42 protein-coding genes and 1 tRNA gene (2 of these 43 cut by a window edge) are annotated in these 57,671 nt (G+C 42.7%); 29 read left to right on the top strand and 14 right to left on the bottom strand.

Annotation, left to right across the window (positions count from 1 at the left end; all coding sequences use genetic code 11):
- Both BS333_RS08305 and BS333_RS08300 read right to left on the bottom strand, forming a co-directional pair.
- Positions 1–215: the start of a MarR family winged helix-turn-helix transcriptional regulator gene (locus BS333_RS08305; protein WP_021709108.1), read on the bottom strand. Its footprint begins 247 nt before the window's first position; only the first 215 of its 462 coding nucleotides appear in the window; it begins with the start codon at positions 213–215; its stop codon lies off the left edge, out of view.
- A complete protein-coding gene (locus BS333_RS08300; protein WP_021709107.1) occupies positions 208–627 on the bottom strand; it encodes an SRPBCC family protein in 420 nt (139 codons plus the stop codon). The genes BS333_RS08305 and BS333_RS08300 overlap by 8 nt, the downstream gene beginning before the upstream one ends.
- A gap of 544 nt (positions 628–1,171) precedes the next feature.
- Here BS333_RS08300 and BS333_RS08295 point away from each other — a divergent pair.
- Entirely contained in the window at positions 1,172–1,717 is a 546-nt protein-coding gene (locus tag BS333_RS08295; RefSeq protein ID WP_021709106.1) for an SF0329 family protein, read from the top strand.
- A gap of 467 nt (positions 1,718–2,184) precedes the next feature.
- Here the strand turns inward: BS333_RS08295 and BS333_RS08290 are convergent, their stop codons facing one another.
- Entirely contained in the window at positions 2,185–2,937 is a 753-nt protein-coding gene (locus BS333_RS08290; protein WP_021709105.1) for an alpha/beta hydrolase, read from the bottom strand.
- A gap of 431 nt (positions 2,938–3,368) precedes the next feature.
- On the opposite strand from BS333_RS08290, the gene BS333_RS08285 reads away from it, so the two are divergent.
- The 5 genes from BS333_RS08285 (at position 3,369) to nspC (ending at position 11,510) form a co-directional block, all read left to right on the top strand.
- Entirely contained in the window at positions 3,369–3,986 is a 618-nt protein-coding gene (locus tag BS333_RS08285) for a DJ-1/PfpI family protein (RefSeq protein WP_033003555.1), read from the top strand.
- Between the two features lie 260 nt (positions 3,987–4,246).
- A protein-coding gene (locus BS333_RS08280) for an IS3 family transposase (RefSeq protein ID WP_162147567.1) occupies positions 4,247–5,393 on the top strand; the annotation gives its coding sequence in 2 pieces (ribosomal slippage) (positions 4,247–4,503 and positions 4,502–5,393; 1,149 coding nt in all).
- Between the two features lie 728 nt (positions 5,394–6,121).
- Positions 6,122–8,998: a pyridoxal phosphate-dependent class III aminotransferase gene (locus BS333_RS08270; RefSeq protein WP_021709101.1), complete on the top strand. Its 2,877-nt coding sequence runs from the start codon at positions 6,122–6,124 to the stop codon at positions 8,996–8,998.
- A gap of 18 nt (positions 8,999–9,016) precedes the next feature.
- On the top strand, positions 9,017–10,261 hold the full coding sequence (locus tag BS333_RS08265) for a carboxynorspermidine synthase (RefSeq protein WP_021709100.1): 1,245 nt from the start codon (positions 9,017–9,019) through the stop codon (positions 10,259–10,261).
- 115 nt (positions 10,262–10,376) lie between these two features.
- Positions 10,377–11,510 (top strand): carboxynorspermidine decarboxylase, encoded by a 1,134-nt coding sequence (nspC, locus tag BS333_RS08260; protein ID WP_021709099.1) that lies wholly within the window; start codon positions 10,377–10,379, stop codon positions 11,508–11,510.
- Between the two features lie 159 nt (positions 11,511–11,669).
- On the opposite strand, the gene BS333_RS08255 is transcribed toward nspC, so the two are convergent.
- Both BS333_RS08255 and BS333_RS08250 read right to left on the bottom strand, forming a co-directional pair.
- Complete coding sequence (locus tag BS333_RS08255) at positions 11,670–12,182, bottom strand: glycine cleavage system transcriptional repressor (RefSeq protein WP_021709098.1); 513 nt, start codon at positions 12,180–12,182, stop codon at positions 11,670–11,672.
- Positions 12,183–12,509: 327 nt separating this feature from the next.
- Positions 12,510–13,406, bottom strand: coding sequence for a DUF3943 domain-containing protein (locus BS333_RS08250; protein ID WP_033003541.1), 897 nt, complete (start codon positions 13,404–13,406; stop codon positions 12,510–12,512).
- 204 nt (positions 13,407–13,610) lie between these two features.
- Between BS333_RS08250 and BS333_RS08245 the strand changes: the two genes are divergently transcribed.
- A complete protein-coding gene (locus tag BS333_RS08245; RefSeq protein ID WP_033003539.1) occupies positions 13,611–14,843 on the top strand; it encodes a CinA family nicotinamide mononucleotide deamidase-related protein in 1,233 nt (410 codons plus the stop codon).
- Between the two features lie 71 nt (positions 14,844–14,914).
- Here BS333_RS08245 and BS333_RS08240 read toward each other — a convergent pair whose 3' ends face one another.
- The 6 genes from BS333_RS08240 to BS333_RS08210 form a co-directional block, all read right to left on the bottom strand.
- Positions 14,915–15,193, bottom strand: a complete 279-nt coding sequence (locus tag BS333_RS08240; RefSeq protein ID WP_021709095.1) for a 2Fe-2S iron-sulfur cluster-binding protein — start codon at positions 15,191–15,193, stop codon at positions 14,915–14,917.
- Positions 15,193–16,326: a class Ia ribonucleoside-diphosphate reductase subunit beta gene (gene nrdB, locus BS333_RS08235; protein WP_021709094.1), complete on the bottom strand. Its 1,134-nt coding sequence runs from the start codon at positions 16,324–16,326 to the stop codon at positions 15,193–15,195. The genes BS333_RS08240 and nrdB overlap by 1 nt, the downstream gene beginning before the upstream one ends.
- 82 nt (positions 16,327–16,408) lie before the next feature.
- Positions 16,409–18,691: a class 1a ribonucleoside-diphosphate reductase subunit alpha gene (gene nrdA / locus BS333_RS08230; RefSeq protein WP_021709093.1), complete on the bottom strand. Its 2,283-nt coding sequence runs from the start codon at positions 18,689–18,691 to the stop codon at positions 16,409–16,411.
- 688 nt (positions 18,692–19,379) lie between these two features.
- A complete protein-coding gene (gene ubiG / locus BS333_RS08220) occupies positions 19,380–20,087 on the bottom strand; it encodes a bifunctional 2-polyprenyl-6-hydroxyphenol methylase/3-demethylubiquinol 3-O-methyltransferase UbiG (protein WP_021709092.1) in 708 nt (235 codons plus the stop codon).
- A 298-nt stretch (positions 20,088–20,385) separates the two neighbouring features.
- Positions 20,386–20,739 carry a DUF805 domain-containing protein gene (locus BS333_RS08215; protein ID WP_021709091.1) on the bottom strand — a complete coding sequence of 118 codons (354 nt, stop codon included), beginning with the start codon at positions 20,737–20,739 and terminating at the stop codon, positions 20,386–20,388.
- A 209-nt stretch (positions 20,740–20,948) separates the two neighbouring features.
- Positions 20,949–21,302 carry a DUF805 domain-containing protein gene (locus BS333_RS08210; RefSeq protein WP_021709090.1) on the bottom strand — a complete coding sequence of 118 codons (354 nt, stop codon included), beginning with the start codon at positions 21,300–21,302 and terminating at the stop codon, positions 20,949–20,951.
- Positions 21,303–21,740: 438 nt separating this feature from the next.
- On the opposite strand from BS333_RS08210, the gene gyrA reads away from it, so the two are divergent.
- From gyrA to BS333_RS08165, 9 genes are all read left to right on the top strand, one after another.
- Positions 21,741–24,392 carry a DNA topoisomerase (ATP-hydrolyzing) subunit A gene (gyrA, locus tag BS333_RS08205; protein ID WP_021709089.1) on the top strand — a complete coding sequence of 884 codons (2,652 nt, stop codon included), beginning with the start codon at positions 21,741–21,743 and terminating at the stop codon, positions 24,390–24,392.
- A gap of 443 nt (positions 24,393–24,835) precedes the next feature.
- Positions 24,836–25,435 (top strand): GTP cyclohydrolase II, encoded by a 600-nt coding sequence (locus tag BS333_RS08200; protein ID WP_021709088.1) that lies wholly within the window; start codon positions 24,836–24,838, stop codon positions 25,433–25,435.
- 228 nt (positions 25,436–25,663) lie between these two features.
- On the top strand, positions 25,664–26,944 hold the full coding sequence (locus tag BS333_RS08195) for an imelysin family protein (RefSeq protein WP_021709087.1): 1,281 nt from the start codon (positions 25,664–25,666) through the stop codon (positions 26,942–26,944).
- Positions 26,945–27,138: 194 nt separating this feature from the next.
- Positions 27,139–28,521 carry a di-heme oxidoreductase family protein gene (locus BS333_RS08190; RefSeq protein ID WP_021709086.1) on the top strand — a complete coding sequence of 461 codons (1,383 nt, stop codon included), beginning with the start codon at positions 27,139–27,141 and terminating at the stop codon, positions 28,519–28,521.
- 57 nt (positions 28,522–28,578) lie between these two features.
- Complete coding sequence (locus BS333_RS08185) at positions 28,579–29,613, top strand: imelysin family protein (protein WP_021709085.1); 1,035 nt, start codon at positions 28,579–28,581, stop codon at positions 29,611–29,613.
- Complete coding sequence (locus BS333_RS08180) at positions 29,594–30,709, top strand: DUF1513 domain-containing protein (RefSeq protein ID WP_021709084.1); 1,116 nt, start codon at positions 29,594–29,596, stop codon at positions 30,707–30,709. Before BS333_RS08185 ends, BS333_RS08180 begins: the two co-directional genes overlap by 20 nt.
- 128 nt (positions 30,710–30,837) lie before the next feature.
- A complete protein-coding gene (gene ldtD / locus BS333_RS08175) occupies positions 30,838–32,703 on the top strand; it encodes a L,D-transpeptidase (protein ID WP_021709083.1) in 1,866 nt (621 codons plus the stop codon).
- Between the two features lie 208 nt (positions 32,704–32,911).
- Complete coding sequence (gene mepK / locus BS333_RS08170) at positions 32,912–33,460, top strand: peptidoglycan L,D-endopeptidase MepK (RefSeq protein ID WP_021709082.1); 549 nt, start codon at positions 32,912–32,914, stop codon at positions 33,458–33,460.
- 71 nt (positions 33,461–33,531) lie between these two features.
- Positions 33,532–34,188 carry an MBL fold metallo-hydrolase gene (locus BS333_RS08165; RefSeq protein WP_021709081.1) on the top strand — a complete coding sequence of 219 codons (657 nt, stop codon included), beginning with the start codon at positions 33,532–33,534 and terminating at the stop codon, positions 34,186–34,188.
- 164 nt (positions 34,189–34,352) lie between these two features.
- Here the strand turns inward: BS333_RS08165 and BS333_RS08160 are convergent, their stop codons facing one another.
- Complete coding sequence (locus BS333_RS08160) at positions 34,353–35,030, bottom strand: DUF2982 domain-containing protein (RefSeq protein WP_033003537.1); 678 nt, start codon at positions 35,028–35,030, stop codon at positions 34,353–34,355.
- A 188-nt stretch (positions 35,031–35,218) separates the two neighbouring features.
- Between BS333_RS08160 and BS333_RS08155 the strand changes: the two genes are divergently transcribed.
- From BS333_RS08155 to BS333_RS08120, 8 genes are all read left to right on the top strand, one after another.
- Positions 35,219–35,602, top strand: a complete 384-nt coding sequence (locus BS333_RS08155; protein ID WP_021709079.1) for a hypothetical protein — start codon at positions 35,219–35,221, stop codon at positions 35,600–35,602.
- 328 nt (positions 35,603–35,930) lie between these two features.
- Positions 35,931–39,449 (top strand): LruC domain-containing protein, encoded by a 3,519-nt coding sequence (locus BS333_RS08150; RefSeq protein ID WP_158297044.1) that lies wholly within the window; start codon positions 35,931–35,933, stop codon positions 39,447–39,449.
- Between the two features lie 14 nt (positions 39,450–39,463).
- Positions 39,464–39,931 (top strand): hypothetical protein, encoded by a 468-nt coding sequence (locus BS333_RS08145; protein WP_021711919.1) that lies wholly within the window; start codon positions 39,464–39,466, stop codon positions 39,929–39,931.
- Between the two features lie 302 nt (positions 39,932–40,233).
- A complete protein-coding gene (locus tag BS333_RS08140) occupies positions 40,234–43,776 on the top strand; it encodes an LruC domain-containing protein (protein ID WP_158297042.1) in 3,543 nt (1,180 codons plus the stop codon).
- Positions 43,777–43,790: 14 nt separating this feature from the next.
- Entirely contained in the window at positions 43,791–44,258 is a 468-nt protein-coding gene (locus BS333_RS08135; RefSeq protein WP_021709543.1) for a hypothetical protein, read from the top strand.
- A 260-nt stretch (positions 44,259–44,518) separates the two neighbouring features.
- Complete coding sequence (locus BS333_RS08130; RefSeq protein WP_033003678.1) at positions 44,519–45,919, top strand: flavin monoamine oxidase family protein; 1,401 nt, start codon at positions 44,519–44,521, stop codon at positions 45,917–45,919.
- Between the two features lie 187 nt (positions 45,920–46,106).
- The gene (gene nadA, locus BS333_RS08125; RefSeq protein WP_021709541.1) at positions 46,107–47,168 is read left to right on the top strand and encodes a quinolinate synthase NadA; all 1,062 of its coding nucleotides are present in this window, start codon (positions 46,107–46,109) and stop codon (positions 47,166–47,168) included.
- A gap of 55 nt (positions 47,169–47,223) precedes the next feature.
- Positions 47,224–48,267, top strand: coding sequence for a potassium channel family protein (locus tag BS333_RS08120; RefSeq protein ID WP_021709540.1), 1,044 nt, complete (start codon positions 47,224–47,226; stop codon positions 48,265–48,267).
- Between the two features lie 89 nt (positions 48,268–48,356).
- Here the strand turns inward: BS333_RS08120 and BS333_RS08115 are convergent, their stop codons facing one another.
- Together BS333_RS08115 and BS333_RS08110 are read right to left on the bottom strand one after the other, a co-directional pair.
- Positions 48,357–49,217: a DMT family transporter gene (locus tag BS333_RS08115; protein WP_021709539.1), complete on the bottom strand. Its 861-nt coding sequence runs from the start codon at positions 49,215–49,217 to the stop codon at positions 48,357–48,359.
- A 404-nt stretch (positions 49,218–49,621) separates the two neighbouring features.
- A complete protein-coding gene (locus BS333_RS08110; RefSeq protein WP_021709538.1) occupies positions 49,622–50,191 on the bottom strand; it encodes a YecA/YgfB family protein in 570 nt (189 codons plus the stop codon).
- Between the two features lie 91 nt (positions 50,192–50,282).
- On the opposite strand from BS333_RS08110, the gene BS333_RS08105 reads away from it, so the two are divergent.
- From BS333_RS08105 to BS333_RS08085, 5 genes are all read left to right on the top strand, one after another.
- Positions 50,283–52,475 carry a hybrid sensor histidine kinase/response regulator gene (locus tag BS333_RS08105; RefSeq protein WP_021709537.1) on the top strand — a complete coding sequence of 731 codons (2,193 nt, stop codon included), beginning with the start codon at positions 50,283–50,285 and terminating at the stop codon, positions 52,473–52,475.
- 221 nt (positions 52,476–52,696) lie between these two features.
- Positions 52,697–52,784, top strand: a tRNA-Ser gene (locus tag BS333_RS08100).
- Between the two features lie 314 nt (positions 52,785–53,098).
- On the top strand, positions 53,099–55,117 hold the full coding sequence (locus BS333_RS08095; protein ID WP_021709536.1) for an adhesion domain-containing protein: 2,019 nt from the start codon (positions 53,099–53,101) through the stop codon (positions 55,115–55,117).
- Between the two features lie 357 nt (positions 55,118–55,474).
- Complete coding sequence (locus tag BS333_RS08090; protein WP_021709535.1) at positions 55,475–57,205, top strand: AAA domain-containing protein; 1,731 nt, start codon at positions 55,475–55,477, stop codon at positions 57,203–57,205.
- Between the two features lie 8 nt (positions 57,206–57,213).
- Positions 57,214–57,671 carry the start of a UvrD-helicase domain-containing protein gene (locus tag BS333_RS08085; RefSeq protein ID WP_021709534.1) on the top strand. Its footprint extends 1,513 nt past the window's final position, so 458 of the gene's 1,971 nt are visible here — the first part of the coding sequence; its start codon is at positions 57,214–57,216; its stop codon lies off the right edge, out of view.

Here is a 57,671-nt window from a genome sequence, read left to right as displayed (position 1 = left end):
ATCTTGGTGTGCTCAACTAAATTAGTTTGAGTAGCTAATTTTTCTTTATCTTGAAACCACTTTAATGAAGCTAGAATGGCAAATTGAGTTTGAGTAATTCCAAATCTTTTTAATACTAAAATCAATTTTCTTTGCCACAGCGTAGTCATTTTCCAAATTAAAAAACCTATACTGTCATCTGCTGCGTCATGCTTAAAAGGGGATGAGTTAGACATTTTGACTCCTCTCAACCAATCGAGCTAATTGCTTATCCATTCCACTTGCTACATTTTCAGCAACCAGTTTCTTCCATAACCAAGATAGTGGACCTTCGATTTTTAGTGTTGATCTTATTTCCAATTGATTACCGTGTTCTACTAGTTCGTGAGAATCATACATTCTTGCAAGAGGGAACTTAGTCAAGTCTGTGAACATTGAGTTCTCTTTAACTTCTATTAGATCTATGTTGATCTTTGGTCCTCCTATAGGCTTAAACTTTAATACAGTCTCTGCTTTAAATTCGCCTTCAAGTTTTGCGTACTCAATATCATCTTGCCAGGTATGCCATTGGTTGACATCAGTCCACACTTTCCAAACTTTATCCGCACTTAATCCGTTAACGATCAAGCTTGTTGTTTTTATCCACACAATAAATTCACCTCAATAGTAACCTAGTTTACAATTATGGTAAACTGGGTTACTAATGTTGTAAACCATTTTTAGTTGGTATTTTAAGAGCAGGTGATATATGAAGCTCATGATTCAAATTATTTTTGCCCCAAAATCGTTCAGAGCTAAAACTCTACACATTTTAGAGGGCGTGCGTTTGCCCTACAAAACCTAATATCAATTTTATGGATTATTTACTTACCGTTTTTGCTTTCATTTCTGCCTATCTATACATTTATTAAGCTTGAAGGTTGTTTGATTATGAAAAGTGGCATGTTTTACTGAGTGTTTGGTCTCGCTTTGTCGATGGTTGGTTTTGTAAACTATTTTTATTAATAGGTTTGTAATTTTCTTATCTTGGATAACACGCAGGCGAGTTTTCTATGTAAGGATAGAGTACATGACTCGATGTATTTCCTTTAATTTTTAGTGGCTTGTGATAGATTAATCGAAAGTCGGGCAGTCAGAAAAAGGAGACGGCCTGTTATTAAGAATGTTAGCTGCCAAGACAAGAGTAAATTTCATGAAATGGTCAAAACTGAAGAAACAAATAGAAGAAAATTTCGCTGACTCTATCAAAGGCAGAATCGAAATTTTTACAACCGCATACAGGCGACAGGATGAAATTGCTAGAAGTTGGGTTGTAATTGATGGAAAGCAGGAAGTAAGTCTTACTGATTGCGATTCGTGGTGGGAGCAAGGAGCATACTTTCACGAACTCACACCTACTGATTGTCTAACTCATAAGGCTGTAAACAACTCAGAGAGAATTGAAGGTAATCTGCATGAAGCTGGAGAGTTCAGCAGTTATGATTTTAAAATTATGTGCTTTGAGTCATTAAGTATCTCAGCTCACGATTGCATCAAGTCTGAGCATCCTTTATTAAGAGTTATTGGCGTCCTTCACAGAAAACTTGGAATAGCCAAAGTTAAGGAGATGCAAAAGGATTCTAATCCAATGGTTGCCTATTTCGCTATATTTCGCATGCAAGCAGAGGCCGCTAACAAGAAAATCCAAGTGACACCTTCGGAGAGGCTTGTTGCAAAAATTGAAGATTGTAGTGGCTGAGTGAATTTGGTAACTTGATTGGAGGTTTGCAATACCTGAAGCTATTCATTAATCAATAATTTAGGAAAGTCGCTGGTAAACTTATGTACAAAAGTGTGCCGACGGGGCATGAAAAGCGAAAATGCCCCTAAATTGGTTTCGCCAAAAAGTCTCTATTCACATGCGAGTGGGTTTTGACCAAATAGAACTAATCTGAAACCCAACACTCACAAAGAAAAAATGGGTGTTAGAGTGCGATTCTTAGCTCAAATGAATTTGCTAATTTTTGCCCTGTAAATCGCTTTGAAAGCGTCACAAACTTACAAGTCGTTATGGCAGCAGATGACCTTGAACAAGTGTCTAAAATCTTCGCTATGAGCGCTCGAAGCGGTCTGAGGGCTGTTTTTGATTGCAAACTCACACATTTACCATAATAGGAATAATGAACACCGATTTTTGATGTTCATCATTACCAACATTGAATGGTTTTATTCGATTTCCGATCTTAAGGTTGTGCAAGTTTTATTTTTTAGGAAACCCAACATTGTTTTGATGGTTTTTTTTTGAACTCTATCGACGCCAAAGTCGGTAAAATCCATATGCTTTGATGCTGACATATCCACAATACAGATACCATATAATTTCTGATCTTCAATTGTTGGTAGTACACCTAATGCTGTAGGGTATTCTGGTGATCTTATTGATAGAACTCTAATGTTATTATTTTTAGGTAACGACACCCGCTTGCTGTCTAGCGTTATTAGTTGATGAATATAATCGTTATTGTCATTACTAAACCACGCTGAAATGTCGCCTCCGTTAGAGTGACCAACTAAAGTTAACTTGTTAAAGTCATAGGTTGGGAAGCGAGATTCTAATTTTCCTTTAAGATATTTTATAGTTTTCGCCCCTCTCTTCCAGTTCTCTATACGCGTTTGGTATAAGTCGCCTGTTTTTGAAAGTGGAGGATCATTAGGAAGTTCATGATCTATCGAAACAGTCATATATCCATGTTCATTTAAGCTTTTTGTTATGAATTTGTACTTTGTAAATGGTACGCGATTACCAGCACTTACAAATGCAACCTGACAACGTTTTTGGTGAGTGCAATTTTCATATTCTATGGGAAAGTTAATTTCTATCGGGATAGAGCGATCTCGTACTGAGTCTCGGATGGTAATGTTTTCTGCGCTTACAACAATCGGTAGTATTGAAATGAATATCGTTAAAATGTATTTCATACAAACGCCTAAATTAAAGGTGGTGAGGAGGAAGTCGGATTTTTTCATATTACAATCAGTTAAGCATTGCATTTAACGTAACTGCACTTAGTGCGTACCTAAACCAATACTTTTGCTAGTGCGATACTACTCATCGCACTAGCTCTTCACAAGTAGACTTGCCATACCTGTGATTATTGATGGTTTGCTAATTTAGCAAAAGCACTAGCAAATAATTGTCCAAAAATTAGCTAGTTCATGTGGTGGCTAACTGATGTGCATTATTAACCCTTAGGTATTTTACGAATATATAATTTCGTTAATTCTAACTATATGAAGTAGATACCACTTCTTTGACCTTTTTAATGATACTTTTAAGGTATATAAATGAAGGTTTAACAAGTTTTCTTTTATTCCTTATTGATGATGCGATAACAAAGGCTAAAGGTATTATGTATAAAGTTGGCATTGTTTTATTTGATGATTTTACTGATGTAGATTTCTTTCTTATGTATGACTTGCTCGGTCGAACAACTGATAGCTGGGATGTGAGAATATTAGGCACAAAGGCAGAGCATAACTCGCAACTTGGAATTACAGTAAAGACTAATGGCCATATATCTGAGGTTAAAGATCAAGATGTTGTTTTGATTACTAGTGGTTATCGCGGAATTCCAGCTGTACTGCAAGACGAAAACTTCATGTCAGTTTTAAAGCTTAACCCTAAAAAACAATTGATAGGTTCTATATGTGCAGGGTCCTTTATCTTACACGAGCTTGGTTTACTGAATGATAAAAAATTAACAACGAATCCACACGCGAAAGCTACGCTGGAAAGTATGGGAGGAGATGTTCAAGATCTACCTCTCGTTATTGAAGGCAATATAGCTACAGCTGGAGGCTGTCTTTCATTAATGTACCTAGTCGGGTGGTTAGCAGAAAGGTTGTTTGATTCAAATAAACGTAAAAGCATACAAGATCAGTTAATTCCAGCTGGGCAATCTGAGCTATTTGAAGAACTTATTTCCTCAACTATTCAGTCTGCTCAATCCACTAGTACATATAAATAGAACTACTATTAAATGACCGCCCACCGTGGCGGTCTTTTTGTATCCTAAAAGGCATTTTATAAGGGAGGTATTCATACTTTTTCTAATATCAACCAATCCAATTAGAGCGACCTTTCTAAGAAGCTTTTGTCCGTGCGACCTGAAGTCGTATGAAGCGTTGTTCATCGCTTTATGAATGAACCATCTGTATCACCAGATGTTCTGCTTTAATCAAACCGGACACTTCAATAAAGGAATATAATCCTACTATTGAGGTGACTATGACAAAACGAAAAAATAGAAGTTATACCAATGATTTCAAGCGAGAAGCTGTGGCATTGGTAACCGAGCAAGGCTATAGCGTAACTAAGGCGGCAGCGTCCCTAGGTATTACAGATAAATTGCTTTACAACTGGAAAGCCAAGTTTGAAGCAGAGCAATCTGGCGAAGCTTTGACAGCTGATGAACGTGCTGAGCTGATTAAATTACGCAAGGAAAATAAAGAGCTAAGGATGGAAAAAGATATATTAAAAAAGCCAGCGCCCTGTTGCTAAAGGAAACCAAATAGCGTTTGAAACGGTTAAATCGCTCGCTTCGACATACCCAATTGCCAAGCTTTGTAAAAGCATGAACGTAAGTCGTTCAGCCTACTACGCATGGCTCAACAAACCTACTGAAGTAATAACGGCCGAGCAGTTACATTTGTACCGCAGAGCTAAAGCAATATTTAAGCAAAGTCGAAACAGCTTAGGTTATCGGGAATTGCGTAAGCGGTTGTGCAATGAGGGCTTTACTATCAGTGATTATGGTACACAAAAGTTGATGGACAAGCTGGGTTTAGTGGTTACACAGCGTGTGGCATACAAGGTCACAACTAAGCGTAAACACAGTGATGCAGTGGCTGACAACCTGCTGAACCAGAATTTTAACCCTGTTGGTCCTAACCAAGTGTGGGCAGGAGATGTAACCTATTTGAAAACAGGAGAAGGTTGGATGTATCTGGCCATCGTGATGGACTTGTATTCTAGGCGAATTGTCGGCTGGCACATAGATAAACGTATGACCACTGATTTAGTCAGCAAAGCCATGATGAAAGCCTATAACTTGCGCCAACCACCTAAAGGTTTGGTATTTCATTCAGACAGAGGCTCACAATATACCAGCAAACGTTATCGTAATCTGCTGACGAGTTACGGCATCAGAGCCAGTATGGGCGATGTTGGTGCTTGTTGGGATAACGCTGTAGTAGAAAGGTTCTTCGGTAGTCTAAAGCACGATTGGTTACTCAAGGTGCCCCAACTAACCAGAGAACACATGAGAAATGATGTCGCAACTTATATGCGATATTACAATTTAGATCGGCTTCATACTGCTAACAACAATATGTCGCCAATTAACTATGAATTTTCTTTTAGAAAAGTGTCCTGAAAAACTTGAGCAGAACAGTGCTCACTAGGCGATTATATCTTACGTTTCGTTTGATTTTTTGCCTCAGATATCATCAAGCTGGCAAGTGTTGCCATTAACGACAGAGACTTTGGTAAAACGAGTCGTGGATACCGAGTGTGTACTTCGAAGAACAGGAAGTCAGATTAACTGGAGGTGACTTGGGGGTAGGTTGCCACAGCAAAAGCATTTGAAGTTTAGCAGTATTGTGAACAAAATCGGTGATAATTGTTGAAAATAGATTGCACGACAAATTTATTTCATGATAAATTCGCGCGCAATCTCGGAGCGTACATTTATTTTACGTTGTTGATGCACTCATCGAGTTCTCTGGGGGATACGCGTAAGCACAGTTGGCTAAAGACAACTTTAGTTATCAGTGCCATTACGTAGGGTAGGTATTGGCATCATCGTGAGCCAATAGACGGGATACTAGTGCGGCCAATGGCGGCATGTTAATGGGAAACCCAACATTGAAATCTTTTAACACACACTTACTTCACAGCCTCATACTTCCTAAATGTCCGGTCCACCAAACTGGATGCATCACGGAACCTTGAATATTTCTTAAGATAAAAAATTTTCGCTGAACGGACTGAAAGTACTCTTTCACATTCGCTCTCGGTGACGAATTGTATCTTCGTATCCTGCTACTCGGCTTTTCAACGGTCAGCAGGCAAAGGAATTTTTTATTCAAGGGATTATCAAACATGAGCACCGCCTTTGAAGTCGATCAGAGTATCGCGACTTGTTTTTCAACTCAGGTTCCTCTTGTAGAAGGGACCTATGACTTAACTGCTGATCAAGTCATGATTGATCAAGCTGAACACGAATCAGCAGTTCGTTCTTATCCTCGGCGGCTTCCGATCGCCATTGCACAAGCCTATGGATGTATTGTTGAAGATACACGAGGTCAGTTGTTTCTCGATTGTCTCGCCGGTGCTGGCACACTGGCGCTGGGTTACAATCACCCAGAGATAAACCAAGCTCTCAAAGAACAATTGGACTCTGGCTTACCGTACCAGACTTTGGATATCGCAACGGCAGCAAAAACGCACTTTATCCATACGGTGAAAAATTTTTTACCCCCCGAATTGGGTGACGATTGTGTGATTCAATTTTGCGGCCCGTCAGGTGCTGATGCTGTTGAAGCTGCAATAAAATTGGCGAAGCAAACAACCGGACGCAATACCATGCTGGCGTTTCGTGGGGCTTATCATGGCATGACCAACGGCACGATGGGCATGATGGGGAATCTCGATACTAAAGCGCGTCGAACGGGGCTAATGTCAGATGTTCACTTTATGCCGTTTCCTTATAGTTTGCGTTGCCCCTTTGGTTTAGGCGGTGACGAAGGCGCCAAAGCAAGCATCCGCTATATTGAACGGTTATTGAGTGACGATGAAGCCGGCATTATGAAACCTGCCGCGATGATCGTTGAGCCGGTTCAAGGTGAAGGTGGTGTGATTCCTGCCCCTGCATTTTGGTTGCGTGAACTCCGTCGAATCTGTGATGAGCACGGAATATTACTCATCTTTGACGAGATTCAGTGTGGAGTTGGGAAGTCAGGTTACCATTTTGCATTTGAAGAAGCGGGCATCGTTCCTGATATTTTGTGTTTATCAAAAGCGATTGGTGGTGGTTTGCCCATGTCACTATTGGTGATCAACAAACAGCATGATACTTGGAAACCCGGAGAGCATACTGGGACATTTCGAGGCAATCAGCTGGCTATGGTTTCAGGGGCGAAAGCATTAGAAATTATTCAGCGCGATAACCTAGTCGAGCATGCAAACGTTGCTGGTCAATACTTACGTTTTGGTTTGGAAAGCATACAAAAGCGAGTGAATTGCATTGCTGATGTACGCGGTAAAGGCTTGATGCTGGGTGTTGAAATAAAGAACCCAAATGGTGAAGTCAATAAATTTGATGAGCCTCTTGCCGATGGTCAGCTCACACTTGCTATTCAACGAGCAGCGCTTGAACGTGGTTTAATTGTAGAGAAGGGTGGGCGAGAAGGCGCTGTGATTCGTTTTCTGCCCCCACTGATTATTTCTTTTGAACAAATAGACTTTGCACTTCGAGTCTTTGAGGAAGCAATCCTTGCCGCTGGTGGATCTCATGTTGAAATTTCTCCTCAACAAGAGTGGAAAAAGCACTTTATTCAAACAGGAAAGCTCGGCTGTACTGAATTTGTCTCAGCGATAAATCATACGACGGCAGCCATAAAGTCGGTATTTGAACAAGTCAATACGCCTTATTCAGGTCTGGAGCCCAAGAAACTTGAAACAGCAATCAATGCCGTGGATCTCGATAGTAAATACGCCTCACTTGCTTCAGTGATTGATGAAACGGTTGATCTTGTGGCTGCTAACGCTATTTTTACCCAGCACCCAGATTGTATTGCGCATTTACATACCCCACCTCTGCTTTCTGCCGTTGCAGCAGAAACCATGATTGCTGCTTTAAATCAATCTATGGACTCTTGGGACCAAGCGTCTTCTGCCACTTATGTAGAGCAGAAGGTGATCAATTGGCTATGCGGTAAGTATCGACTTGGTGACCATGCGGATGGCACTTTTACTAGCGGTGGTACTCAAAGTAACCAAATTGGTTTAATGCTCGCGAGAGATTGGATTGCAGAAAAACTCAGCCATCACTCCGTCCCTAAAATCGGCCTGCCAGACTATGCCGATAAACTGAGAATTGTATGTTCGGCAAAGGCGCATTTTACCGTGCAAAAATCGGCGTCATGGATGGGACTTGGTGAACAAGCGGTGATGACGGTGGAAGCCAATGCTGATGGCACGATGGACACTGCTCAATTAGATAACGCTTTGATTCAAGCGAAAGAGCAAGGGTTGATCCCATTTGCGATAGTTGGCACGGCAGGGACGACGGATCATGGTGCCATCGATGATCTCGACTTTATTGCTGATATGGCAACAAAACACGATATGTGGATGCACGTCGATGGTGCTTATGGTGGTGCGTTAATTTTCAGTCGATACAAATCTCGTTTAAAAGGGATTGAACGAGCACATTCGCTCAGTGTCGATTTCCATAAACTTTTCTATCAAACCATCAGTTGCAGTGCTTTATTAGTCAGTCATAAAGCCCACTTTAAATATCTACTTCATCATGCTGATTATCTGAACCGTGAGCATGATGAGCTTCCTAATTTAGTCGATAAATCTATCGCCACAACCAAGCGATTTGATGCGTTAAAAGTCTTCATGACCATGCAAAATGTTGGCCCACAAGTGCTTGGTGATATGTACGATCACTTGCTGGTGCAAACCAAAGAAGTCGCAGAGATGATTCGTGACCATGCAGACTTTGAATTATTGGCAGAACCTTCATTATCAACGGTGTTATTCCGAGCAACACACGGTGATAAAAATCTCGATGAATTAAATAAAACAGTACGGTTGCAAGCCCTGACACGCGGGATCGCAGTACTTGGTGAAACAATTGTTGAAGGTAAAACCACACTTAAATTTACGATTTTGAATCCCTGTTTAACCACAGCGGACTTTGAATCTTTGATCCATAAAATCAATATACTGGCCTTTGAGCTGGTTTAATAAAGGTAACAGAAAACTATGGCAGTTTTACAGATTGGTGCAGGCGGTGTTGGTTGGGTTGTTGCGCATAAAGCGGCACAAAACAATGACGTTCTGGGTGATATTACAATTGCGTCACGCACTATTAGTAAATGTGAAAAAATCATCGAGTCTATCCAGAAAAAAAACAACCTGAAAGATTCAGCTAAAAAGCTAGAAGCACGTGCGGTCAATGCTGACGATGTCGATTCTCTGGTTGCTCTTATTAAAGAAGTGAAACCAGATCTTGTGATCAATGCAGGACCTCCTTGGGTTAATATGCCAATTATGGAAGCATGCTACCAAGCAAAAGTATCGTACTTAGATACGTCTGTTGCTGTAGATCTTTGCTCTGAAGGACAGCAAGTTCCTGAAGCATACGATTGGCAGTGGGGCTACCGTGAAAAATTCAAGGAAGCAGGCATTACTGGTATTTTAGGTGCAGGCTTCGATCCGGGCGTGGTATCGGTATTTGCCGCTTATGCAGTGAAGCATCTTTTTGATGAGATTGACACGATTGATGTTATGGATGTGAATGCTGGTGATCACGGTAAGAAGTTCGCAACGAATTTTGACCCAGAAACAAACATGCTAGAGATCCAAGGTGACTCTTTCTATTGGGAAAACGGTGAATGGAAACAAGTGCCTTGCCACTCACGTATGCTTGAGTTTGATTTCCCAAATTGTGGATCACACAAAGTATACTCAATGGCGCATGATGAAGTTCGCTCAATGAAAGAATTCATACCAGCAAAACGCATTGAATTCTGGATGGGATTCGGTGACCGTTACCTAAACTATTTCAACGTGATGCGTGATATTGGCCTATTGAGCCCTGAGCCATTGACGTTGCACGATGGTACGGTTGTACAACCTTTGCACGTTCTTAAAGCAATGCTGCCTGATCCAACCTCACTGGCTCCAGGTTATACCGGACTTACTTGTATCGGTACTTGGGTCCAAGGTAAGAAAGATGGCAAAGAGCGCAGTGTATTTATCTACAATAATGCAGACCATGAAGTGGCTTATGAAGATGTTGAGCATCAAGCGATCTCTTACACAACCGGTGTCCCGGCCATTACTGCAGCGCTGCAGTTCTTCCGTGGTCAATGGGCTGATAAAGGCGTGTTCAATATGGAACAGTTGGACCCTGATCCGTTCTTAGAAACGATGCCTAGCATTGGTCTAGATTGGCACGTTCAAGAACTAGAGCCAGGCCAGCCAGTGATCCACAAACTGAAATAATGCACTTATTTCCCAGTGCTGTAATGCGACTTGGGAAGGATGAGCCGATGCCTATGCGTCGGCTTTATTCGATTTATCATGCTGAAGAAGTATCGCCTGTATATAGGGTAGTAACATGCAAACCAATCATTTAAAAACCCCATTCTTTATGATCAATGAAGATAAACTCATTGAGAACTTAGAGAAAGCAAAACAACTCAAAGAAATCTCAGGTGTGAAACTGGTCTTGGCACTAAAATGTTTCTCGACTTGGGGAGTATTCGACATCATTAAGCCCTATTTGGATGGCACTACCAGCTCCGGCCCTTTTGAAGTGAAGCTAGGTCACGAGACATTTGGTGGTGAAACGCATGCGTATAGTGTGGGTTATAGTGAAGATGATGTTCGAGAAGTCGCTGATATTTGTGACAAAATGATCTTCAACTCGCAATCACAGTTAGCGGCTTACCGTCATATCGTGGAGGAAAAAGCGTCTATCGGCCTACGTCTGAACCCAGGTGTGAGCTATGCAGGCCAAGATCTTGCGAATCCTGCGCGTCAATTTTCTCGCCTTGGTGTACAAGCGGATCACATCAATCCTGATGTGTTTGAAAGCATTGATGGCGTTATGTTCCATATGAACTGTGAAAACAAAAACGTAGATGCATTTATTGGCTTGCTTGATGCGATTTCTGAACAGTTTGGTGAACATCTTAACAAGCTTGACTGGGTCAGTATGGGAGGAGGGGTTTTCTTCACATGGCCAGGTTACGATATCGAAAAACTTGGATTAGCACTGAAAGCATTCTCTGAAAAACATGGGGTACAAATGTACCTTGAACCTGGAGAGGCGATCATCACTAAAACCACAGATCTTGTGGTGACCGTCGTCGACATTGTGGAGAATGTGAAGAAAACGGCCATCGTTGACTCTGCAACAGAAGCTCATCGTCTGGACACGCTGATTTATAACGAACCGGCTTCCATTCTAGAAGCTTCCGAAAAGGGTGAGCATGAATACGTTATTGGCTCTTGTTCTTGCCTAGCGGGTGACCAATTTTGTGTGACCAATTTCGAACAACCACTGGAAATCGGTCAGCGTCTACATATTCTAGACAGCGCTGGCTATACCATGGTTAAACTAAACTGGTTTAATGGCTTGCGCATGCCATCTGTGTATTGCCAGCGTTCGAATGGTGAAATACAGAAGCTCAATGAATTTGATTATAGTGACTTCAAACGTTCGCTTTCTCAATGGAGCGTGAAATAGGCTCTCCATTTAGGCATCTGCTCCATTATTGGTTGGGCTTGGATGCTTATTAAGTTTAGATGCGAAAAGAGCAGCGTTATGCTGCTCTTTGACGTTATACCCAATTGACTTCACGGTACTTGATTTAGAGTATCTAGAGGTACCTTAGGTATCATTTGGCTACGAGGCCACCATCACTCGTGTATCTTCACTTAAAGATTCAAGTTCGTTGGCGATATCTTCAATATTCAGCTCACTAGGTAATTTGAGAGCCATAGCAGCACTGAATAAGCTAGCACTGACTCCTACACCATTAGCAATAAATACGCGTTGGCAATCCATATCGAGGATAGAGATCGCCTGACTGTCTAGGATACTGGTTACTTCGTTAACAATACCCGCTCTGTCACCCGCATCTAATCTCACTTTAAATACCATATCTTCGCGCTCAATAGGGCTTTGTGATTCAACAAATTTCACGATCAAATCTTGGCAGGCAAAAAAGGCTTCTTTTACAACGGAGACATTTTCTTCAGGTAATTCGATCTTTATGACGCCTGCAACTTGATCATCAATAAAATTTACCTTACTGATTAACCACTTTCCATCGTTATTGTGTGTGATTGCTGCCAAGTGTTTAATGGTTGTGGAGGATGCTTTCCCGAGGAAGTTAACGATAAATACATGCTTCATGATGTCCCTCATAATGAAACGTGGGTATTAGGATCTGCGTTTTTGGTGATGAAATCGTGTTCGAGATAAAGAGCGTTTATATGATGCTCAGCCGCTGTATTGAATACTGCGAGCCTCATTGCTGTTTATTTGAGTACAAACGCGTTGAGTGTAGATGTTGTGCAGAGGATTTGCTGAATGAGGATGTTTTTTTGATTTAAATTGTCGTGGTGATCATGAAAATCGAAAGGGGAGAAAATACAAACATGCTTACAAAGGGTCAAGAACAACCAACAGCAGCGTGTTTGCTGCTGTTGGTAGAAAAATGAAATGATGATGCTTTGAAAGCTAGAAGGAGACTTTCATTTCAAAACCGTAGAACACATTATCGTAGCTAGCACCGGAGTCCAAAGCAAACTTAGCGGCTTGTTGGTTACCAAACCATGGCGAAGAGCTAAACTTAAACTCGGCATCGCCTCCCCAAGCGTTCGATACCCAGTGGTGGATGTGGCCAACAGGGTTGAGGAAAAACAATGAAATATCACCAACTGTTTCTGAACCCATGACTTCACCGCCGTTTGCGATGATTTCCTGTTCACTTGTCAGCATCATTTCACCGACAACTGCGCCAAAGAAAGGAGTGATAAACAAATCTTGCCATGAAGGTACTTCAGCAAATGCTTCTACACCATATTCCCAGAAGAAGCTCGACATGGTTGTAGAGTATAGGAAAGACTCAAACTCATTATAACCAGCATGTCTTGCTGCGGTGTAGTAAACCCCGCCGAAGTATGGGTGCATAATATAATTAAGGAAGTGCTCATCACGATCCCAAACTGGACCGCTGGTGACATTATCTTTCCATTTGCTGCCCAGCTTGCTCATGTCACGGTCTTCAGCATCCCATTTTGTGATACTTTCCGGTAAGAATGTCATTAAACCTACAGTCGCGACACTCAAACCGAGAATGGTATAGGTTTGCCCCATGAGATAATCCCAATCTTTATCCTTTGGAATAATGAGGTGCTTTGGCTCTAAACCCGCATTCAGTGATAGCGACTCATCTTCGACCATACCCATTGCTAAATGACGCTTATGCGGTTCAAAACTATACAAAGTTGTCGTTTCACAGTAACCTGACAAACAGTCTGGCGCATAAGAAAACTCGATGTGATTAATCGCATCTTGCTGGTTAGCATAAGCCGATGTGGCTAGAGTCAGTGTTGCGGCACTTAGAGTTTTCATTAGTCTGGGTAATTTTGACACAGAGGTCTCCGAGTTGGTTCTTTGAAGATCGAGGGGGGATTATCCCTCAAAACAGTGTTCATTAAAATACTTGTTCGACATTTAAATATGACGAATTGACGCTTATTATAGATATATTGAATGCATTAGGTTAGGTAAAATGACTTTTTGGTTATGCATTATGCCTAGTCTTGGGGGCCAATTGTGAAGATAGCAATGCTTAGTACAGGTGAAGAAGTTCTTCACGGTGATATTCTCGATACCAATGCAGCTTGGTTATCCAGTCTGTTTTATCAAAATGGGTTTAGCTTAACGAAACGCTCAACGGTAGGTGATCAGCTGTCGGGTTTGACCGAAGAACTTCTGATGCTGAGCTTCAATAGTGATGTCGTTATTGTGAATGGTGGTCTTGGACCGACCAATGATGATATGAGTAGCGAAGCGGCAGCTCAAGCAGCAGAGTGTGAGCTGGTTCTGTCTGAAACTTGGTTGAATCGTCTAAAAGAGATGTACCAAAAGCGGGGTACAGCCATGCCAGAGAGCAATATTAAGCAAGCTATTTTACCCGAGGTCGCACAAATTATTGATAACCCGATTGGCACAGCCTGTGGTTTTCGGATGATTATCAACGAGGCGATATTCTATTTCACTCCTGGTGTTCCTCGTGAATTTAAACAAATGGTTGAAACACAAATTCTGCCCGATTTGAAAAAAATATTTCCTAATGCAATCGGGCATGCTTGCAGTCGAATATATACCTTTGGCCTCTCGGAATCTTTTATCTCCGATAAACTTGATAAGCTGACGTTACCGCAAGGGTATTTTTTGGGTTATCGTTCTTATTTACCATTTATTGAAGTCAAACTCTTCGGTCCAATTGATCAGTTGGAAACTCGAACGCGCTTGCTGAACTTAGTGCAAAAACACCTTGAGCAAAATACGGTGAGTGTTGATACACCCATGCTCACTCATGTTGGGCAAATGCTACAGGATAAGCACTTAACACTGTCGGTATCAGAGAAAAGCAGTGCTGGGTATTTAACGTATTGGTTAAATAGCGATAGTTTGGTTAGGCAGCAGTTTGGCCATGGTTGGTTGTTATCTGGAGCAAGTCAAACTGTTACTGATGACGGAGATCCACTTGCAGCAACGTTTGCTTTAGCTGGAGCGACGAGAGAAAAATGCGCGACTGATTTGTCCCTTGTCACGGGAAGAATCGAAAATGATGTTTTTTCGGTAGCGCTTGCTTCAGCGGAGGGAGAGTGGGGCGGGCTTTATCGTTTATCCAGAAAATACCAAGAAGAAGACCAAGTTAAAGTCATTAGTACCGTTGCTCTAGATATGTTACGTCGTTTTCTGGAAGGCAAAGCGATTTTTGCACAATATATGTTTATAGAAAAACTTCAAGAAATGCATATTCCCAACAAACTGTTGTGATATTGACCGTTATATATATAAAAAAGCCAAGGCTCAGTTTGCCTTGGCTTTTTTATAGAGTGTGCTGACGTCTAAGCGCGTTTATCTTTTAATGAATAACGTACGTGACTTAGTTTGACATCTGATTTAGCTTTACAAATACACGGCAAAATCTCGTTGGGCGCAGTATAAGCCATCGCAAAATCGACATACTCAACATCCCCTTCTTCTAAAATACAACGGCAGGCTCCACAATGGCCATCACGGCAGTTGTACTCAGGAAGCAGGCCAGCATTTTCCATGGTTTCCAAAATAGTATTTGATGGATTGGACTCAATACTGATGAGGCTGTTGATTTTGATCGATGTCATTATAATTCGAATCCTTCGAAGTCATCTGCACTCACTTCGTTGTCAATTTGACCCACTAAGTAAGAAGAAATTTCTGCTTCTTGAGGGGCAACTTGCACGTTATCTGATGACAACCAAGCATTGATCCATGGAATTGGGTTGCTGGTGGCTTCAGGATAGGCTGCAGGTAGACCAACTGCTTGCATGCGAATATTGGTAATGTACTCGACATATTGACTCAAAATGTCTTTGTTTAGACCAATCATTGAACCGTCTTTGAACAGGTACTCCGCCCATTCTTTCTCTTGTTCAGCAGCTTGTTTGAAAAGGTCGAAACATTCTTGTTTTGCTTCTTCAGCAATTTGCATGAATGAGAAATCATCTTGGCCATTACGCAATATGTTAATCATATTCTGGGTACCGCTTAGATGAAGGGCTTCATCACGGGCGATTAGCTTGATGATTTTTGCATTACCTTCCATGAGCTCACGTTCAGCAAATGCAAATGAACACGCGAAGCTAACATAGAAACGAATGGCTTCTAATGCATTTACTGACATTAGACAAATGTACAGTTTCTTCTTCAAATCATACAGGCTGATTTTTACTGTTTCACCATTGATGACGTGCTCACCTTCTCCGTAACGATGGTAATCATTCGTTGCTTGGATTAAGTCGTCGTAATAATGAGCAATATCTTTAGCGCGTTTCAGTATGTGGTCGTTTTCTACGATATCATCGAAGACGACACTAGGATCGTTGACGATATTACGAATAATATGCGTGTATGAACGAGAGTGGATCGTCTCAGAAAAAGACCAAGTTTCAATCCAAGTTTCAAGCTCTGGAAGCGAAACCAATGGCAGTAGAGCGACGTTTGGGCTTCGACCTTGAATCGAATCAAGCAGAGTTTGATACTTCAAGTTAGAAATAAAAATGTGCTTCTCATGCTCAGGCAACTTGTTGTAATCAATGCGATCACTGGATACGTCAACCTCTTCTGGACGCCAGAAGAAAGAAAGCTGCTTTTCAATGAGCTTTTCAAAGATTTCAAACTTTTGTTGGTCGTAACGAGCAACATTGACAGATTGGCCTAGGAACATAGGCTCTTTGAGTTGGTCGTTTTTATTCTGATTAAAAGTACTGTAAGCCATAATGCCTCAATTCCTTTTAGACCTCCCCAAGATGAGGAGGTATTCAATAATTTTTACTACTTAAATTGTCAATGATAGTGGCTTAGATTTTACAGCCGCCACCTTCACAATCTTCATCTTGCGGTTGAACTGCATCTTTTTGATCGTCTTTCGCGCCATCACGTGTGTTGTGGTAGTACAACGTTTTAACACCATACTTATACGCAGTGAGAAGATCTTGGAGCAGTTTCTTCATTGGTACCTTGCCACTTTCATAACCAGACGGGTCATAGTTAGTATTCGCTGAGATTGCTTGGTCAACGAATTTCTGCATGATCCCAACTAGGTGCAGATAGCCGTCGTTTGAACCAATGTCCCAAAGTAGTTCATAGTTGTCTTTGAGCTCAGAGAATTCAGGAACCACTTGCTTTAGGATGCCGTCTTTCGATGCTTTAACCGACACATAACCACGAGGTGGTTCAATACCGTTCGTTGCATTAGAAATCTGAGACGAAGTTTCTGAAGGCATCAAAGCGGTCAGTGTTGAGTTACGTAGACCGTGTTCCATAATGTCTTTGCGAAGACCTTCCCAATCATAGTGCAGAGCTTCTTCACAAATCTTATCGACATCTGCTTTGTAAGTGTCGATAGGAAGCAAGCCTTTCGCGTAATTTGTTTCGTGGAACAGCGGACAAGCACCTTGCTCTTTTGCTAATGCCACAGAAGCTTTGAGTAGGTAATACTGAATGGCTTCAAAGGTACGGTGAGTTAGACCATTTGCGCTGCCATCAGAATATTTAACACCATTTTTAGCCAAGTAGTAAGCAAAGTTAATCACACCGACGCCTAGAGTTCGGCGGTTCATGGTTGACTTGTAAGCGGCTGGTAATGGGTAGTCTTGATAATCTAATAGGGCATCAAGAGCACGAACAACCAACTCCGATAATTCTTCGAAATCGTCCAATGATTTAATGGCACCAAGGTTAAAGGCAGACAGTGTACAAAGTGCGATTTCACCTGAATCGTCTTCAACGTTCTTTAATGGCTTGGTTGGTAGAGCAATTTCAAGACATAGGTTTGATTGACGTACTGGCGCCACTTCCGAATCGAATGGGCTGTGTGTATTACAGTGGTCCACATTTTGAATATAGATTCGGCCTGTTGATGCACGCTCTTGCATTAGCAGAGTGAACATTTCAATGGCTTTAACCGACTCTTTCTTGATTGAAGGGTCGTTTTCGTATTGTACGTAAAGGCGTTCAAACTCTTGCTGATTCTCGAAAAAGGCATCATACAGGCCTGGTACATCTGATGGAGAAAACAGGCTGATATTGCCGCCTTCGACTAGGCGCTGATACATTAATTTGTTCAGTTGAACACCGTAATCCATATGACGAACACGGTTTTCTTCTACACCACGGTTATTTTTTAGTACCAGTAACGAACGCGCTTCACCGTGCCAAAGAGGGTAAAAAACAGTTGCTGCACCGCCGCGAACGCCACCTTGAGAACAGCACTTAACCGCAGTTTGAAAGTACTTGTAAAAAGGAATACACCCAGTGTGGAAAGCTTCACCACCGCGAATTTCTGAGCCCAAAGCACGGATACGACCTGCATTAATACCAATACCCGCACGCTGAGAAACATAGCGTACGATTGAACTTGCTGTGGCATTGATAGAATCAAGGCTATCTCCACATTCAATTAGGACACACGAGCTAAATTGACGCGTAGGCGTACGAACACCAGACATAATCGGTGTTGGCAAAGAAATCTTGAACGTCGAAGTCGCGTCGTAGAAGCGCTTAATATAATCAAGACGATTCTCTTTTGGGTATTTAGCGAATAAACAAGCCGCGACAAGTATGTATAGGAACTGAGCACTCTCATATATCTCACCGGATACACGATTCTGCACAAAGTACTTACCTTCTAACTGCTTGATTGCAGCGTAAGAGAAGTTGAGATCTCGTTTGTGGTCAAGGTACGCATCAAGTTCATCGAGCTCTTGTTTGGAGTAATCTTCGAGGATGTGCTTGTCGTACTTACCTAAATCAATCAAGCGTGAAACATGATCATAAAGAGCTGGCGGCTCGTACTGGCCGTAAGCTTTTTTACGAAGATGGAAAACCGCTAAGCGAGCAGATAAGTATTGATAGTCCGGAGTCTCTTCAGAAATCAGGTCAGCGGCAGACTTGATGATAGTCTCATGAATGTCTGAAGTGGTAATGCCATCGTAAAACTGGATATGAGCACGCAACTCAACTTGCGACACAGACACATTATGTAGACCTTCGGCTGCCCAAGTGATAACTCGATGAATTTTCTCAAGATCGATATTCTCTTTGCGGCCATCACGCTTAGTAACGGTAAGTTGTTGGTTCATTATGCTTTATTTCCCTAAGAAAACTGATAAAAGCCGTGTTTTTACTTGTTTTTGTTCAATACTTATGAAATTTATGACGACTAAATAATCAAAAGCTGCCTATAAATTGTAGTTTAAACACAACATATAGGGGTTAATTTGTTCTCGACTTACAAGATAGTGCTGTTCGTCATTTTTTTCAAGGAACAGTCTTGGGATGACTTGTGGATAACTATTCAAATAAAAAAAAACAGTAAGTGGATACTAACCGATGAGAAAAGGGCTGACTTGATTAGGGAAAAGGGCAATTTGAAGATTGGTTTAGAAATAACCGCATGTAAAAATATTTTCCTTGATCTTTATAGATTTTTGTTCGCTAAAAACAGATTGGTCAAAAATACATCTAGGTGTTTGATTTTTATTAATAACAGTCGTGAAAATAGTCTGATATGCATGTGATCTCATTCGCAAAAAACACGTAAAATTGTGTGGTTTTCCTCTACACGTTTTTTCATAATTCCCCTGTTTATAGCAGCTAGAATATGAGCGAATGATGACAGATGAATTGAATAAAAGTGAAAGCGTAGAATTCAGTTGGAAAGAGGGTTTGTACACAGAGTAGCGGTGACGGAAATAATGCTGTTCTTCTAGGCTCGTCATTTAAGCGCTCGTTAGGGAGCGCTAGTCTCTACCTTGTTTAGTCGATGCTTTAGTACTTAATCGTATGTACGATGTAATTAACGTCGACGTTATTGCCTAATCTGTAGCTATCGGTGATGGGGTTGTAGAGCAAGCCCGTGATGCCCATTTCGGTGAGGTCGGTATGATCAATCATTTTCATCATCTCAGCAGGTTTAATGAATTTATCGTGATCATGAGTGCCTTCAGGAACAATTTTTAACAACTTCTCTGCCCCTACAATGGCGAAAAGGTAAGATTTGACATTCCGGTTTAGCGTTGAGAAAAAGACATGGCCGCCTGGTTTAACTAAGGCTGAACATGACTGGATAACTGAGAGTGGGTCTGGAACATGCTCAAGCATTTCCATACAGGTGACCACATCGTAGGTGCCAGCATGGGTCGCTGCATGCTCTTCTATGGTGCTCTGAATGTAGTTAAGCTCGGTTCCGGTCTCCAAAGCATGTAGGCGAGCGACTTCTAAGGGCTCTTTGCCCATATCTAATCCGGTTACATCGGCACCTTGTTGTGCCATGCTTTCTGCTAAAATTCCGCCTCCACAACCGACATCAAGAACCTTCTTACCAAATAACCCTACGGATTTGTCCAAAACGTAATTTAGACGCAATGGGTTTATTTGGTGAAGTGGCTTGAACTCACCTTCTAAATCCCACCAACGAGAAGCCATGTCTTCGAATTTCTTTATTTCGTTAGGGTCAACATTTTGTTTATTGGTCATATTGATATCGCTGCACAAATCGTCTTTCAAAGCTCGTGATTATACTCTAACCGGAGAGTACGTTAAAACGGATTCTTTGGTTGTAGAGGAAAAGTCGATGAGTTTGTAGCACAAAGAGTCTGAACTTTGGTTCTCAAAATGAATTGGTACATCAGGAACATTGGAGCATGAGAAGAGAGGCATTTTCTTGCTTTCAGGTGCAAAAAGTAAAAACGAGCACGAGGCTCGTTTTTGTTCGGGAAAGTACAAGCAATCTCATGGAGTTAGTGTTTTGAACATATCCGTGGATTGGGAAGGGTTATTTTGGCATGCGACCAAATTGATTATCACCTTTTGTGCCCGGCAAGAAGCCATTTTCAATGAAGACACACAAAATACCAATGATAGGCACAAGCGCAATCAGCGCCCGCCGACCACTTACATTGCAGTCATGATAGCGTTTGATGGACATAGCTAACGATTGGCATGAGCAAACAACGATGAAAGTGAAAAAAATCATTAAACCTGTAGAGTTAAGTGTATTGTTGTCCGTGTCAAAGTGCTTTGTTAAAAGGGCAAAACATAAAATTGCTTGAGCCAGCAAATAGAATTGACCTATCCAGTATTGCGTACGGTTGATGCGTCCTGTGAAGGAGAATAAAGTATGTATCATTTTAGGCTTACTTTGGTAGGAATTTATACGGACGTATTATATATAAATAGATATAACAATGTTGACTAAATAACTAGATAAATTAACTAATTAGACAGTTAATTTCAGGTGCAAAAAGTAAAAACGAGCACGAGGCTCGTTTTTGTTAGGGAAAGTACAAACAATCTCATGGAGTAAGTGTTTTGAACTCATCCGGGGATTGTGAAGGATTATTTTGGCATGCGTCCAAATTGGTTATCACCTTCTGTTCCTGGTAAAAAACCAGTTTCAATCAGTAGCCAAAAGCCACCAATGATAGGCACAAGCGAAATCAGTACCCACCAACCACTTTTATTGCGGTCATGAAAGCGTTTGATGTATAGAGCTAGCGATTGCCATGTGCTAAAAATGGAGAAGATACATAGGATAATGTAACCTGTTGCACTTGGCGTATTCGTTTGAGTATCAAAGGTCATTGTCAAAAGGCCGAAACAAACAATTACTTGTACTAGCATGCATAAGGCACCTAACCAATATTGTGTACGATTGATGCGTCCTTCAAAAGAGAATAAAACATGTTTCATTTTAATATTACTTTAGTCGATATTTAGATGAACTCATTATATATGATTAAGCGTAATAATGTTGACTAAATAACTAGATAAATTAACTAATTAGATAGTTGATGAGTTCGAATTTACTCTAGAGTCAATCTTGTTGTATTGGCTAAAAGTTAGCCATTGAAACGAGGTTTGTCCTTTCTCCAAAAGAGGTCTTTTATTCATGCCTATCGTATGACTTTTAGTCAAAGGAAGGTTTTTGCGCTATTATGATGAAAATGTAAACAATTATCAGAAAGCTACAGGTAGAGTGAGCAAATTATCTTCATTTAAGCCCTAACCAAGCTCACAACATGATAAAACCAGCGGGAAAGTGATGCCCCGAAGGCGAATTGTGTGTTATATTTTTGCACCTTACACGTATCGTTAATACGATCTGAAATATAGAGGGATAATGGCTCTATGAGCGATTTAGCTAAAGAGATCACGCCCGTAAACATTGAAGATGAGCTTAGAGGTTCATATCTAGACTATGCGATGTCTGTCATCGTGGGTCGTGCTCTTCCAGATGTGCGTGATGGCCTAAAACCAGTACACCGCCGCGTTTTATTCGCGATGAACGTACTAGGCAACGATTGGAACAAACCATATAAAAAATCTGCCCGTGTTGTCGGCGATGTTATCGGTAAATATCACCCACATGGTGATAGTGCAGTGTACGATACCATCGTACGTATGGCTCAGCCGTTTTCACTTCGTTATATGCTGGTCGATGGTCAAGGTAACTTTGGCTCGATCGATGGCGACTCTGCTGCGGCAATGCGTTATACCGAAGTTCGAATGGCTAAAATTGCCCATGAACTCTTGGCTGATCTAGATAAAGAAACCGTTGATTATGTACCTAACTATGATGGTACAGAACAGATTCCAGCGGTTTTACCAACAAAAGTTCCTAACTTACTGGTCAACGGTGCTTCTGGTATCGCAGTAGGTATGGCAACCAACATCCCGCCTCATAATCTTGGCGAAGTGATCGATGGCTGTCTTGCATACATCAATAATGAAGAAATCACTATTGATGAACTGATGGATTACATTCCTGGTCCTGATTTCCCAACGGCAGCTCTTATTAGTGGTCGTAAAGGCATTGTAGACGCGTACAAAACTGGCCGCGGTAAAATCTACATGCGTTCAAAAGCGGATATCGAAGTAGAGAAGAATGGTAAAGAAACCATTATCGTCACTGAGATCCCTTATCAGGTCAACAAAGCTCGTTTGATCGAAAAGATCGCTGAGCTAGTAAAAGATAAGAAAGTAGAAGGCATTAGTGCGCTTCGCGATGAGTCTGATAAAGACGGCATGCGTATTGTCATTGAATGTAAACGAGATGCAGTGGGCGAAGTGGTTCTAAATAACCTATACGCACAAACTCAGTTGCAAACGACTTTCGGTATCAACATGGTTGCGCTAAACAATGGCCAACCTCAGCTCTTCAACTTGAAAGAGATGTTGAAATGTTTTGTTGATCACCGCCGTGAAGTGGTTACTCGTCGTACTATTTTCGAATTACGCAAGGCTCGTGAACGTGCCCATATTCTTGAAGGATTGGCACTGGCACTCGCAAACATCGATGAAATCATTGAACTTATCCGTAATGCTCCAACACCTGCTGAAGCAAAAGCGGGTCTTGTAGCGCGTGGTTGGGACCTAGGTAACGTAGCAGCAATGCTAGAACGTGCTGGTACCGATGCCGCTCGCCCAGAATGGCTAGAAGAGCAATACGGCATTCGTGACGGCCAATATTTCCTAACCGAAACTCAAGCACAAGCTATTCTAGATCTACGTCTACATAAGCTAACTGGCCTTGAGCACGAGAAGATCCTTGATGAGTATAAAGCTCTTCTAGATGAAATCGCAGAGCTGATGCACATTCTTGCTAGCACAGAGCGTTTGATGGAAATCATTCGTGAAGAGCTGGAAGTTGTGCGTAATGCCTTTGGTGATGAGCGTCGTACTGAAATCACATCAGCAATCCATGATATTGACATGGAAGAGCTTATTGCTCGTGAAGATGTAGTCGTAACGCTGTCTCATGAAGGTTATGTGAAGTACCAAATTCTAAGCGATTACGAAGCGCAACGTCGTGGCGGTAAAGGTAAGAGTGCCACGAAGATGAAAGATGAAGATTACATCGAACGTCTACTGGTTGCTAATACACATGATAATATTCTGTGTTTCTCTACTCGCGGTAAAACCTATCGTTTGAAAGTTTACCAATTGCCTCAGGCAACACGTACGGCACGTGGTAAACCGATCGTCAATATTCTTCCTCTTGAAGATAATGAGCGCATTACCGCGATCCTTCCTGTTGATGAATTCTCTGCTGATAAATTTATCTTCATGGCGACAGGTGATGGTACGGTTAAGAAGACTTCACTTGATCAGTTTGCCAATGTTCGTTCAAACGGCCTCATCGCAGTAAACTTGCGTGATGATGACTCTTTAATCGGTGTCGACATTACAACTGGTTCAAGCAACATTATGCTGTTCTCTAAAGCAGGTAAAGTGGTTCGCTTTAGTGAAGATAAAGTGCGCGCCATGGGTCGTACAGCGGCAGGTGTTCGCGGTATGAAGCTTGCCGATGATGACCAAGTGGTATCTCTGATCGTTCCTGCTAACGAGGGCGATATTCTAACGGTTACTGAAAACGGCTACGGTAAACGTACTGAGTTAGCGGAATACCCAACGAAAGGCCGTGCAACTCAAGGTGTTGTATCAATCAAGGTTTCTGAGCGTAATGGTCCAGTGGTTGGTGCGGTACAAGTTGAAGAAGGTGACGAGATGATGATGATCACCGACGCTGGTACTCTCGTGCGCACACGCGTTTCTGAAGTCAGCCAAGTTGGACGTAATACTCAGGGCGTGACCTTAATTCGAACTGCAGAAGATGAATCCGTGGTTGGATTGCAGAGGATTGATGAAGTCGAAGAAGTTGAATTGCCAGAAGGTGAAGAGGCGGAGTCACCAACTGGTGAAGAGACGCAAGTCAATGTTGATAAATCTGATAACAGCGACGCTTCGGATGACACTTCCAGTGAAGAAGGTGCGGACTAAGTAGTAATGCCCCGACTTTACGTAATGTGATTTTTGGAAGATGCATTTAGTATTAAAGCCGAGCGTTATGCTCGGCTTTGTTGTTTATTGAACTCAAGGTACTTGATTGCGTATATGATAGGGTATTTTATTAACAATTTTGAGAATAATATAAATTTGTTGTCGTTGGTATTGTAGTTGCTGTGAAATGTTATATTATAACATTTGTAAAACGTCATGGCAGTGCATTGAGTTTATAACTGCATTGCTATATCCAAGTGGCCTCAAATCGTCCGTAGTACACAGCATCTTGAGGTTACGCAGGACTAAAAATTAAGAGTGCATGTAAGTTTTATTATGGCTGCAGTGTTGAAAAATGTGTTATTCAGACCCATATTGAGACCAACAAAGCATGCGGTATGTGCATTTAGGTATACAAAGTAACGATTCAAGTGAGTAATGTTATGGCGGAAGTCAGAGCCAGGATAAATTTTAAAGTTGGAGTTAACAGTAACATAGAAGCTGAACTTCTATCGTTTCGTGGACTTGCAACTAACAAAGAGCATGTTGCGGTTATCTTTAAGAAAGCAGATAAAACACAGGCCACACCTCTAGTTAGAATGCACTCTGAGTGTCTGACAGGCGATGTATTCCATTCTTCGCGTTGTGATTGTGGCGAGCAGCTAGAAGAAACGATTGAGCGCATGGGCCAGGTTGGCGGTATCATCCTTTACCTCCGACAGGAAGGGCGTGGAATTGGTCTTTATAATAAAATTGATGCTTACCATTTACAAAGCCAGGGCATGAATACCTATGAGGCGAACAACCACCTAGGTTTTGGTGATGATCTGCGAGATTTTACTGAGGCAGCACAAATGCTTCAAGCGCTAGGGGTCAAAGATATTCGATTGGTAACGAATAATCCTAAAAAGATCAATGAACTTAAAAGCTTTGGTATCAATATCGAAGAGGTAGTAAACACCTCTGCACATATCAAAGAGGGTAATGAAGACTATCTTCGAGCTAAAGTTGCTCATGGTAACCACCGTTTAAAGGTCTATTAATAGACGCTACTCCTAAGTCATCTCAAGATGCAGTGAATCAAATGCTTGAATTAACTTGGATATAAATTGATCAAATTACCTGCAAGCCTCATTGATATGAGGCTTTTTTTGTATCTTAGAGTTGCAAACGAGTCATAAGTTAGTATCATCACGCAATTGATGGTGTAAATAAGAATAATTAGCACTAGCAATTAAGATCAATACAATACTCCCACAAGGATGTTTATGATGAATGTAAAATCAATTCTAGCCCTCTCTATTTCAGGATCACTACTTGTCCTCAGTGGCCCTGTTTCTTCTCAGGATGTGACTGAACAAAAGGTAGTGACAAAACAGCAAGTTGTTGAGTATTACACAGACATTGCCCATGCTGTGTTTGCCGATTCTGTTACTTCTGCAAAAGCATTGGAGCAAAAAGTAAACATCTTTGTTTCTGCCCCTAGCGCAAAAAACTTCGAAGCCGTGAAACAAGCCTGGTTAGATTCGCGTGTGCCATACCAGCAATCAGAGGTTTATCGATTTGGTAATGCTATCGTAGACGACTGGGAAGGGCAGCTTAATGCATGGCCTTTAGATGAAGGTTTGATTGATTATGTCACTACAGACTATCAGTTTGAGTTGGGCAATGAAGGTGCGGCGGCGAATATTATCGCCAACAAAAGCATTAAAGTCGGTAATACAAACCTCGATACCTCTAAGATAACCCCTGAGTTAATTGCCGACCTCAACGAAATCGGCGGCTCAGAAGCGAATGTTGCCTCAGGCTATCACGCAATCGAGTTCTTACTTTGGGGACAAGACTTAAATGGCACCAATGCGGGTGCTGGTCAACGTGCTTACACCGACTTTGTTATCGGTGCTGAGTGTACAAATGGTCATTGTGACCGCCGTGGAGAGTACTTAAAAGCGGCTGCAACATTGCTTGTTCAAGATCTAGAGTGGATGGAAAAGCAGTGGTCTAAAGAGGAGAAAGGCAATTACCGTCAAGAACTACTGAATGAATCGGTTGATAACGGTTTACGTAAGATGCTCTTTGGTATGGGTTCGCTCTCTTTAGGCGAATTGGCTGGCGAAAGAATGAAAGTGGCATTAGAAGCCAACTCTACTGAAGACGAGCATGACTGTTTCTCAGATAATACCCATAATTCTCACTATTACAATGAACAAGGAATCTATAACGTTTATACCGGAAGTTACCAGCGTTTAGATGGCAGTAAAATGGAAGGTCCAAGTATTGCAGACTTGGTTGCACAAAAAGATAAGCAAGCGGCACAGAAAATATTCAATACTTTCAATACGGCGCTAAAACAAGTTGGAGAATTAGTCATATCTGCAGAGCAGAAGGGAGAGCATTTCGACCAACTGATTTCGGCGGGTAATGCGAAAGGTAATGCACTTGTTAATACGACCATCATGTCATTAGTTGCTCAAACTGGCGCGATAGAAGAAGCGGCAAAATTGGTAGGCATTGATAGCCTGAGCCCAGATACGGCTGATCATGAATTTTAATCGTCGTGATAAATGGCTGGAACTTTACGCCTAGGGGTAAGAAACTTCAGTTATTTCAAAGGTCTGCGTCTGAGTGAGTTGAATCAAGCATCTTGAGGTCATTTGGACATAGTTACATGGTTTGGGCTCAAATAGAGCCCCTTTTTATTCCGAGCTCGTTGTTATCGATCTTTTTGTATTAATAGAGCAATAATATGAAAACTTATCTAGTTTCTGCCACTCTCCTACTTTTTTCCGCTACATCCATTGCTTATGGGGTTAAATCTGGCGGGCAAACCAGTGTAAAAAAAGAGGGTGCGAATGCTTTCTCTTTACCTGCTGCAAACTTGCCAATGAGTAAGCGGCTTGATTTCAGCGTCGGAAATAGCTTCTTTAGAAATCCTTGGGTGCAAGCACCGGCTTCAACCGACGCTAGGGATGGTCTAGGTCCATTATTTAATACCAACGGTTGCCAAAATTGCCATATAAAAGATGGCCGAGGTCACCCACCTGAACGCGATGATTCGCATGCTGTGTCTATGCTGGTTCGCCTGAGCATACCGGCAATGACTCCAGAACAAAAAATGGCGTATATCCGTGACGGTCTTATCCCAGAGCCAACTTATGGCGGGCAATTGCAAGATTTCGCCTTACCTAATCAAAAGGCAGAAGGGAAAATTAATATCAGTTACACAGAGTTTCCGGTGCAATTCAAAGATGGCACGATTGTCTATTTAAGAAAGCCAAACCTGAAGATCACAGAACTGGGTTACGGTACCATGCATCCTGATACTCAATTTTCTGCTCGAGTTGCGCCACCAATGATTGGCCTTGGACTTCTGGAAAGCATTCCCGACAGCACTTTACTCGAGTGGTCTGATGCAGAGGATAGCAATAAAGACGGAATTTCAGGGAAAACAAACAAGGTATGGGATATTGAAAAAAATCAGTTTGCAATAGGGAAATTTGGTTGGAAAGCGGGTATGCCGACCTTAATGCAGCAAAATGCCGCGGCTTTCAATGGCGATCTTGGTCTAACGAGTGATTTATTCCCAAATGAAAACTGCACCCAAAATCAGTCGATTTGTCAAGATATGCCAAGTGGTGGAAAGCCAGAAGTGAGTGAAAAGATTCTCAACTTTGTCGAATTCTACAGTCAACATTTGGCGGTTCCAGCTCGACGCAATATGGCGCAACCATCAGTGAAACAGGGAGAAGCCATCTTTGCTCAATCAGGCTGCGAAAGTTGTCATAAGCCCAGTGTTAAAACGGCAAAACGGCCTTCTCTCCCTGCTTTGTCAGAACAGACAATTCACCCTTATACCGACCTTTTACTCCATGATATGGGAGAAGGGCTAGCGGACCGACGACCAGAATATCTTGCCAACGGTCAAGAATGGAGAACTGCGCCACTGTGGGGAATTGGTTACACCAAAGAAGTGAATAACCATACCTATTTCTTACACGATGGCCGGGCTCGAAATTTGATGGAAGCCATCCTATGGCATGGTGGCGAGGCTGAAAAAGCCAAACAAAATGTACTGAAACTCAATGAAAAAGAGCGTGAGTCTTTAATTGCCTTTTTAAACTCTTTGTAGGAAACAATTTTAAATTCTTTGTAGGAAACAATTTTAAATTCTTTGTAGGAAAAAATAATGGTAAACGTACCTTCACTAGGCATGCTGATTGCGGTGATAAGCTTAGTGGGTTGTCAGCCGAATCTGAAAACGGACGAGCAACCAGAACAAACCACACACAGATCACAAGCCGTTTATGAAACCGAGTTTCATTTCGCACAACAATTTTTCTCGCAAACTCAAAATCTAGAAACCGAGTTTGAATCTTACTGTGCAGGATCTGATAGAGATTTATCAAGCTTAAAGCAGCAATGGCACCAAACGATGTTGGCATGGATGTCACTTCAAGGCCAAGAGAGAGGACCAACTCAAGCGATTGAACAAGGATGGAATGTTCAATTTTGGCCTGATAAAAAAAATACAACGGGCCGAAAGATGACTGAACTCACCCAAGGTGACACCCTTTGGTCTGCTGAAAAAATAGCGGAGCAAAGCGTTACTGTTCAGGGGCTTGGTGCGATTGAATGGCTGTTGTATGATTCGGCAGCGAACCTGCAGAGTAATACTTATGCATGCAAAATAGGAATTGCAATCGCAAGCAACTTAAACAACAACGCCAAAACGATCGCACAAGCATGGTTTCTGAACCCATGGCAGACTCTATCTGAGAAAGCTTGGCACTCGGAGTATATTTCCTTACTGTCCAACCAACTTGAATACAGCATGAAAAAGCTCGGTCGACCACTCGCTAAGATTGGCAAACCAAGAGCGTACTTTTCAGAATCCTGGCGTTCAAAAACATCTCTAGACAACCTAAAAGCCAATTTACTCAGTCTGAATACGCTTTACCTTGCGAACGAAGGGGGATTAGATGCGTTACTCCGAACGACAGGTCATGAAAAAATGGCCGATCGCATTGTGAATCAATTTGAAAGAACGTTATCAACTTGGCCTGAAGAGAGTAATGTGTTCGATATAATTCAAACCAAAGAGGGGTATCGAAATCTGTTATCGCTGCATAATAAACTTGAGCAATTAAAGTACTTGATCCATGAGGAAGTGGCGATAGAGCTGGGCGTGGTCATAGGGTTCAATGCAACAGATGGTGACTGATAAAACTCGGCGAAAGCTATTGAAGGCGGCGTTATTTGGTATAAGCGCCCCTTTTATTCCGACTGTAGGAGCATCAATCGCTTCCAGCCTTCGTTCCTCAACCCCAGATACTTCAGATCAAGCCGCTTTAATTGGGTGTGCGATCCTTGGCCGTAATAAATTTGCAGCGGTTATAGCGGATGAGTATGGGCAACCACTGTCGATGCTACCGCTTCCAGAGCGAGGGCACGGCGTTGCAACAAATCAGTTTGGCCATGCAGTGGTGTTTGGTCGGCGGCCTGGCACTTATTTTATGGCTTTTGATTATAAAACACAGCAAGTCTTAAAGTTACAACAGGCCAGACCTGATCGTCATTATTACGGCCACGGTGTTTTCTCCCATGATGGCAGTACATTATTTGCAACGGAAGGCCAGAATCGCACGAGCCAGGGTGTCATCGGTGTTTATGACGCCCATCAACAGTACAAAAAAATTGATGAACTGACCGGCTTTGGTATTGGGCCACATGAAATTATTATGCAGCCTAATGGTGTTTTAGCGGTTGGCGTCGGAGGGGTTCACACCTATGGGCGTACTCCGCTTAATCTCGACACCATGAACCCAAGCTTGACCTATCTTTCTCAAAGTGGCGATGTTTTAGAACAGGTTGTTATGCCTGATAAAAAATTGAGTATTCGGCATTTAGCGCATGATGGTGGTGAAGCGATACTGTGTGGACAGCAGTATCGAGGAGACCCTGACGATTATCCAGCGCTTATTGCCATTCATCGACGAGGGGAACACTTTACGCCATTAAAGGCCGAACCGGAGCAATGGGCGAGGTTTAATCATTATATTGCAAGTATCGCTGCAACGGATAAATGGGTGCTCGCCACCTCGCCACCAGGCAATTGCTATGGGATATGGTCGAAAGAAACCGGCCAGCTTGTCGAACTGAATGCCTTGTCTGATGCATCAGGCGTTGTAACTTATGGTAATGAGTTTAGAGTTAGCTCTGGCAGTGGGGGCGTAATCAGCCATAACCCACCGTCAGTTAAAGAGCACCGGTCTAATGATATTATTTGGGATAATCATTGGGCTAAAATTATTTTATAATTTCAATTACTTACTTTGTCTGTTATATTTATTTCCTTTCGGATGCACGAAGTCTTAACTTTGAAGCAGCATCCTCTGAAATATTTGCCATACTGTTTTTTACGGTAAATTAAGGAAGGAACGATACAATGAACGCCCAAATCCTCATAATAACGGCACTTATGGTGCCGTTTTGCAGCTTTTCAGCTGTCGTTTCTTCTCTTGACGGCGCTTCTACAGAGGTTTCTTCTGCAACTGATTCTTATAAAAGCAGTTCTTTTACAGGCAGTTCTTCGACAGATAGTTCGTTTACGGATGGTTCATTGACAGAGAGTGCTTCTTCAGATCGCTCTTCTTTAGTTGAAGCTTCTGATGACTCTTTTAAAGCCGAAGCAAAAGGTGCGGTCGCCTCACTAGCGGTAGAAAAAAGGATTCATTTTCCGAGCTTAGTTGATGAATTGTATCAGAATACGAATTACCAACTTCACTGGGTCAATGAAAAAAGCGTAGAAGCTCTGATGTCCCAAATGCAGCAAGTGGCTTTTGCCGGTGTTACCTCAGAGTTTGCACATCAGCGCCAGCGCATTGAACAAGTTCGCAGAAGAGGTGATAGTTCCGATATTGATCTTGTGATGACAGACTCTTTGTTGATGTACCTCAGCTATCTGGAGCAATTACCAGAACATGGAAAAGAGTGGTTGTTTTCTAATAAAGTTGAAGCGTTTCTTCCTCCTGTCGGTCAGGACATGTTCAACCGGCTTTCTAATGCGCTGAATAACGGAGAGCTCAACCAATTCTTAGCCAGTCTGAAATCACCATTGCAACAAGAGCCTGTTTTTCAAACGACAGTATCAGACTTAATTGAGCAAAGTCAGCAGGATATCCCGCTTTACACTCAAAAGGGGTTGTTGAAGGTTGGCGATGAACTGCTCGAAAGGGATAAATTAATTCAACGCTTAGCGATTGTCGGTATCGATGTGACAGAACCGAGCAAAGGTGTCGAGGCGTCCGGTCACCCGGGTACAGATCAAGTTACAGAAATCGAAGAGTTGAGTCTGGATGTTCAAGAGTTGCATACCGATGCTTCTGACACTAATCCTGATGCTTCAGATACTAATGCTTCAGATAATCAGGCATCGACGTATGACGAGGTTTTGCAGTCAGCGGTTAAAGACTTTCAAAAAATGCATGGATTAAAAACAGATGGAGTGATTGGCCCGAAAACATTGAGCTGGCTTAATGCTTCTCCTCAGCAAAGACTGCACTCTTTAGCTCTTAACTCGGAACGTTCTCGAATTTGGTCTAAAGATCGAAACAACACCGTTTTTGTCAATATACCGAGTTACGGTGTCACTTATTGGCATGATGGTAGCCCTGTTTTTCAATCGAAAGTTATCGTTGGTAGGGAGTCAAGAAAAACACCAATCATGACAGGGACGATTAACTCAGTAATCTTAAATCCGACTTGGAACGTTCCGCGCAAGATCATGGTGAAAGACATCATTCCTAAGGTGCAGAATAACCCGATGTATCTGATTAAACAAAACATACAGGTAATTCGCTCTTGGGAATCCTCGGCTGCGATTGATCCCTCGACAATAAACTGGGCAACGGTGAACCCAAACACTTTCCCTTATCGCATGCGCCAGTCTTCGGGTAACCATAATGCGCTAGGCTTGTATAAATTTAATATGCCAAATCCACAAGCGATATATTTACATGATACCCCTAGCAAAGGTTTGTTCAATACTGATCGACGAGCTTACAGTTCTGGTTGTGTTAGAGTTGAATACGCAGATAAGCTGGCGGAGTTATTATTTAAATCACAAGGCCTAGAAGCACGTTTAGCTAAGAAGCGTCGTAGCGGGCGCCGTGCAAATAACTGGGTACAGCTCAACGAGCTTGTTCAAGTGCATATCATTTATCAAACGGTACTGATCGAAGATGGTGAATTAAGCTATCGAGATGATATTTACCATTACGATAAAAATGACACTGCTTCAGTATCTTTATAGTTCCGGCTTTATCCTTCCTTATGGCTCTCTGTATTTATCTTTTCAGAGAGCTATCATAAAACGTTACATTTTAATAAAAGTCTATTTTTCATGTTGTTAGGCGTCTTTCCTGTTAGGGTCGTCACGATTCATTTGACTTCAATTTGACGATTTTGCTGCACTTCGCTATTGTCCGCGTTCTGTACAATTATTGAGCTTTATTGTTGAAATGTTAAGTCGTAATATCTCCCGTCGAGGGTTCCTTCAAATGAGTGCTGGTGGTGTGCTGCTGGCTTCAGTTACCCCTAGTCAGATTCTAGCTTCGGAAGTACGTTCATCTCGTACTTTAGCCATGCATAGCTTAAATACAGGGGAGTCTTTGGAAGCTCATTATTTCGATGGCCTGAATTACGTTGATAAAGAGTTAAAACGTTTGGACCACCTTTGTCGAGATCACCGTAAAAATGAGGTCTACCCGTTAGACAGAAGGTTATTTGACCAAATTTGTCAAATACAGGAATTAGTTGGTTCTAAGTCAGAAGTTGTTGTTATTTCGGGTTACCGCTCTCCATTGACTAATGCAGCCTTAAGACAAAATTCTTCGGGTGTTGCGAAGAAAAGTATGCATATGGAAGGACGTGCAATCGACTTTCGCTTAGATGGAGTGAAACTGTCTACTGTACGTGATGCTGCATTAAGCTTGAAAGCAGGCGGCGTCGGCTATTATCCTAGTAGTAACTTTGTGCACATTGATACTGGTGCTGTGCGCTCTTGGTGAGGCTTGCAGTCAATCTGCCTTGGTGTCATAGTGGCGGCAATAACTTTAAATTAAAATATTATAGGTAATCTATGGCTCTGAAATATCAGGTTGTTCCAGTGACACCCTTCTCTCAAAATTGCTCTATCGTCTGGTGTGATGAAACCATGAAGGGCATTGTGGTGGATCCTGGAGGTGATGAGCAACAGCTGGCTCAGGTCATTCAACAACTCGGTGTTGAGGTTGTGGAGCTTGTATTAACGCACGGGCATTTGGATCATGTGGGAGGGACCGAGCCTCTTTCTGCATTGCTTGGCACGGTCAACATTGTCGGCCCAAATCACGCAGATAACTTTTGGCTTCAAGGGTTAGAAGGGCAGAGCCAAATGTTTGGTTTCCCGCTCACTAGGGCGTTCGAGCCCAATAAATGGCTTAATGATGGCGATACCATCACATTTGGCCATCAAAGCTTAGATGTGATTCATACTCCGGGCCATACTCCGGGTCATGTGGTGTTGTTCAGTGAAGAAGCTCGCTTGGCATTTGTCGGTGATGTCCTCTTCAATGGTAGCGTGGGGCGAACTGATTTCCCGCAAGGTGACTTCAACACACTGGTTAATTCAATAAAAACTAAGTTATGGCCATTAGGCAATGATGTCACCTTTATTCCTGGCCATGGGCCTCAGTCTACCTTCGGTTATGAGCGCAAAACGAACCCGTTTGTTGCTGACGAAATGCCGATGTTTTAACGATCGTTACTGAAGATACTCTCTTTAATTGAAAGTACTGTCGTTGTCGAAAGTACCATCGTCATTGAACGTACTGACTTAATTTAACGCATTTACTCTGTTTAACTTACTTAGCCTATTTCACTGACTGACATTGTTGAACGCACTTACATCATAGAGTGCACTCATTCTCTCACTCCATCAGGCTCGGCGGCAGCTAAATAACGCCGAGCTAATCCGACAAAGGCTTCGGGGTCTCTGTCAAGATCTTGGCTTGAAATAAAAATATCGTAGCCGAAAAACTCTCTTTGGTGTTTCATTCGGTTGGCTAACATGGCTTGTAAACCTTTATAGTGCTGACCGGTTTGGCTTGTGTAGGAAGAAGAGTCAAGAATGATGTCTTCGAACTTTTCTTCACAATGATTTTGTTTCGCGCCCAAATACAATAAAGCTCTTTGATTGAGCAGGATGTCGGTTGCGATGCGCGGGCATATCGCATCTAAATACGGCGCATAGCTTTTCAAACGGATACCAACCCAAGGTAAAGGTTCATACCACCCATCTTGTTGGTAATTGCATATGCCAATCGACTCAATATTTCTCCAACGTATTACCCACCCCCCTTTGAACAAGTGCTGTTGAAAGTGCGAAGCCGTTAGGGTGAAAGATACTTGGCTTTTTTTGACCATAAAAACAGAAAAGCCGATGAAACATGCCATAAGCAGAGTGAACAATATGGCTTGCTTCCAGCTTGCGGCAAGGAATATCAGCAGTAAAGTTGCACCAATGGCGAGTGCAAGCAGGATTTTTGCAACCTTAGAATGAAGGTCAAAGTGAGAGTGGATCAAATGTAGTGTTTTCATTGATTTATAGATAAGCTCTTTACGTCAAATATGTACCATAGAGGTGTGTAAATTGTAGTCGACTTACCTTATGTTCGCATTTTTGATGTTGTTTTGCTGATAAAGCCTACAAATTCGTTGCAAATTTTGATATAAAACGCGCTTCAAATTTTTATCCCTTGAGATGCGGTGAACTGGAGAAACATTCAATGAGACTTGCTCATAAGCGTAAAGTGCAGATGAAACTGCAAAAACGCATTAAAGCGACAATTGCAAACGTAGAAGCGGTAAAAAGCGAAGTCGCTAAACCTGTTGTTAAGAAAGAAAAAGTAAACACTGCTGCTCAACAAGTAGTTGCTGAGAAGAAAGTGGCAACAACTAATGTAGCACTTACTCCTAAACAGCAACAAGTTCTAGACATCGTTTTAGCAAACTCGGAAGGCATCAACTCAAAAGGTATTGGTTTAGCAGCGGGTCAAGAAGATGCAAAAGCAGCATCATGGGCAAGTGGTGCTCTTAAGAAACTTCTTGATGAAAACCTTGTTCAAAAAGAGCAACTCGCTGGTAATAAAGTGATTTATAAGTCTGCGTAATCGCTTATTTATACCCAAGTAACCTCGATCTGAATGAAGCTTCTTGAGGTCATTTGGGTATATACGCTAAAAAATCAATGCCTCGCTTATCTCGGGGCATTTTTTAATTTCTAAACTCTCTTCATCCTAAAATCATTCGGTGCTCATTTACTCAACCCTTCATTGGCACCAAATATGCACCCTCCCACCTGATGTAAACAAAAACAACTAAGAATACGACTTTCCCCAGCTGGAGTTGCCTAGATTCTCATATTGATATTGATATTGATATTGATATTGATATCACTGGTCGGATGTTAGCGATAGTTTGGGGAAAATGGAGAGACTTATGTTTAGACGGTTACTGATGTTATGTTCCCTTGCTCTGCCGATAGCAGTGCAGGCTAACCCACTTACTCTGGAAGGAGATTATCAAACCACGGCGGGAGGGGTGAATTACCAAGTCTCCCCGAACCCAATAAGTTGGGCGGCTTTTTATGATTTATCAACCAGCAGTTTACCTATTGGTTCATTTTCGATGTCGGCAAGTTTGCCCGGAGCCCATGAGTTAGTGGCTGGCTCGATACAATTGCCGAATAATCTTACGGTGACCTCCAGTTCTAGTTCTGGCTTTACAGTCAGTGCTGATAATTTCAATCCTTATGTTACCTCTAAAGAGGTTTTAAGTATCGGTGATATCGTTATTTCTGGAATTAATGGCGATGGCGTTACCCCTTTTGTGACGAAAGATAGAAGCCGATTCTTTTTGGTTTTCCATAATGCCAACGAACCAACCCCTCTGTATTGTCATGAAATTCCAACCAACCAAGCTTGTCCAGGTTACCCTAGGCCTTCTCCATTCGGCGGTTTTGATAATCATTTTATACCAACTATGGAATTAAACTTTTTTGATGAAATTGACGATAAACTCTACCAAAATGGTATCGGGCGTGATGCTAACTGGCAGCCAATATATTACGGAATTAATTGTTGGGATATGATGAATGATACCCAATGTGGTGACGTAGTTATCGGTGATGATGGGTATATGACTTCCCGGCCAATGAGAGTAGGAGATAAGATTTATGCCACAACAACTAAAAATGAAATTTATTGTTTTAGCCTAGATTTAGCCACGAGTTGTGATGGGTACCCTAAACAACTTGGTGTTCCTACACCGTTGTCCCAATCTTCTCATAATGATTCTGTTGCCATTGGTCATAGGATCTACTTCGCTGCCCATTCCCACTTAGCTTGCTGGGACACACAAACCGACGCCTTGTGTAATAGCCCTTGGTCGCTTGCAGAGTTAGATACACCTACAAACTCTGGGCGTTTATTTTTGGCGTATGATACTCAGTCACAGCCAGATAAAGTCTGTTATGGTTCGACTTCATCGGAGTGTATTTCGCTTGCGACGGGTGAGAGCTCACCTCACAGCTTTGCTTTCGCAGGTCTATATGGCTATACCGATGATTTTACTAATTCTCTGGGGCAGAAAATAACCTTTTTGCCTACAGGGTATGATCTATATGCTTATAATTGGGTCACGGAAAGCATTATAGAATTTACCGATATACCAAGTAATTGGCAATATGGTGTGCATATTGATAGCGCGGGTTGTCTTTGGGTTGGTGGTCACGATTTGAATCTAGCCTTCGGTCTCCGATTAGATACCAATATTGAACCCTTGCCATCTTCAATGGCAGATGGTTGTAAGAATGGCCGAGCATTAGGCACTATTACACCCAAAAACAACTACTGTGCGACAGGCTCTGCTACTGTCACCACTTGGTCAACGGTAGTGATTGAAAATATCACCGGCAGCGACTATTCAAGTGTCCAACTGGAACTCAGTGACGGTGATGGCAACCTGTTACAAACGGTTGATGTATTGAGTGGTTTAACCGGGACCACCTTTACACTGGACATTAATACTCCGACATTTAATGCCCACGATTCTTTGAAATACAATCTTGTTGCAGTCCCCGTTGTTAATGTACAAACGACGACTCCTACCCTTCATATTGACTTTGCTGGACCTGCAGCAGAAGTGTGTTTTGATTCGGTTGCCAATACAGCCAGTTGTAATCTAGACCAAACCGTAGACTTGACCCTAACCAGTGACGTAGATGGTGTAACGAATAACCTGAACGTGAGTGGTATTTACTCGGTGAATAACACTTGTACCAATCTGGATGACTTTGATTTTGGTGATGCGCCAGAAAGCTATGGTACGTTAGCCGCGGATGATGGTCCAAAACATATTGTGACGTCTGGTTTGTATCTAGGCAGCGCCTTATCGGATGTCGACCCAGATGGTATCCCGAGTACCAATGCTGATGGTGATGACAACGAAGGCAGTAACGATGAAGACGGCGTGGTTATTCAAACGCCATTTGAAACCGGTAAAGCCTCTGTGATTGAAGTGCTAGCGAACACAGGTGGCGACGAGGCGTATCTGCAATGTTGGACGGATTGGAACCAATCGGGTCAATTTGATACTGACGAGCAGTTCCTGAAAAATTATGCGCTGAGTGATGGCAGCAACACCATTGTGATGGACGTGCCGATTGATGCTCAGCTGGGCAGTACCTATATGCGTTGTCGTGTATCAGGGATGACAGACCTTGGCCCAACCGGCTTTGGCGGGGGTGGTGAAGTTGAGGACTACGCAGTCAATGTATCCCAAGGTGACGTGAACTACGTTTATTTACCGAGTGCTTCGGGTTGGTATACTGCAGCCTTCGAAGATAACTGGCCAATGATGGGTGACTACGACCTAAATGACGTGGTGATGCAATACCGAGTGATTTTGCATGAGAGCAGCGCTCATAATGGCGATGTGGTCCGCGTTGATGTGGTCGGTCAGTTAGCTGCTTATGGCGCAAGCTATAACAACGGTTTTGCCTTGCACTTCCCGGGTATTGACCGTGCGATGGTTGATGCTGCGTCTTCACGTTTCTACCGTAATCAAACACAAGTCGGCACCATGCTGGATATGAATGCGACTGAGCTTATCGTGATAGCCAGTAACGACTTGAAAAATGCACTGACGTTTAACAGTGGATGTGATTATCATCGTACCGAATCACACTGTCTGAATGAGCCTGTGCAGTTTACCTTTAACGCGAAAATGCCACTGGCCAGTGCGCAGCCTTCGTCGACCTTTATTGAAACGGGCTCAATGCCAGGCGGCTATGACCCCTTCATCTTTGGTGGCGGTGGCTGGCGTGAAACGCCTCCAGGTGGTGGTTTAGGTCGTGAGTTTGAGATACACACTGCAGACCGAGCGCCGACGTCAGTCGGGGATACGGTTTCCTCAAGCTTCTTTACTCAAGGGGATGACATCTCTGATGGCACGGTGTACTACCGTAACAGCAACCAATTGCCATGGGGTATCATCATTACCGACGATTGGGCTCACTCACTGGAATACCGAGACATCAGTCAAACTTATCCTGAGTTCCCAACCTTTGTGACCACCAGTGGTGCGCAATCTGCGGATTGGTACACGCCAAGTAAAGCGTCTTACGGTTACTACGGCAGTGACAACGGCGTGATGCATGTGACAGTGTCGGGCGGTAAGTATTACCTCAATGGGGTAGAAGCGCCAAGCTTGACCTTGCAACGTGGCCGCACTTATGTGTTTGAACAACATGAAGGCACCAATGCCGGTCATCCATTAGCGATTCGTACTACCGATGACCAACCGTACACCAGTGGAGTGATGTCATACGGTGGCGATGCGGGCAGCATGCGTTCACAAGTGAAGTTCCAAGTACCAATGGATGCGCCAGACAGCTTGCGTTATTACTGTACCGTGCATGGCAATGGTATGGGTAATGTGTTGAACATCACCAACTAACAGGAGAGAGTAAGATGAAATACTTATCAATTTGGACGCCTTGTGCGTTAGCAATATCCGCTCTTCTGGTCGGTTGTGGTGGCGGTGAGGGAGGCGGAGCCAGTGCTCCGCCAAGCACACCGACACCAGCCTTGTACGGTGAAGCGTTGGAAGAAGCGGAAACCGCGGAACTCGTGGCACAAAAAGGATTTAACTTTGGTACGGATTATAAAGTGGATGTGTCGCTTTCGGTGGCAGAGCCTGCGGGTGCGGAGGGGTACCTTTCGTTGTACACCGAATTTGATGCAGCCAGTGGTCGTCCGGATTATGCCTCACGGATTGTGTTATCGACCTTAGATAACCAAGGAGGCTACAGCCATTCGATGCGCTTACCTAACCATGTTACTCAAGTGTGGGCTGAAGTATGGTATCGAGATGCGCCGACCAAACCACTCAAACAGATGCTCACCGTCAGCAATGGCGTGATTAACGAGACGTTGTAGAAAAATAGCAACTTAAACTCAAAAAACGGGAAGGCAATGGGCTTTCCCGTTTTTTTGCTCAAGTATATTTCTTAGCATCTATTTATTCTCTTATTCTCTTATTCTCAAAGTTCAGTGTCTTTAGCGCCACTGTACTTTGGGATTAAAAATGACCTTGGCATCAAAAATGCAGATTCTCTCCTGATGTAAACAAAAACAACTAAGAATACAACTTTCCCCAGCGTGAGCCGTCCAGATTCTCATATTGATATTGATATTAGCAATCGGATGTCGGTGACATATCGGGGAAAATGGAGAGACTTATGTTTAGACGGTTACTGATGTTATGTTCCCTTGCACTGCCGATAGCAGCGCAGGCTAACCCACTTACTCTAGAAGGAGATTATCAAACCACGGCGGGAGGGGTGAATTACCAAGTATCCCCAAACCCAATAAGTTGGGCGGCTTTTTATGACTTATCAACCAGCAGTTTACCCATTGGTTCATTTTCGATGTCGACAAGCTTATCGGGGGCTCATGAACTAGTAACGAGTTCACTACAAGTCCCAAATAACCTCCAAGTTACCTCCAATTCTAACTCTGGTTTTACCATTAGTGCTGATAATTATAACCCTTATGTAACAACAAAAGATGTCTTAGGGATCGGCGATATTTTCATATCAGGTGTTTCAGGTGACGGCATCACTCCTTATGTTACAAAAGACACGAGTCGCTTCTTTCTAACATTTCATAATCAACCAGCGTCAGGTCCTTTGTATTGTCATGAAATTCCAACTAATCAAACTTGCCCAGGATATCCTAGGCATTACCCATTTAATGGTGGGAATGGAATAGTGGAAGTGCAAGGATTAAGCTTTTTTGACACTGAGACAGATAAGCTTTATATACACACTAAGCAAATGCTAGGTAATACCTGGGGCATAAATGATGCCTTTGGAATAAGTTGTTGGGATACAATGAATGACTCCTCTTGCGGTGAGATAGTACTTTTTGAGAGTTCTTCTGAATCACTGTCTAGGATTGTTAAAGCGGGTAATAACTTGTTCGCAATTAACAAACAGGGAGAGATATTTTGTACAGATTTAGCATTGAGCTCTATGTGTGACGGATATCCTAAAGACCTCGGAACCCATTTTGAGTCTGTGACTTATCACATGGATGGGATCGGACATGAACAAAAAAGTTATTTCTTCATCAACGGCCAGAGGTTCATGTGCTGGGATTCAGTCTCGCATTCACTTTGCTCAGGATGGAATTACCCAATCCAAATCTATCACCATTCCCCAGCAACCTGGGTGAGAGCATTTGTGGGTTTTGACAGTAATGCTCTACCGGACAGAGCATGTGCATTAAGAGGTGGTGAAGGTTTAACAAGCAGTCAATGTGTTGCATTTTCGACAGGAGCAATATCCACTCACTCAATAACTGGTATGTTTTTACACGGTGATATCTCGCAATTCATTAATCCACAAGGGCAAGCTGTCACGGTTATAGCTGGTTGGACTGAAACACGTGCTTATAATTGGTCAACCGAGACGGAAACAGTATTTGCAGACTCGCCAAGTAAAGCATACGGCTCATTCTTAGATTCAAACGGATGTTTATGGTTTGGTGGGCATGAGCTCGATGTAGCACTAGAAACTCGCCTTGATACAACGAAAGTACCCATGTCAACCTCGTTACTCGATGGTTGTAAAAATGCTAAAGCATCGGGAACGATTACCCCTCAGAATAACTACTGTGCAACTGGTTCCGCCACGGTGACCACTTGGTCTAATGTTATTATCGAAAATATTACTGCCAGTGACTACTCCAGCTTACAATTGGAATTGAGTGATGGGGATGGTAATTTACTTCACAGCGTTGATGTCTTGGCTAATGTCGTGGGCTCGACCTTCACATTAGACATCAACACGGCCTTGTTTAATGGCCATGAAACCTTGAAATACGATGTTCTCGGTGTGCCTGTTTCTGGTACTCAGAGTACCGTTCCTACCCTTCATATTGACTTTACAGGGCCTGATCCAGAAGTCTGTTTTGAGACCCAATCAACAGCGGCTAGTTGTAACATCGATCAGTCAATGGACTTGACGATGACAAGCAATGAAGATGGTTCGACGAACAGTGTGAGTGTTAACGGTATCTACTCTGTGCATAACACTTGTACTAACCTAGACGACCATGATTATGGTGATGCTCCGGAAAGCTATGGCACCCTAGCGGCGGATGATGGTCCAAAACATGTGGTGATTACAAACCTGTATCTTGGCAGTGCTGCTACCGATGTCGACCCAGATGGTATCCCGAGTACCAATGCTGATGGTGATGACAACGAAGGCAGTAACGATGAAGACGGCGTGGTTATTCAAACGCCATTTGAAACCGGTAAAGCCTCTGTGATTGAAGTGCTAGCGAACACAGGTGGCGACGAGGCGTATCTGCAATGTTGGACGGATTGGAACCAATCGGGTCAATTTGATACTGACGAGCAGTTCCTGAAAAATTATGCGCTGAGTGATGGCAGCAACACCATTGTGATGGACGTGCCGATTGATGCTCAGCTGGGCAGTACCTATATGCGTTGTCGTGTATCAGGGATGACAGACCTTGGCCCAACCGGCTTTGGCGGGGGTGGTGAAGTTGAGGACTACGCAGTCAATGTATCCCAAGGTGACGTGAACTACGTTTATTTACCGAGTGCTTCGGGTTGGTATACTGCAGCCTTCGAAGATAACTGGCCAATGATGGGTGACTACGACCTAAATGACGTGGTGATGCAATACCGAGTGATTTTGCATGAGAGCAGCGCTCATAATGGCGATGTGGTCCGCGTTGATGTGGTCGGTCAGTTAGCTGCTTATGGCGCAAGCTATAACAACGGTTTTGCCTTGCACTTCCCGGGTATTGACCGTGCGATGGTTGATGCTGCGTCTTCACGTTTCTACCGTAATCAAACACAAGTCGGCACCATGCTGGATATGAATGCGACTGAGCTTATCGTGATAGCCAGTAACGACTTGAAAAATGCACTGACGTTTAACAGTGGATGTGATTATCATCGTACCGAATCACACTGTCTGAATGAGCCTGTGCAGTTTACCTTTAACGCGAAAATGCCACTGGCCAGTGCGCAACCTTCGTCGACCTTTATTGAAACGGGCTCAATGCCAGGCGGCTATGACCCATTCATCTTTGGTGGCGGTGGCTGGCGTGAAACGCCTCCAGGTGGTGGTTTAGGTCGTGAGTTTGAGATACACACTGCAGACCGAGCGCCGACGTCCGTCGGGGATACGGTTTCTTCAAGCTTCTTTACTCAAGGGGATGACATCTCTGATGGCACGGTGTATTACCGTAACAGCAACCAATTGCCATGGGGTATCATCATTACCGACGATTGGGCTCACTCACTGGAATACCGAGACATCAGTCAAACTTATCCTGAGTTCCCAACCTTTGTGACCACCAGTGGTGCGCAATCTGCGGATTGGTACACGCCAAGTAAAGCGTCTTACGGTTACTACGGCAGTGACAACGGCGTCATGCATGTGACGGTGTCGGGCGGTAAGTACTACCTCAATGGGGTAGAAGCGCCAAGCTTGACCTTACAACGTGGCCGCACTTATGTGTTTGAACAACATGAAGGCACCAATGCCGGTCATCCATTAGCGATTCGTACTACCGATGACCAACCGTACACCAGTGGAGTGATGTCATACGGTGGCGATGCGGGCAGCATGCGTTCACAAGTGAAGTTCCAAGTACCAATGGATGCGCCAGACAGCTTGCGTTACTACTGTACCGTGCATGGCAATGGTATGGGTAATGTGTTGAACATCACCAACTAACAGGAGAGAATAAGATGAAATACTTATCAATTTGGACGCCTTGTGCGTTAGCAATATCCGCTCTTCTGGTCGGTTGTGGTGGCGGTGAGGGAGGCGGAGCCAGTGCTCCGCCAAGCACACCGACACCAGCCTTGTACGGTGAAGCGTTGGAAGAAGCGGAAACCGCGGAACTCGTGGCACAAAAAGGATTTAACTTTGGTACGGATTATAAAGTGGATGTGTCGCTTTCGGTGGCAGAGCCTGCGGGTGCGGAGGGGTACCTTTCGTTGTACACCGAATTTGATGCTGCCAGTGGTCGTCCGGATTACGCTTCGCGGATTGTGTTATCGACCTTAGATAACCAAGGAGGCTACAGCCATTCGATGCGCTTGCCTAACCATGTTAATCAAGTGTGGGCTGAAGTATGGTATCGAGATGCGCCAACCAAACCACTCAAACAGATGCTAACTGTCAGCAATGGCGTGATTAACGAGACGTTGTAGTTGCTGCAATAAAATTAAAAAACGGGAAGGCAATGTGCTTTCCCGTTTTTTGATCAGCCGCTGAGTATTTCAACATATACCTGAATTATTATTGTGATGAAGGCGGTGCGTCATGGCTTTTTTTAAGTTTCAATGGATCTGACATTTCAATAGCATAACGGTTATTTCATGAGTTTATAAATCCTATGCTTTTTGTACTTGTTAAGCCGTTAATCCGATGCACAATTTTGTTGAACTGTTTACTATCAATGCAAACTGTGATGGCTAAAGAACGTAATGTAATCATTGTTGGAGCTGGGTTATCCGGCCTGACCGCTGCCTATGAGCTTGAACAAAAGGGCTACGGTGTTGTTTTACTTGAAGCAACGGGCCGAGTCGGTGGGAGGATGGGAACCATCGATATTGGCACCAACCATGGTGAAGTCGGAGGAGAGCTGCTCGATGACGAGAGTATTCATTCTGAGATCTTCCGTTATGCTAAGCAATTTGATGTTGAGATTGTGGATGTTGGTAATGAAGAGCCTATTGATCAGGGAGCATACTTTATCGATGGGCGTTTGATCCCGTATCGTCAGTTTAGCCAAGATTACTCACCTCAAGTGAGCAAAGAAATAGACAGTTTTAGGGAACAGCTAAAAAGGCTGGCTGATCATGTATCAGATCATACAAAGCCTCATTTAGCCGTTGATGCGAACAAACTGGACTCACTGACCGCTCAAGATTGGATTAATCATTTGTCCTTGTCATCAAGTGCAAAACAAATTGCAGAGCATATCATTCGCTCAGAGTATAATGAGTCGAAGCAAGTGTCTTTACTGTGGCTCGCCCATCAAGCCAAGGTGTATAAAAATGCCGATGAGGATCTCATTGAAACCAAACGTTTTTTAAAAGGTGGCCGGGCATTTGCCCAAGCGTTTGTCGATAACATATCAGGGCCAATATTGCTCAACCATCGTGTGACTAAAATTATCCAATCTCCAAAAGGAGTCAAGGTTATCGCTGCGGGCAAATCATTTGATGCAGACGTTGTCGTGGTGACGGTGCCATTACCGGTTCTGAATCGGATTGAGTTCGAACCTGCATTGAGCCAAGGTAAACAAAAAGCGGCTGAGGGTATCAGCTATGGGTCCCATACCAAGGTCTTACTCAAATACAGCAAACGCTTTTGGCTTGATCAAAATCTCGGTGGTGATGTGTTGTCGATGTTACCTATTGGCTGGCTGTGGGAGACAACGGAGCATCAAAAGGGAGAAGGCGGTATTTTGGTCGCGTATACTTCCGGTGATTTCGCACGTTCGCAGGCTGAATGGTCGGATAACGAGATCATCGCCGATCGCCTTAGTCAAATAGAAATCATGTACCCAGGTTCTAGAGTTTTGTTTGAATCAGGAACGGTATTGGCTTGGGATCGTGATCCGAATACCCAAGGTGGATTCGTTGCTTACGGTCCTGGTGAGATAACTCAGCACTGGAATGCCTTTCTCAAGCCAGAAGGTAAGGTATATTTTGCAGGAGAACACACCGTGTTGGCCTTTATTGGATATCTAGAAGGTGCGATTCGAAGCGGAATGCGTGTGGCTCAGCAAATTGAACAAGATCAAACCGTAACCAAACCTTTAGCGAAGCAAGAATTATGGAGCATAAGCAAAGTAATTCGCTAATTTTAGTAGCGAAGTTGAGTGAACAAGATAACTTGAGTATATATTCAAGCATCTTGAGGTTACTTGGGTATATTTTGTAACAATGTAAGCTTTGCGGGCTGTGAGAATTTCTGGTGAGAAATTGGTTTTTAATATCAACAAGGTTACAATACCCAGATTAAAGGAAGTTGCGTAGAGCAAAAGAGCAATGAGCCACATATTAGATAAAATCAAAACTGTATATCCTTTCCCTCCTAAACCGACGCCGTTAAGTGAGCAAGAGCAAGCGGACTACGTCGAAAAAATCAAAAAGCTGCTTAAAGAGCAAGATGCGGTCCTGATCGCTCATTACTATACTGACCCAGAAATCCAAGCGTTAGCAGAAGCAACGGGTGGCTTTGTTGGTGATTCTTTGGAAATGGCTAAGTTTGGTAACCGCCATCCGGCCAGTACATTGATCATCGGCGGCGTTCGCTTCATGGGAGAATCCGCCAAGATACTCACACCAGAGAAACGCATCTTAATGCCAACTCTTGAAGCGGAATGTTCATTGGACCTTGGTTGCCCAGTGGATGAATTCAGTGAATTTTGTGATGCGCACCCTGGTCACACGGTCGTGGTTTACGCAAACACTTCAGCGGCAGTCAAAGCACGAGCAGATTGGGTGGTTACCTCTAGTATTGCACTTGATATTGTTGAGCATCTTGATTCGCAAGGAAAACCTATCATTTGGGGACCGGATCGCCACTTGGGAGCTTACATTGCAAACAAAACGGGAGCGGAAATGCTTCTGTGGCATGCTGAATGTGTGGTTCATGATGAGTTTTCGGCAGATGCCTTACGCAAAATGAAACATGTCTATCCGGATGCCGCGATTCTTGTTCACCCGGAATCACCTTCAAGTGTTGTCGAACTTGCTGATGCTGTCGGTTCAACGAGCCAGTTGATTAAAGCAGCCAAAGAGTTACCGCATTCTAAAATGATTGTGGCCACAGACAAAGGCATCTTCTACAAAATGCAGCAGTTAGTGCCGGAGAAAGAGTTAATCGAAGCACCTACCGCTGGTGCTGGCGCGACGTGTCGCAGTTGTGCTCATTGCCCTTGGATGGCGATGAATGGCCTCAAGGCGATAGAAAAAGCACTACGTGAAGGTGGGGCGGAGCATGAAATCTTTGTCGATGAAGCGATGCGTGTAAAATCATTGATTCCACTCAACCGTATGCTCGATTTTGCCGAGCAGCTTAATATGGATACCAAAGGAAATATGTAACCTTTTGTTATGTCACTTGGATATCACATCATAATCAAGGAGCGAGTGGAGGCCTATGTCCGTCTGGTTAGTATTTAAAAAATGGCTCAGTGTTCACTTGTTCAAGTTGAGCAATCGTAACCTCGTCATCATTAGCATAGGTTATATCGTGCTGTCCTGGCTATTGTTACGCCTATCTGGAGAACTTGCCTTAACCGACAACGTATCGAATTTTATCTATTACCTCATGGTGACGGCTTCCACCGTCGGCTATGGTGACCTGTCCCCAGCAACAGAGATGGGTAAGTGGGTCGTTGTCTTATGGGTTATCCCCGGTGGGTTGAGTTTATTTGCGGCTATTTTAGGTAGAGCGGCAGGTGGAGCAATAGAATATTGGCGAGCGGGTATATTAGGGAAGCGGAGAGTAAAAGTGGATAATCATATCGTATTATTGGGGTGGAATGGTTCCCGAACCATGCATTTGATTCGGATGCTACAACACGAAGAAGCGGGCAAGCGACCTATCGTGTTATGCAGTCGCTCAGAAATTGAAAACCCGCTACCGGGAGAAATTGGGTTTATCAAGGTCACCAGTTACACCGACGCCCAAGAGATGAAAAACGCCAATATTACTTCAGCGAGCTGCATCATTGTCGACAATTTAAGTGATGATATTACGCTTTCAGCTGCACTATATTGTGCATCGATCAATCCAGAGGCTCATCTCCTTGCCTACTTTAAGGATGAAGCGTTGGGACGATTGCTGAGTCAACATTGTCCAAAAGCAGAGTGCATTCCTGCCGTAGGGGCGGAGATGCTGGCTAAGGCTGCGGTAGACCCAGGCTCGAGTGCCTTACATCAAGAATTGCTGGCTTCGACAAGGGGAATGACACAATATTCAGTTCAGTACCCTGATGATCAACCTACTACGACCGTTGAAGTGCTATTTGGTTTTATGAAGCATCACCATCAAGCGACCTTAATTGCTCTTGATTTAGGCCAAGGCATAGAACTCAATCCTGATTTAGAGGTGGCGGTCCCACCAAAAACTCAATTGTTTTATATTGCAGATGAACGAATCGATGATTTTACTTGGGCATATGCCGCGCCTGAGAGCTAAGGTCATCTCGCTGAACACAGCATCTTGAAGTTACTTGGGTATAAAAAAGCGCTCCGAATGTGGAGCGCTTTTATCATTGGTAACCACTTCTATTTTTCTGAGGCCAATTCTAGTTGTTTTGGATTTTGAGCTATCCATGTACAACTGAAAATTAACGCCATGCCAATCAACATATTTATATTAACAACTGAATTGAAGGCAAAATAAGACATCAAAGCAGTCATAGCTGGCACACATGAAAAGTATGTAGATATATTGGTTACAGCTCCAGTTTTTAATGCCTTAATTAATAGTATTGAAGATATCGAAGATATTAACAATGCTTGCCATAATAATGCTGATACGAATGTATAATTAAATTCAGCCTCAAAACCACTTATGATAAAAGTAGTAGGAACAAGAACCATAACTGCCGATAAGCACTGAATTAGCATATTATTTACTATTGGTATATCTGAACAATGCTTCTTCTGAAGTATCGTTCCAGCTGTAACACCGAGTAGTGATAAAACAGCAAAAGAAAAGTTTTCTAAATTCGTTGAACCAAGGCTAAAATTCTCGGCTGAGAATATAATAGTGCCTAGTACACAACCCCCTATAGCATATACCTGAAGTTTAGAGCTAACATCTCTCGAAATCATTAATGTCAATGCAGGCTGTAATCCTAATACAATGGTTAGCATTGTTGGACTGATACCAGTCATCAAAGAGTAAGAAAAGAAGACAGGGTATAAAAACTGTAATAGCAGGCCTGTAGCCATAGCAAACACAATTTTCTGTTTAGTCATCCTTTCTTTTCTTTTGTATAAAAATATCATTAGAAAAAATAAAAATGATATAAGTACTCTAAGCGATATGAATGACAATGGATTGGTATAATTTAGTCCAATAGAAGAGGCTATATAACCAGAAGCCCAAAGAAAAACAAATATCCATCCTATGTGTTTCATCCACAATTCCTAAGTTATATACCCAAGTAACCTCGCTCTGAATCAAGCATCTTGAGGTCACTTGGGTATAAATGATTTCATTTGAGAGATTAAAGCTAACACAGCGAAACATATTATTAACAGTTTATTTCATTGATGCTCAACGTGTTTTATATGATATGTGATTTAAATCATTTATATGCTTGTCATTATTAATATGGTTATTATTAATATTTTGATTTTTAAATGATATAGCTAATTCAGGAGTTGTGATGATAAGTTATGGAGGTTAGCTTTTTATAATAACTATACCTTTGGTTTATCATATTAAGGATTTATACCCAAGCATCTTGAGGTCACTTGGGTATATTGGCCGAATCTTTTACATACCCAAGCATCTTGAGATTACTTAAGCATTACAACAATTATTGGGATTCCGCTAGCATGATGCCACGTTGGGTTAGGCCACTGAGCATCATAGGGATTGCATTAAATATTTCTTCAAACTGATCTAAGCCTTCCATGCCTTGCTCTGCCAGAGATGCAATAGTAGTTTCTGGATCATACAGCATCGTCAGTGATAGCAACACGCCACCTAATAAAGCATTATCTTCACTGTCTTGTGGCATCAAGGTTTCCCAATCATCACGCGTTAATTGCCAACCTTGTAAAACACCTTCACAAAAATCACGAGTACTCTCAGAGACAATATCTTGCTCATCCAGTGTGCAGCCTTCAGGCCATTGCCAGCTACTTTCTAATAGCATTGGACGAGTTTCATTCCAAAGTTGGATAATTTGATCGATGTAAAGCTCAAGCTGTTCGCCATCTGAAAAAGGAGCCGTTTCTTCACCACCCCAAAGGAAAGGCAGCCACTCTTGTGGATTGAGTACGTTAGGCGCACAAGCCATCGCTGTGACGAAGCCTTGAGTTTTGGCAAGGTTGAGGAGTTTTCCATCGAGTTCTGGAAGAGAAAGGATGTCTTGTAGTTTCAAAATAGAATACCATTTGTTAACGGAGTGGTGAGTGGCTACTATCTTACCAATCAATGCAACATAAATCGATATTAGGCAAGAGTACAAGTATATGGAAATACACTCATCGCTAAGAAAAAAGAGCATTTTTGCCCTAACGGTATATCTATGTTTCTTTATCGCAACCATAGGAACGGTGGTTTATTTTGTGGTTGAACCTCCAGTGCGAGCCAAACTAGAACGGAATTTAGATCTACGCACGCAATTATTGGCGTCTCAAATTGATGCGCCCTTGACCAGTTCGGTTGGCTTACTACAAAGCTTGGTTGGTATTGGGCAAACACCCGATGCGGCGGTGAACCTCAAACAGGCGATCCCTCAACTGCTCAGAACCAGCGACGACATTATTGTCAGTGGGGGGTTATGGCCAAGCCCACAACAAGTGGGGGAGCGTAAACAATACAATAGCTTGTTTTTTAATAAGACCGACAATGATCAGTTGGATCAAGTTCACTCCTATAACAACCCCGAATCGAGTGGGTACAACAACGAGCCATGGTATCAATCTGTTGCCGATGCGCCTGAGGGGACAGTGCGTTGGTCTGAAGTGTATATTGATATGTTTACTCAGGTTCAAATGATCACTGCCTCTGCGCCTTATTATCAGTCTGGTGCATTTGCAGGGGTAGCAACGGTGGATATTTCCCTTACCGCTTTAGTTGATTTTATCAAAGCTCAAAGTCAGCACTATTCGCTTGGCGTGGTTATTCGTGATAGTGAATCTCATGTGGTGCTGGAGCATAATTTTCAATTGACCAAAGGGATCTACATTAGCCAATTGAAATTTGGCGCGTTTGATTGGCAGATGGACGTCGTCAATGCCAATGTCCAAGTCGCTGAGCAAGTTTTTGAACAGGTGAGGAGTGTCGAGCGCGGAATCATTCCTTTTTTACTTTTATGTGTGATGGTGGGCTACTACTTACTGACCCATTATATTGTTAAACCGATTGTGAGCATTGCCCATCAGGTCGATCGTTCAAAAGCGGGAGACATTATCGATATTGGTTATCACGGTGAAGATGAAATAGGGCAACTGATTAAAAAATTCAATGAGAAAACCAGCCATTTAGAACAAGAGCGCATCAAAGCACAAGCGTCGACAAATGCAAAAACCGCTTTTTTAGCCACACTCTCTCATGAGATTCGCACCCCAATGAATGGCGTACTTGGCAGTGCACAAATTTTACTCAAAACGCAACTCAGTGACGAACAAAGAAATACATTGAACTCTTTGTATGACTCTGGCGATCATATGATGACCTTGCTCAACGAGATCCTCGACTACTCTAAAATCGAGCAAGGGCATTTGGAGCTCGATAATTCGCCATTTCCGATTGAAGCGATTTTGGGCAGCGTTAATAGTGTTTACCATACTATATGTGGCGAAAAAGGGCTGCAATTTAGAGTGGCTTCCAACATTCAGCCCGGTCGTTGGTATCAAAACGACAAAGCGAGACTGCGGCAAGTGCTGTTTAATTTGCTCAACAATGCCGTTAAATTTACTGAACATGGTTTTGTGGAAGTTGAATTTATTGAGCGTGTTGAACAGGGCCAAGCTTTTTTGACGATCAATGTCCAAGACAGTGGTATTGGCATCAGCGAAGAGGCGCAAGCACGTATCTTTAAACCGTTTGAGCAAGCGGAATCTTCTACAACTCGCCGATTTGGTGGAACCGGACTAGGGCTGACCATCGTCCAGAAGATCGTGGAATATATGGGTGGGTCAATTCGTGTGCAAAGTCATGAGGGGGTTGGCAGTACCTTCAGTGTTGAGTTACCGTGCACGCCATGCGAACCTCGTGAACTTGAATCGGTAGTGACGCATAAACTCGACTGTACCGGTTTGAGAGCCTTAGTCGTAGAAGATAACCGTACCAATATCATCATCATTGAAGCTTTCTTAAAAGAAAAAGGATTTGTCTGCGACAGCGTGGTTAATGGTCAACAAGCGGTTGAGCAGATCGAAAAGCAACAATACGATCTCATACTGATGGATAATCACATGCCGATCATGGACGGTATTACGGCGATCACGATGATCAGGAACATGGAGACACCGAGTCGGTCGGTTCTGATCTTTGGTTGTACCGCCGACGTGTTTAAAGAAACCCAAGAGCGCATGATAGATGCAGGCGCTGATCATATCATCGCTAAGCCAATTATAGAGTCTGAGCTAAGTGATGCCTTATATCGACATTCCGCTTTACTCTTTCAGTACCAGACTCAACCGGATCTAACATCATGACGCCTAAAACACGCCATGCCGCTTAAAACAGAGGGACGATGGTGAAAGATGGTGAAAAGAGAAATAAACCGTGGGCTTAGTTGACTTACATTTGCACAATTTAGCCATATAGTAAGCAAGTAAACTCAAAAATACATTTTTATTTGTATTTAGCCTTGACCATCAGGCACATAATCATTAAATTAAGCCCCGTCAGCCGAGATGAGGCTGATAAAAAATTCGGTGAGTTGTCCGAGTGGCTGAAGGAGCACGCCTGGAAAGTGTGTATACGGCAACGTATCGAGAGTTCGAATCTCTCACTCACCGCCACATTCTAAAGAAAAGACGTCCTAGGGCGTCTTTTTTTGTATCTTAAATTTCCCTTATCAGTTCCCTCACTTCAACGTGTTAACACAATCCAGTGTCAAGATTTTAAAGATTCAGCTAATTGACACTGAAAACAGTGTTTCCGACTTTGAAAGCACGAATGATGATATATTTCCGCCCAATAATACAGCGTTCAATAAGACGCTCTCCTAACGAAAAGCGAAGACGTTTTTACATATCACTTTGGTTAGCAAATGGCCGTATTTTAACGTTATGAAACGTATGTACTTCTAGTGCTGACTCTTGAGAGAATAAGAATGAAGACACAAAAAAACCGATACTTACTATGGGTAACATTGATCTCTATGATTTTGACCGGTTGTGGGGGAGGTGGTGGTGGAAAATCGAATGACACCCCTTCGCCTTCACCGTTGCCTGTTGCCGTGTCACTCAATATTGAGTTGGCGAGCAGTCCGCCACTTGATCCAAATTTAGTCGTTGGAGAAGTAAGAGCGGATAAAAAGCTAAGCTACAAAGCCTTTGCGACTTATGATGATGGCTTTCAGGCTGAAGTGACTAACAAAGTCCAGTGGCGCAGTGGCAATCCAAAGGTGGCGACAGTCAATAGCAGCGGAGACGTACACACGTTGTCTTTCGGCGTTGCAGAAATAAGCGCATCACTCAATACCGATTTAGTTGCACAACAAACATTGACGGTTGTTGAGCCTCTCTCGTTACTGATCCAGCCTAGTGCTCACCGTTTCGATCAGCAGGACAGTCAAACTTATGATGTGCCACAAGGGTTAGAGGTTGGGTTTATTGCATATATTAAATGGAGCAATAACGTAACCAGAGAAGCCACCGAACTTGTCAATTGGCACAGTGAAGGTGACGCTTTTGAACAATCATCAACACAAGCGAACCGCTTTCATGCCGTTGGTAGCATTGGTGAAACCGTGTCACTCCAGGTAAGTTTTGAACACCTGACGAGCCTTAAACATCAGTTAACCATTTCACCCGCCATCTTAATCGGGATTGATGTGACACTTGCTGATGATCAGCTTGACGAAGTACCACGAGGACAAGCTCGTGATCTTATTGCAACTGGCATATTTAAAGGCGACATCAATAAAAGCTCGACGGGCAAATTCCTCGTTGATATTACGGATTCGGTAAGCTGGTCTTCTAATGATAACGATGTATTCACCAACCCGAAGATGGATAATCACTTTGTCGCGACTCAGGATGCGGCTAAAACAGGCGCAACGGCAGGGATTAGCGCATCGTTGGCAGAATACCCGGGCATTTTAAGTAATACTCTAGAACTTTCTGTCTCTGAAGCGATATTAAACGGTATTAATATCAGTATGGATACAGGCACGTCAAATAAAGTGCCTAAGCAATACAGTCGAGCATTTAAAGCCATCGCATCCTATCAGGGAGATGAAGGCAGCTTTGATGAGGATGTCACGGAGCTCGTTCAATGGAGCAGCTCTAAGGAAGATATCTTTAAACCTGATTCAGAACAAGCTTACAAGTTTAAAGCTGAAGGGGCGGAAGGTAACACATCACAAATTCAAGCATACATCTCTTCTGCCTCAGGTGAAACGCTTTACAGCAATCCAGAGACCTTAGTGGTTGCAGGTGGTGTGCTTAAGAGTATTGACATAAAAGTTCAACACTATTCACCTGATGTCCCTACTTTACAGTCACGAAAAATCCGAGCAAAAGGGACCTTTAGTGGCGAGGGGGCAGATGAAGGTTACTCTGAAGATATTACCGATGATGTGACCTTTGATCTTTCAGAAAGTAATTTTAAATTAGTCGGCAAGAATGAATTTAAAGCCGTGGGTAAAGCTGGGACTACCTCTGTGATTACAGCATCGAAAGACACAGTGGACTCTTCTCAAAGCATAACCTTAACCGTTGTGGATATCTTTGATTCCGTTTCCGGTGGTAGGGGGGATCAACATCCAATTACCTTCTTAAAACCTGAAGTGATCAGTGATGATGAGCTTGATATGCAGCGCAGTGGCTATCTTGAAAATGGACAATACTGGCAATCGTATACTTGGTCAGAAGCTGAAAAATATTGTCAACAGCATGGGTACCGTCTGCCGACCCTCTCTGAACTTGATCAATTGGATCAGATGGCAGGGGGTAGCATAGAAGCTCAATTCGGTTGGCCTTCTACGACCTATCGTTATTGGAGCTCAGACCGAGCAAGTTTAGATGGCGAGCATAAGTCAAGAAGCATGGAAATCAGTGGCACCGGGTACGAAGATGCAGATTGGATCGATTTAGCGGCTTTATGTGTTCGAGAAGAAGTCAATTAACCCGCAACCAGATACAAAAAGCTTGAGCGAGCGTTCAAAGCCCAAAAGGTTGAATAATTAAGATGAAGCCTCAGCAGCAATGCTGGGGTTTTTTGGTTCTGAGTATTTTGATTTGATGCTTAGTTATTTTCCTCGGCTGTTGAGGGAAGGACTAAAACTTAAGAGGAATAGGTGAGGATAAAAACAGGGTAAACCTCAGCTTACTTTGATTAAACCTGTTTCATATAACACTTTCATACTACTCTGTTTGACGTTATGAACGTTCTATATGTAATGTTGTTCTTAACTTACTGTTGTTATTGGATTTATTTTCCTTTCAGATGAAAGGTTTGGTTTAAATTACTTTGAGTTAAACAAATGGAATTACGAAGTGTTCTAACTGATTTGAGAAAATTTGTTGAAGATGAACATAGAGCAAACTATGAAAAGCTGTATGAAGTCTGGGAGAAACCGATCAGCCAGAAACTGACAAAGGGTGAGTCTCAACAAATTCGTCATGTCCGAAAAGAAGGTAAAAATCACCTGCTTATTACTTTGGGGAAAAATGAGTCTAGATTTCGTGAAGGGGACATGATATGCCTTCATTTAGGTGAGCCATGTAAAAAGAAGCATGTATCGCAAGGTACTATCGAAGCAGAAAATGAAGATGAATGGTTGGTTCGAGTTCAGGCAGTAGATGATGAAGTGCTTCGGGAGATTATTTCCGGTTGTTATGCTGATCCAGATACGATGGATCTAAAACCATTTTATGATAAAGCATTGGATGAAATAGCCGAGTCCAAGCAAGGCAGGAAAATAGTATTACCGTTGCTGGCAGATAAGTTGGATACCGGTTTTATTTTTGAAGATGATTATGATGAAGCTGCTGATTTTGCCGAAGAGTGTGGTTTAAATGAACATCAAGCGGATGCTGTAGGTAAAGCTGTTGCTGCTAAATACCTAGCTTGTATACAAGGGCCTCCCGGGACTGGAAAAACGAAAGTAATCAGTCTGATTGCAAAGCTATTGGTAAAAAAAGGCCAACGAGTGTTTATGACGTCACATACCCACATGGCGATAAACAATGCCCTTAATAAGATCGCTGCTGAAAACGTTCCAGTGATCAAAGTTGGAGCAAAAGGTTGTACTAAGGGCCTTGATAATAGCGTTAAGCATTTTGAACTTGGCGATGATTGGGAGGATAAACCGGATTCTGGGTATGTCATTGGTGCTACTCCTTTTGCAACGTGTACTGATAGGTTAGATAAATACGACTTTGATACAGTCATTTTCGATGAAGCAAGTCAAATCACTCTTCCACTAGCAATTATGGCAATGAGAAAGGCGAAGCGATTTATATTTGTTGGTGACCACAAGCAATTACCTCCAGTAGTACTTTCGGCTTCTATTCTGGATGAATGTTCAATCTTTTCTCGGATGATATCTGGAAACCCTGATGTTTCTGTGATGCTTAGCCAAACATACCGTATGTGTCACGCTCTATCTAGCTGGCCTAGCCAAATTTATTATTCTGGGCGTTTAGTTTCGGCTGGTCCCAATGCAACACGTACTTTCAATTTACCTAACCAGCCTCAAAAGTTTGCAGAAATCTTATCTACTGAATCTCCCTTTGTGTTTATTAAGTCTCCTGCAACAAATGCAAGAAATGTTAATAGACCTGAAGCCGAACTTGTAGTTGAACTCATTGAAACTGCGGTTAAATCAGGGTTGAGTGCTAGTGAGATAGGTGTAGTAACACCATTTAGGAGCCATGCTAAAGCTTTGAAATCTCGATTAGCAGATAGGAAAGGTATTTTTTCGTCAGAGGCAATTGTTACTGATACCGTTGAAAGAATGCAGGGGCAGGAAAGAGAAATGATCATTATATCTCTTTGTTCTACCGATCCTCAGTATATAAGTGCTATCGCTGAATTCTTTTTTCAAGCTGAACGCTTAAATGTAGCGATCACTCGTCCACAAACAAAACTGATATTAGTTGGCCCTGAGATCTCCAGTTCTTTTCTCCAAGGGTCAAATGACGAGAGCTTACTTAAAAGAGTTGAAGAATATCGTTCTTTGATTAACTCAGGATACAAATATAATAATTAGGAAATGTTATGGCACAGATGGAATCAATTACGGGCTTAGATCGTAAGGTTAGAAGGCATTTTAAAAAAGTTTTCAGTAGATTGTCAGATGAATTCATTGTCCGGGAACCATTACTGGATGAATCAAAAATTGCACCAATCGTATTGGAAGGGCCTTGTAAAAGCTGGTTGATGATTGGTTGGCACGAAAAACTGCCAAGTGAAACGGAGCTTGCTAAATGGAGAAGGTTCAATTCAGCTTTACAGTCTATGGGATATAACCCCATCAAGTACCTTGCTGTAGTTGAAGAGAATTTGAAACACAAGGCAACAAGCGAAGAACAGGCTGATAGATTCATTCATGTTCTCGACCAAAAGGGCTTTTACTTAGACGGTGAGAAGAAAATTATTGACCTTTTGACTGAATCTCCGCTTGAACAATACTACTGGGTAAAAAAGACACTTTTCCCTGAGTCAGCAATCCATTC

Source organism: Vibrio azureus (assembly GCF_002849855.1).
Classification (GTDB): domain Bacteria; phylum Pseudomonadota; class Gammaproteobacteria; order Enterobacterales; family Vibrionaceae; genus Vibrio; species Vibrio azureus.
The sequence above is the reverse complement of the archived record's forward strand: the minus strand, read 5'-3'. Positions and strand labels throughout refer to the sequence as shown.

Excerpts from the sequence above, each read along its gene's own strand:
- BS333_RS08295 (WP_021709106.1), top strand. The coding sequence starts at position 1,172 with ATGAAATGGTCAAAACTGAAGAAACAAATAGAAGAAAATTTCGCTGAC.
- BS333_RS08290 (WP_021709105.1), bottom strand. The coding sequence starts at position 2,937 with ATGAAATACATTTTAACGATATTCATTTCAATACTACCGATTGTTGTA.
- BS333_RS08285 (WP_033003555.1), top strand. The coding sequence starts at position 3,369 with ATGTATAAAGTTGGCATTGTTTTATTTGATGATTTTACTGATGTAGAT.
- BS333_RS08270 (WP_021709101.1), top strand. The coding sequence starts at position 6,122 with ATGAGCACCGCCTTTGAAGTCGATCAGAGTATCGCGACTTGTTTTTCA.
- BS333_RS08265 (WP_021709100.1), top strand. The coding sequence starts at position 9,017 with ATGGCAGTTTTACAGATTGGTGCAGGCGGTGTTGGTTGGGTTGTTGCG.
- nspC (WP_021709099.1), top strand. The coding sequence starts at position 10,377 with ATGCAAACCAATCATTTAAAAACCCCATTCTTTATGATCAATGAAGAT.
- BS333_RS08255 (WP_021709098.1), bottom strand. The coding sequence starts at position 12,182 with ATGAAGCATGTATTTATCGTTAACTTCCTCGGGAAAGCATCCTCCACA.
- BS333_RS08250 (WP_033003541.1), bottom strand. The coding sequence starts at position 13,406 with ATGAAAACTCTAAGTGCCGCAACACTGACTCTAGCCACATCGGCTTAT.
- BS333_RS08240 (WP_021709095.1), bottom strand. The coding sequence starts at position 15,193 with ATGACATCGATCAAAATCAACAGCCTCATCAGTATTGAGTCCAATCCA.
- nrdB (WP_021709094.1), bottom strand. The coding sequence starts at position 16,326 with ATGGCTTACAGTACTTTTAATCAGAATAAAAACGACCAACTCAAAGAG.
- nrdA (WP_021709093.1), bottom strand. The coding sequence starts at position 18,691 with ATGAACCAACAACTTACCGTTACTAAGCGTGATGGCCGCAAAGAGAAT.
- ubiG (WP_021709092.1), bottom strand. The coding sequence starts at position 20,087 with ATGACCAATAAACAAAATGTTGACCCTAACGAAATAAAGAAATTCGAA.
- BS333_RS08215 (WP_021709091.1), bottom strand. The coding sequence starts at position 20,739 with ATGATACATACTTTATTCTCCTTCACAGGACGCATCAACCGTACGCAA.
- BS333_RS08210 (WP_021709090.1), bottom strand. The coding sequence starts at position 21,302 with ATGAAACATGTTTTATTCTCTTTTGAAGGACGCATCAATCGTACACAA.
- gyrA (WP_021709089.1), top strand. The coding sequence starts at position 21,741 with ATGAGCGATTTAGCTAAAGAGATCACGCCCGTAAACATTGAAGATGAG.
- BS333_RS08200 (WP_021709088.1), top strand. The coding sequence starts at position 24,836 with ATGGCGGAAGTCAGAGCCAGGATAAATTTTAAAGTTGGAGTTAACAGT.
- BS333_RS08195 (WP_021709087.1), top strand. The coding sequence starts at position 25,664 with ATGAATGTAAAATCAATTCTAGCCCTCTCTATTTCAGGATCACTACTT.
- BS333_RS08190 (WP_021709086.1), top strand. The coding sequence starts at position 27,139 with ATGAAAACTTATCTAGTTTCTGCCACTCTCCTACTTTTTTCCGCTACA.
- BS333_RS08185 (WP_021709085.1), top strand. The coding sequence starts at position 28,579 with ATGGTAAACGTACCTTCACTAGGCATGCTGATTGCGGTGATAAGCTTA.
- BS333_RS08180 (WP_021709084.1), top strand. The coding sequence starts at position 29,594 with ATGCAACAGATGGTGACTGATAAAACTCGGCGAAAGCTATTGAAGGCG.
- ldtD (WP_021709083.1), top strand. The coding sequence starts at position 30,838 with ATGAACGCCCAAATCCTCATAATAACGGCACTTATGGTGCCGTTTTGC.
- mepK (WP_021709082.1), top strand. The coding sequence starts at position 32,912 with ATGTTAAGTCGTAATATCTCCCGTCGAGGGTTCCTTCAAATGAGTGCT.
- BS333_RS08165 (WP_021709081.1), top strand. The coding sequence starts at position 33,532 with ATGGCTCTGAAATATCAGGTTGTTCCAGTGACACCCTTCTCTCAAAAT.
- BS333_RS08160 (WP_033003537.1), bottom strand. The coding sequence starts at position 35,030 with ATGAAAACACTACATTTGATCCACTCTCACTTTGACCTTCATTCTAAG.
- BS333_RS08155 (WP_021709079.1), top strand. The coding sequence starts at position 35,219 with ATGAGACTTGCTCATAAGCGTAAAGTGCAGATGAAACTGCAAAAACGC.
- BS333_RS08150 (WP_158297044.1), top strand. The coding sequence starts at position 35,931 with ATGTTTAGACGGTTACTGATGTTATGTTCCCTTGCTCTGCCGATAGCA.
- BS333_RS08145 (WP_021711919.1), top strand. The coding sequence starts at position 39,464 with ATGAAATACTTATCAATTTGGACGCCTTGTGCGTTAGCAATATCCGCT.
- BS333_RS08140 (WP_158297042.1), top strand. The coding sequence starts at position 40,234 with ATGTTTAGACGGTTACTGATGTTATGTTCCCTTGCACTGCCGATAGCA.
- BS333_RS08135 (WP_021709543.1), top strand. The coding sequence starts at position 43,791 with ATGAAATACTTATCAATTTGGACGCCTTGTGCGTTAGCAATATCCGCT.
- BS333_RS08130 (WP_033003678.1), top strand. The coding sequence starts at position 44,519 with ATGGCTAAAGAACGTAATGTAATCATTGTTGGAGCTGGGTTATCCGGC.
- nadA (WP_021709541.1), top strand. The coding sequence starts at position 46,107 with ATGAGCCACATATTAGATAAAATCAAAACTGTATATCCTTTCCCTCCT.
- BS333_RS08120 (WP_021709540.1), top strand. The coding sequence starts at position 47,224 with ATGTCCGTCTGGTTAGTATTTAAAAAATGGCTCAGTGTTCACTTGTTC.
- BS333_RS08115 (WP_021709539.1), bottom strand. The coding sequence starts at position 49,217 with ATGAAACACATAGGATGGATATTTGTTTTTCTTTGGGCTTCTGGTTAT.
- BS333_RS08105 (WP_021709537.1), top strand. The coding sequence starts at position 50,283 with ATGGAAATACACTCATCGCTAAGAAAAAAGAGCATTTTTGCCCTAACG.
- BS333_RS08095 (WP_021709536.1), top strand. The coding sequence starts at position 53,099 with ATGAAGACACAAAAAAACCGATACTTACTATGGGTAACATTGATCTCT.
- BS333_RS08090 (WP_021709535.1), top strand. The coding sequence starts at position 55,475 with ATGGAATTACGAAGTGTTCTAACTGATTTGAGAAAATTTGTTGAAGAT.